This window comes from Arthrobacter sp. CAN_A214, from assembly GCF_015751955.1.
Lineage (GTDB): Bacteria > Actinomycetota > Actinomycetes > Actinomycetales > Micrococcaceae > Arthrobacter_D.
In genome coordinates, this window is the sequence record NZ_JADOUU010000012.1 from 1 (window position 1) to 57,498 (window position 57,498).

A 57,498-nucleotide genomic window follows, 5' to 3' on the forward strand; every position below is an offset into this window, starting at 1 on the left:
TGCGTGGAGGGGTCGGGACCGAACCGGAGGCCGTTGGCCAGCGCCACCTTCTGCAGGGTGGCGTGGACTGCTCCTGGTTCGACGACGGCGGTGCGAGCCTCGACGTCGAACGTCAGGACTTTGTTCAGGTGCCGGCTGAAGTCGAGGACGACCCCTGGCCCGATGGCGTTGCCGGCGATGGAGGTCCCGGCCCCGCGCGCGGTGAAGGGGATGCCGCGCTCCCGACAGACCTCCAGCGTGGTGAGGACCTCGTCGAGGTGCCGCGGGAAGACGACCGCCGCGGGCTGTACCCGGTAGAGGGAAGCGTCGCTGGAGTAGACGGCACGGGAGGTAGCATCGGCCCGTGCGTCTGCAACACCGCGGGATTGGAGTTCGGATACGAGGGAGGTAGGTGCTGTGAGCGTCGTCGCCATGGGTAACATGTTACTCCCTCCGCCCCGCACACCGCCGACTAGTCTTGGAGGCATGATCCGTTCCACCGACGACGCCCGTGATCGCCCGGTGCGTCCCCCCACCCTCACCGACCGCACCATCGAAGCAGTTCGGGAGGGCATCCGGGCCGGCACGCTGGTGCCGGGTGAGTTGTATTCGGTGTACCGGCTGGCCAATGAACTGGGCGTTTCCCGCAGCCCGGTCCGGGATGCACTGCTGCGGCTGGCGGAAACCGGGATGGTGGCCTTCGAGCGCAACCGGGGTTTCCGCGTCGTCCTGCCCGGGGCACGCGAGCTGACCGAGATCATCGCGGTTCGCCTTGCGCTGGAGGTGCCGGCCGCCGAGCGTGCAGCGGTTCGTGCACAGGAGTCCGACCACGCGGCCCTGCAGGCGGAGTATGAGGCGATGCAGTCGTCGGTCGCGGCCGGAGATGAGACCGCGTTTCTCCTGCATGACCAGCGGCTTCACGCGCTATTGCTCGAACTCGCCGGCAACACCCACGCCACCCGGATCATCGAGAACCTGCGGGATGCCACCCGGCTGGTCGGGACCTCCACCATCCGGAGGTCCCGTTCCCTGGAGGACGTGTACCTGGAGCACCGGCCGATCCTTGACGCGATCGCAGGGGGCGACGCACCGGCGGCCGGTGCCGCCATGCGACGCCACCTCGAGTCGACCGGCCGGCTCCTGCTGCGGGAGGCAGCGGGCACATCCGAGGTAGGCGCTGATTCCGACGCGCTCTGGGAGGAGCTGGTGGGGCTTCCTCCCGGAGTATCGGCCTGACCTGCGAAGCGCCGTCTCGTGGGAAAGCCGGCCGATGGCCCACGCCCGCCGGCTCCGCAATGGTCCTGGCCCTGTTGTCCTCCGGCGGTGCGCCCGATCGGTCGCGGGATGTCCACAGGACCCGCGCCAAGTCCGTCGGCCGAAGCGCTGAATCCGCACCGCTGATCAGACGCCGAGGGGGAACGGACCAACGGTCCGTTCCCCCTTGGACAAGAATCCCCGGTGTCTAGTGGGGGTCCTCCTGGGCTGCTTTCTGGCTGTCCGCCGCGAGATCGGCGTCGATGGCGGCCTGACGGGCCTTCGGGCTCAGCAAGCTCGCGACCACTGCGACGACGATGGTGAACACGATGACGGCGAGTGACACGAAGGTCGGGATCTCGGGTGCCCATTCGATGTGCTGGCCGCCGTTGATGAACGGCAGTTCGTTGACGTGCATCGCGTGGAGGACGAGCTTCACGCCGATGAACGCGAGGATCACGGACAGCGCATGCTTCAGGTAGATCAATCGGGTCATCAGTCCCCCCAGCAGGAAGTACAGCTGGCGAAGGCCCATGAGCGCGAAGATATTGGCCGTGAAGACGATGAAGGCGCTCTGGGTGAGGCCGAAGATCGCCGGGATCGAGTCGACCGCGAAGAGCAGGTCGGTCAGCCCGATGGTGACGAAGACGATGAGCATCGGTGTGAAGACCTTCTTGCCGTCGACCACCGTGCGGAGCTTGCCGCCGTCGTACTTGTCGGACATCGGCACCACGGTGCGGAGCTTCTTGATCAGCTTGTTCTCGCCGGCGTCCTCTTCGTCCTCGCCGGAATCCGTGGCCTGCTTGTACGCGGTGTAGAGCAGGAAGGCGCCGAAGATGTAGAAGATCCAGCTGAAGTTCTCGATCACGGCAGCGCCCAGTGCGATGAAGATGCCGCGGAGCACCAGCGCGATGATGATGCCTACCATCAGCACTTCCTGCTGGTATTTCCGGGGAACGGAGAAGCGGGCCATGATGATGATGAACACGAAGAGGTTGTCGATGCTGAGGCTGTATTCGGTGATCCAGCCGGCCACGAACTGGCCGCCGTATTCGGCGCCGGTGATGTAGAACATGAGCGCGGCGAAGATCAGGGCGAGGCTCACGTAGAAGCCCACCCACAGGCCGGCCTCCTTCATGGAGGGCTCGTGGGGCCGCTTGACGACCAGCAACAGGTCGAACAACAGAATAATGCCGAGGACGACGAACGTGCCGACCTCGAATGCGAGTGGTAAAGCGGGCATGGATAACCTTCCAGGGCTGCGACGGAATGGCGTAAGTCTCTCCGCCGTGGCGCTGTGCCGGCCGACCGCTACGCCCGGCGGGGCTGCACTGCCCCGCGTGTTGACGTTCGTAGCGCTTGGGATACTCCCCTACGTGCGCTCCATGTTACCGGTTGCGGCCGGACTCCGCCGAAATATCGTCCCGGGCCGCGAGCCGCTGGACATGATCCACGATTTCCGGTTCGTCCCAATACCGCCCGTGGCCGCGCGCTTCACCGTCCGCATCGACGGCCGGCAGTTCGACGTTGACGGCTCCGGCGACCGGGAAGCCGATGGGATCGGTGGGCCGCCAGAAGTTGACCCAGCTCGAGCATCGCCCTGCCAGTATTGCGAACCAGCCGGGGGGGGAAATAGCCGGGAAAGAAGACGGCGTAGAGCGACGCCAGCGGGGAACCGGTGGTGATGAGGTGCCGTTCACCCGTGCCGATGCCGCCGAACCTCGCCTTTTCGCTTCCGGCCAGCAGCCAGGCGGCGAGGACGCTCCCCTGGCTGTGCGCCACGAGGGCTACCCTGATTGCTCCGGCGGATTCGAGTTGCGACCCGAGCCCCGCCACTACCCGGTTCCGGTACGAGGCCCCGGCCAGGGGGTGGTCCCGCACCGGCCAGAAACCCGCGATATCGGCCACTTTTCCCAGGATCTCCTGCACGGGCTGGACCTGGCGCAGGAGGAGCGTGAGCACGACGGCCGCCCCCGCAACCTGCAGCAGGAGTACCGCAAGGGCCAGCCAGACCCCGCCGAGCACGCCCTCGCCGAAGCTGATGGCGAGGGCCATTGCCGCACCTGCCGACACGGCGCCCACGGGAATCCCCAGGGGAAGAAGATGGGCGGCGTCCCCGATGACGCGGTGCCACCACAGGCGCCTTTGGAGCCGGCCCCACCACAGGGCACCGAGCCCCAGCCCTGGGCGGACAAGCACGACGGCGGCCGCTGCAAGGACGAACGCCGTCAGCGCGATCAGGGCCAGGAAGGGAAACAGGTCAAGCCGACTGTCGCCGAGGTCCAACGGCTCGTCCCGGGCGAGGAGGATCCGCGGGCGGGCATCGGTGCCTGCCGGAGCGAGCTCGAAAAGCCTGCCGAGATACCCGAGCACGTTGTCGAGCACGAGGCGCACCAGCGCGTTCACCGAGTGCATCAGGAGGAGCGCCGCGATCAGCAGGCCCCCGGCGCCGGCAGCCGGCACCAGTGGACGCTTCGCCCGTCGTCCTCCTGCCGCGTGCAGCACAATCGATGCCAGCGGAAGAACGAGGACCACGGCGAGGCTCACTGCGATCCACAGCGCCATCGCGTCGAGCCTCATTCCGGCCGGAGCCTCCGACGACGGCCACCCCGGGTAGGCGAGCTCGCCCGGCGGCCACCTGGCAAGCGAGGCTCCCCCGGCGATCACGACGCCGGCGTGCAGCAGGATCGTGGCCGGACCTCGGCGGGAAGTCCCGGCCTGCCGCCGGATCACCAGGAACCACTTTGCCGCTAGGAGCGCTGTGAGCACCGCCGTCGCCGTCAGCGGTACGATCCCTGCACCGCCGAACGACGCAGCCGGGGGAAGGTGGACCGCCACCGTTTCGAGAAGAACCACGAGCCAGGCCAGTGAACTGAGCGTCAATACCAGCGAACCGAGCTGTACGATCCACCAGGCCCGCCCGATTCGCCCCTCCCGGCCGTCGGTCATCCTGCCCGCCAGGTTCGCCAGCGTGAAGGGGAAGGCGAGGTACCACAGGAATCCGGTGCGCTTCCGGTTCGACCTGGACCAGTTGACGAGCTTCAACCGGTGGTCCGGCAGGACCGGTGGTTCGGCCACCTCGATCCACTGGTTGATCCGTCTGACCCGTGGGCTCGCCAGACTGTTCAGGTACTCGACCTCGCCGATTCCGTGAACCCGGAGTTCGAGGAAGTCCTCCATCCGGATCGGCTGGCTGTCCTGCATCGGCTCCTTGTGCACCTTCTAGGCGTGCCCGGCAGACTGCATCTGGCGGAGCTCCTTCTTCAGGTCCCCAACCTCATCCCGCAACCTGCCCGCCAGCTCGAACTTGAGTTCGGCCGCCGCAGCATGCATCTGGTCGGTCAGCTGCTGGATGAGGTCTGTCAGGTCTTCTGCTGGAACCGCTGCCAGACCGTCATGCCGCAGCGCCTTCCCCTTGGACTTCTTGCCCTTCGATGCCGCTTCGAGGAGGGCCCTGGTGTCCGCGTCCTCACGGTTGATGGTGTCGGTGATATCGGCGATCCGCTTCCGGAGCGGAGTGGGATCGATACCGTGCTCAAGGTTGTGGGCCACCTGGATGGCGCGCCGGCGGTTCGTCTCGTCAATGGCGTGGGCCATGGAGTCCGTGATGCGGTCCGCGTACATGTGCACCTCGCCGGAGACGTTGCGGGCTGCGCGGCCGATCGTCTGGATCAACGACGTGGAGCTGCGGAGGAACCCTTCCTTGTCCGCGTCGAGGATGCTCACGAGTGACACTTCGGGCAGGTCGAGGCCCTCGCGCAGCAGGTTGATGCCGACCAGGACGTCGAACGTGCCCATCCGCAGTTCGCGCAGCAGCTCGACGCGGCGCAGGGTGTCGACGTCGGAGTGGAGGTACTCCACCTTCACCCCGTGTTCGAGCAGGTATCCTGTGAGGTCCTCCGACATGCGCTTGGTGAGCGTGGTCACGAGGACGCGCTCGTTCCGCTCCACCCGCGTATGGATCTCCCCCAGAAGGTCATCGATCTGCCCCTTCGTGGGCTTGACGACCACTTCGGGGTCGACGAGGCCCGTGGGCCGGATGATCTGCTGCACGTAGCCGTCGCCCTTGGCGAGCTCGTATTTGCCGGGAGTGGCGGAGAGATACACCGTCTGGCCGATGCGGTCGAGGAATTCGTCCCACTTGAGCGGGCGGTTGTCCATGGCGGACGGCAGACGGAAGCCGTGGTCCACAAGGGTCCGCTTGCGGGACGCGTCACCCTCGTACATGGCCCCGATCTGCGGAATCGTGACATGCGACTCGTCGACCACGAGCAGGAAGTCGTCGGGGAAATAATCGAGGAGGCAGTGGGGTGCCGAAGCGGCGTCACGGCCGTCGATATGGCGCGAGTAGTTCTCGATGCCGTTGCAGAATCCCATCTGTTCCATCATCTCGAGGTCGTAGGTCACGCGCATGCGCAGCCGCTGGGCCTCCACCAGCTTGTTCTGTGATTCGAACTCGGTCAGCCGCTGCTGCAGTTCATCCTCGATGGCCTTGACCGCCCGCGACATACGGTCGGGTCCGGCGACGTAGTGCGACGCGGGGAAGACGTACATCTCCTCTTCCTCGCGGATCACGTTCCCGGTCAGCGGGTCGAGGGTGTAGATGTTCTCCACCTCGTCACCGAAGAACTCGATCCGGAGCGCGTGCTCCTCATACATGGGGATGATCTCCACGGTGTCGCCGCGCACGCGGAAGGTGCCGCGGTGGAAGTCCATATCATTGCGGGTGTACTGCATGCCCACGAACTGGCGCAGGAGGTCGTCCCGGTTCTTCTGCTCGCCCCTGCGCAGCGTCACCATCTTGTTGATGTACTCCTCAGGCGTGCCGAGGCCGTAGATGCAGGACACGGTGGCCACCACGATGACGTCGCGCCGGGTGAGCAGCGCGTTCGTGGCCGAGTGCCTCAGCCGTTCCACCTCCTCATTGATGGAGGAGTCCTTCTCGATGAAGGTGTCGGTTTGCGGAACGTACGCTTCGGGCTGGTAGTAGTCGTAGTAGGAGACGAAATACTCCACCGCATTGTTGGGCAGGAGCTCACGGAACTCGTTGGCGAGCTGCGCCGCGAGCGTCTTGTTCTGCACCATCACCAGGGTGGGCCGCTGGACCTGCTCGATCAGCCAGGCCGTCGTCGCGCTCTTGCCCGTGCCTGTGGCGCCCAGGAGGACGACATCCTTCTCGCCGGCGTTGATGCGCTCGCTCAGTTCCGCGATGGCCGTGGGCTGGTCACCCGCCGGAGTGTACTCGCTGATGACCTCGAAGGGAGCGACGACCCGCTTGATATCCTGCGCAAGACTCATGTTTCAACGTTAGCGCCTGCCACGGACAATTCCGGTCCGCTTTGCTGGAGGCGGAACCAGGTGCAACGGCTTCCAGCCGCGTCGGCATCACAGGAAGCGGCATCGCGGCGAACATCCGGAATACTGTCAGCGCCCGCGGTCCCCGCCCGCCGGACCGTCCCCGACCCTTCGCGCCACGAGGTGGAGGTCCACGTGCCGGCCGGGGTCCGCGTTGGCATGCAGCAACCCGCCCGGGGCGCCACCCGTGGACGTTTCCGGCGCAACGCCCGCAGGAGGGTAGCCGGCCGTCGTCAGGGCAGCGGAGACGGCCGGGAGGTCAGCGTCGGAATCGATTCCCACCAGGAGGTCGAGGACGTCAGCCGCGGCGGAGCCGGGTGCCGACGTCGGGCCGGTGTGATCGACCTGTAGGATCCGTTCATCGGCCCGCAGCAGCCTCGCCCGGATTCTCGCTGCCGATTCGGCCCATCGGACATCGGAGGGAACCACCTGCGGTGCGCCGCGGGGCGCAGGCCGCCCGGCAAGGAGATTGCCGTTATACGGCACGAGCCGGTCCCGCCACACTCGACGGATCGCTTCTCCTGCGGCGTCCGCGGTGCCGGCGTTTTCCAGCACGACGTCGGCCTCCCGGTTCCGGTCCGACGTGGACGCCTGGGCTGCTATCCGCTCGCGCGCGGCGCCCTCGGTCATTCCCCGCCTGTCGACCATCCGCCGCACCCGCACCTCCTCGGGAGCGTCCACGACGATGACGAGGTGGAAGCGCGGTCCCTGCCCTGTCTCGACGAGCAGGGGGATGTCCTCCACGATGATCGAGCCGGGCGGGGCATCGGCGACCAGCGCGGCAGCGCGCTCGCGCACACGTGGATGGACGATCGAGTTCAGCCGCTCGCGCGCAGCAGGATCTCCGAAAATCCTGCTGCCGAGGGCCGGCCGGTCAAGGGCGCCCGTGGGAAGCAGCACCTCCGGCCCGAACACCTCGGCAATCTCTGCGAGGGCCGGCTGGCCGGACTGCACCACCTCCCGGGCAAGAGCATCGGCGTCGACGACCACGGCGCCCAGCTTCCCCAACTCCGACGCCGCGAGCGACTTCCCCGCGGCGATCCCTCCGGTCAACCCCACCCTGAGCATCTGCCAACCCTAACGCGTCCCCTGTGTGTCAAACACTTATCCCTGCCCTTCTGCCCTCCTCCTGCCCCTACGCTGGAAATTCAAGGGCATCTGAAGGGGAATCATGGCTACCGCACTGCGCGACCTCGAAGAAACCGCGTCCTCCGTCTTCGGTTGGGACACCCTGCATCCGGACCAGCGAATCGCCATGGAAGCCGTTGCCGACGGGCGCAGTGCCCTGTGTGTCATGCCCACCGGGTTCGGGAAGTCGGCGATCTACCAGGTACCGGGAATGGTGCTGCCGGGTGTCGTAGTCGTCATCTCGCCGCTCATCGCACTGCAGCATGACCAGGCCAGCGCCATCAACGAAAGCACCGGGGCCACGCGCGCCCACGTGATCAACTCCGATCTCAGCCCGTCGGACCGGGAGGAGGCCTGGGCAGCTGCCTCCGATCCGGACGAGTCCCGGCGCGCCAAATTCCTCTTCCTCGCCCCGGAGCAGACAGCACGCGACGACGTCGCGACTCAATTGGGCAGGCTCGACGTCTCCCTACTCGTGATCGACGAGGCGCACTGCGTGTCGGCCTGGGGTCATGACTTCCGCCCCGACTACCTCCAACTGGGGCATCTCGTCACCACATTGGGGTGTCCGGTGCTGGCGCTCACGGCGACCGCCTCGACCCCGGTGCAGCAGGAGATCACCGAGAGGCTGCACCTCGAATCGCCGCTGACGCTGGTGGCGGGCTTCGACCGGCCGAACCTGTTCCTGCAGGTGGAACAGCACACGGACGCCGCGGGGAAACGCAAAGCAGTGGTGGAACAGGTCCAGCAGCTCGAGCTGCCCGGCCTCGTCTATACCGCGACACGGAAGGCCTCGGAGACCCTCGCTGCGGAACTGTCCGACGCCGGCCTGCGCGCGCGCTCCTATCATTCGGGCATGCGCAGAAGGAACCGCGAGGACGTGCATTCGCGGTTCCTCGACGGCGGGCTCGACGTCGTCGTGGCCACCACCGCGTTCGGCATGGGCATCGACAAGCCGAACGTGCGCTTCGTCGTTCACGAGAACGTTGCGGATTCCCTCGACAGTTACTACCAGGAGATCGGGCGGGGAGGACGAGACGGGCAGGCGGCCCTCGCATGCCTCCACTACCGGCCGGAAGATCTGACACTCCGGCGCTTTTTCGCGGCGAAACCGGCCAATCCCGACGAGCTCGCGCAGCTGTTTGCGCTCCTCCGGCTCCAGGACCACCCGGTGTCGGTCAAGGAACTGCGGGCTTTGTCGGGCCTCAGCCAGCGTAGGCTTTCCGGGCTGCTCAACCTGCTCGAACTGGCGGGGATGATCGAGGACGGGCCGGCCGGCTATGGAGCCAGTGACAATACGGCGGAAGCTGCCGCGCAGGCCGGCGTCGAACAGGCAGAACACCGCGAGCTGATCGACCAGTCCCGAGTGGAGATGGTGCGGCGCTACGCCGAGACCAGGACGTGCCGGCGGCATTTCCTGCTAGCCTACTTCGGCGAGGAGACGGACGGACCCTGCGGGAACTGTGACAACTGCTCGGCCGGCTCCAGCGCCGACGCCGACCCGCACGGGCAGTCCCGGCAGCGGGAGAACCCTGCTGCCGACCGGCAGCCCTACCCCCTCCAGTCGCGGGTTCAACATCACGAGTGGGGGCCGGGCGTGGTCATGAGTTACGAGGAGGGGACCGTGACCGTCCTGTTCGAGGCCACCGGGTACCGGACCCTGTCGGTCGAGCTGGTCCAGGAGAAGGCGCTCCTGACCGAGGCTCCCGCCTAGCGGGGCTGGGCAGGGTTGGTCGGGTCACCCTGCGACGGCGGGTTGATCGGCGGTCCGGTCGTCGCCGGGGTGACCGGCGATCCGGAGCGGGACTGACTCACCTCCGGCATGCTGGTCCCGGCGCCCTCGGACAACTCGGCACCGTCGCGGACCGCCTGCAGCCGTTGCTCCAGGACAAGCTTCACGGGAAGCCGGTCACCGTGTTGCTGTTCATACGCGAGCAGGCTTCCGAGGGCGTCCTCGTCGAGTCCCGTGATCCGGGTCGGCAGCGTACCCAGCGGAATATGGTCGTAGTCGGCCAAGGGCAGGTCGTTGTGCTGGGGAGCTTGATTCACGGGGTCCTCCTCGGTGGGCGTCCTTCAGTCCCTGAAGCGTATAAAGCCGCTTCCGCGGAGGGCAACCTTTTCCTCGGCGTCGGCCCGACGGTTGATCCTCGGACGTTCGAGCGGATTCTCCTGCCGTCTAGGATTGGAGGAATGACAGCTTCCGCAGGCACGGCAACCTCGTACTCCACCGTGAGTGGCGAAGGCCGATATGAGCTCGAGATCAAGCGCTCCCGCTTCGTCGCCGTGCTAGATCGCGTTGAATCCGAGGAACAGGCGCGCGAGCACCTCCTGGCGGTGAGGCGCGAATTCTCCTCGGCCCGGCACCACTGCAGCGCCTACCTGATCGGCGCCGGGCGCCACTTCCAGCGCTCCTACGACGACGGCGAACCCGTCGGAACCGCGGGGGCGCCGATCCTCGAGGCACTCTCCCGGACGACAGGGCCGACGGGCGTCGCGGATTTCAGCGATGTGGGCGCCGTCGTCGTGCGGTATTTCGGCGGGATACTCCTCGGTGCAGGAGGCCTGATGCGTGCCTACTCGGAGGCGGCAGCCCATGCCCTCCGCAACGCCCCGCCGGTTCGGCGGGAACTGCTCGCGCTGTTCCGGGTCGAAGTGCCCGTCGTCGCCGTCGGAAGGCTTGAGAACGAGCTGAGATCGGCCGGGTTCTCGATCCTCGGCACCGGCTACGGGTTCGACGCCGCCCGCCTCGAGGTTGCCCTGCCCTTCGGTGCCGCCGCAGCATACGACCTCGAATCAAGGGTGGCGGCCGCGACCCTGGGCACCGCCGACGTCACCGCCGTCGGCGAACGGTGGGCGGACCGGTGACGCAGTTCGACTTCCCGCTCCTCACCCGCGCCCCGGACATCGAAGCGCCCAACCTCCAGGCCTACGACGCCGCGGACCGCCTGCTGCTCGACACCGCCGCTGCCCGGCTCGGTTCGGATCCGTCCGGAACGGTGACGATCGGTGACCGGTACGGTGCACTGACCCTCGGTGCGATCGGCCGATTCGGCGCCCGTGGCGTGCGGGCGCACCAGGATCCACTGTCACAGGAACGGGCCCTGGCACTCAATGCCGAACGGTTCGGGTTGCAGGAGGACTACGCGTCGCATGGGCTGGGTCCGGAACTGCTGGGAGGAGCGCGGACGGTGCTGCTGCAGCTCCCCCGCTCCCTCGACGCGCTGGACGAGATCGCCAGTGCCATCGCCTCCTTCGCCGCCGACGACGTCGTGGTGTATGCGGGAGGCCGGCTGAAACATATGAGCGTCAGCATGAACGGCGTCCTCCAGCGGTACTTCGGCACGGTGTCGGCCGGGCTTGCGCGGCAGAAGGCGCGGGTTCTCAGCGCTTCGGGGACGCAGGGCAGCCTGCCCTCGCGCTTTCCGCTCGCCGGTCGGCACGATGTCGGACTCGGCCGCGAGCTCGAACTGTGCGCCTACGGCAGCACCTTCGGCGGCGCGACCCTGGATCCCGGTACCCGTTTCCTTCTGCCGCTGCTCTCCCAGGCACGGCCGGCGGCGGAAGCCATCGACCTCGGCTGCGGCAACGGCGCGATCGCGGCGTACCTCGCCCTGCTTCGACCATCCCTCCGCGTGATCGCCACTGACCAGTCGGCGTCGGCGGTGGCCTCGACATCCCGCACCGTGCGGGCGAACGGCGTCTCCGAACGCGTGGAGGTGGCGCGCGACGACGCGCTGTCATCCCGGCCCGACGGTTCGGCGGAGCTGATCGTCCTGAATCCGCCGTTCCATATCGGCAGCACCATCCATACCGGGATCGCCCGCAAGCTGTTCGCCGACGCCGGACGGGTGCTTGCCCCGGGCGGTGAGCTGTGGACCGTGTGGAACAGCCATCTGCAGTACCGGCAGGCCCTCGCGTCGATGATCGGCCCTACCCGCCAGGTGGCCCGCTCCGCCCGGTTCACGGTGACTTGCTCCATCCGACGGGACTGACCTCGGCACCGGGAGCCCGGCCTGCGATCGACTGCGCACATCCGGCGGGCAAGCGCATGCCCAACCCGCCACAACTGCTCGATCGACGGGCCGGGGCCGGAACAAGCAAGGAGGGCCCCCGCCCAACGGCGGAGACCCTCCTCATTCACACCCTGCTCAGCGGAAACCGCCGGAGATCTAGGCTCCGGTCAGCTTTTCGCGCAGTGCTGCAAGTGCCTCGTCGGACGCGAGCGTGCCCGATCCGGTGTCGGTGACAACCGGCTCCGAGGAGTAGCTGGTCGAGTTCGACTCGGCCGGCTCCGAAGCGGCAGCGGCGTCGTCGGACGCGTGCTGCACAACCTGCTTCTTGTGCGACTCCCAGCGTGACTGGGCCTCGGCGTACTGGGCTTCCCAGGCAGCGCGCTGGGTTTCGTAGCCCTCGAGCCATTCGTTCGACTCGGGGTCGAAGCCCTCGGGGTACTTGTAGTTGCCCTCTTCGTCGTACTCGGCAGCCATTCCGTACAGCGCCGGGTCGAACTCGGTGCTGTCGGCGTCCACACCCTCGTTGGCCTGCTTGAGGCTGAGGGAGATCCTGCGGCGCTCGAGGTCGATGTCGATGACCTTGACGAAGAGCTCGTCACCCACGGAGACGACCTGCTCTGCCAGTTCGACGTGGCGCACTGCGAGCTCGGAGATGTGCACGAGGCCCTCGATGCCGTCCTCGACGCGAACGAACGCGCCGAACGGAACAAGCTTCGTGACCTTACCCGGGACAACCTGGCCGAGGGCGTGCGTGCGTGCGAAGGTCTGCCATGGATCTTCCTGGGTGGCCTTCAGCGACAGCGAGACGCGCTCGCGGTCCAGGTCGACCTCGAGAACCTCGACGGTGACTTCCTGGCCGACCTCGACAACCTCGGACGGGTGGTCGATGTGCTTCCAGGACAGCTCGGAGACGTGAACCAGGCCGTCGACGCCGCCGAGATCCACGAACGCACCGAAGTTGACGATCGAGGACACGACGCCCGGACGGACCTGGCCCTTCTCGAGCTTGTTGAGGAAGGTCGAGCGGACCTCGGACTGGGTCTGCTCGAGCCAGGCACGACGCGACAGCACAACGTTGTTGCGGTTCTTGTCGAGCTCGATGATCTTCGCTTCGATCTGCTGGCCGATGTACGGAGCCAGGTCCCGCACGCGGCGCATTTCCACGAGCGATGCGGGCAGGAAGCCACGCAGACCGATGTCCAGGATGAGCCCACCCTTGACGACCTCGATGACGGTACCGGTGACGACGCCGTCTTCTTCCTTGACCTTCTCGATGTCGCCCCAGGCGCGCTCGTACTGAGCACGCTTCTTGGATAGGATCAGACGGCCTTCTTTGTCTTCCTTGGTGAGGACCAGAGCCTCGACCTGATCACCGACGGAGACAACGTCCCCGGGATCGACGTCGTGCTTGATGGAAAGCTCACGGGAAGGGATGACACCCTCGGTCTTGTAACCGATGTCGAGCAGAACTTCGTCACGGTCAACCTTGACGACAGTACCTTCGACGAGATCTCCGTCGTTGAAGTACTTGATGGTGGCGTCAATAGCTGCGAGGAAGTCCTCAGCGGTACCGATGTCGTTGATCGCGACCTGCGGGGTACCTTGCTTCTCGGTGGTGGTGATGGTCATGTAGTTGGGGCTCCGTAGTGGATGATTTATTGAATCCGGACATCTGGATGGCCGGAAGCGGACAAATTGGACAAGGACATCGGATAGGACCCATCGGATGAATTCATTGGATGCAAACCGTTGGATAAAACCTGGTGTGGCCTTGTTGGTAGCGCGCCAGCACCGCACCGGCCGGAGCCGGGCAACACACAGCGCACTACGCGCCCGCTCAGTCTAGCCGCGGCCGGCAAGGGCAGTCAAAGCGGAGCGCACCGCAGGAGGGAGTAAAAACCCCTAGAAATGCGTGATGCAGTACGGGCTCACCGCCGCGCGGAAGAGCTGATCCAGGAGGACGACGACGTCGTCCGCGGAGGCGGTCAATCGACCGGCCGCCGCCAGCACCGACGGAGCGACCCCGCCCAGGTACATCGACCCGAGGGCGGCGGCGTCGAGCGTGACATCGGGCGCCGACCCCGCCGCCACCGGTTCGACGTCCGCGGTGCCGTCCACCACCGTCAGGACATAGCTGCCACCCACCAGTCCCAGGGTGTCGGTCACCTCAAGCACCAGCCGTCCGTTGCTCCGGTAGGGGCGGGCCTCGAGCGCGGCTACGACGTCGAGGATCCGGATCCACAGCACATCCTCGGTCCCGGTGAGCCGGTAGCATCGCCGGTCACGGAGCGCCCACGGCAGCGGATCGCTCTCAGGGGCGCCGTTCCAGGTGATGCGCTGCACCAGGTCGAGGTTTCCCAGATAGCGCCACAGCTCGAGGTAGGCGGTTTCGGTGGACGCCACGAGGTCCACGATCTTCATGGTGTAGGGCGTGGTGTCCCAGCCCAAGAACCTATAGGAGACGTAGCCCGCAGGCGTCCCGTCGTCGTCGTAGTGGACCGCCATGCGGACCGCCTTGTCCTCGACCGGCCGCTCGCGTCCCCAGATTCCCGAGGCGCGCCGCGGGTACGAGAACTGGCGTCCCACCGACCCGGCGGTGCGGGCGTGGAACCCGGTGAAGATGTCCGCGCTCAGAGCAATTCCGTGCTCGGGCGAGACGAGGGCGGTCCGTCCGGCCTGCGGTGCGGTGATGGCGAACCGCTCGCGGACATCCACTTCGACCGTGTGCTCGAAGGTGGCGCAGCCGAAGCCGAACCGTCCGTAGATGGTCGCCTCGGAGGCGGTCAGCGCCGCCACAGCCAGCCCGCGGCCTGCCGCTTCGGTGAGGTCGCGCGTGATCATGCCGCGGAGGATGCCCTTCCGGCGGTGGCTCGCCTGGACGGTCACCGCCGTGATGAGGTGCGCGTCGAGCATGCTGCCGCCGCCCACGTTGAGGCCATTGACCATGGATCCGTACGTCGCTACCGGTGCATCCACGCCGTGGGAGTGCTCCCCCGCCGCGGGATCATGGATTCCCCACATCACCCGCTGGTCGGCGGAGAATGCCTCGATGTAGGTGGGGATGTCCGCCTCCTCGACCCGCGGATCGTGGAATCCAAGATTCTCGGCGTTGAGCCAGCGGGCGAACCGGCCAGTACTGGACGCATCATCGTCGGCTCCGACGGCGAAGACCCGGGTCTCGAGGGCGGTACCGGCGGGCTGGTTCGATGAAGTTTCGCTCACGCTTGTCCACACTAGACGGCCGCCCCGGACCGCACCACCGTCAGTGGGCGGCTTCGTGCCAGCTCAGCCCTGTGCCGACCGAGACGTCGAGCGGAACGGTCAGCTCCGCCGCCCCTGCCATCTCCCTGCGCACCAGCGCCTCGACGGCCTCGCGCTCACCCGCTGCCACCTCCAGCACCAGTTCGTCATGGACCTGCAGGAGCATCCGCGAGGCGAGTCCATCCTTCCTGAGCGCCGCGTCCACGCCGAGCATGGCCTTCTTGATGATGTCCGCGGCCGACCCCTGGATCGGTGCGTTGAGCGCCGCCCGCTCCGCCATCTCCCTCAGCTGCCGGTTGTCGCTCGAGAGGTCCGGGAGGTACCGCCGTCGTCCTTCGATGGTCGAGGTGAAACCGTCCTTGCGCGCCTGCTCCACGATGCCGCGCAGGTAGTCGCGGACGGCCCCGAACCGCTCGAAGTAGTCGCGCATGAGGGTGCGGGCCTCGTCCACCGAGATGGCGAGCTGCTTGGAGAGGCCGAACGAGCTCAGTCCGTAGACCAGGCCGTACGACATGGCCTTCACCTTGGACCGCATGGCGTTGGTGACCTCTTCCGGCGCCACACCGAAGATGTGCGAGCCCACGAAGCGGTGGAGGTCCTCCCCCTCCTGGAAGGCGGTGATCAGCCCTTCGTCGCCCGAGAGGTGCGCCATGATCCGCATCTCGATCTGCGAATAGTCAGCGGTCATCAGACTTTCGTACTGCACCCCTGAACTGTTCCTGCCCACTACGAAGACCTCACGGATGCGCCGGCCCTCGTCCGAGCGCACCGGAATGTTCTGGAGGTTCGGATTCGTCGAGGACAACCGGCCCGTCGCAGCAACGGTCTGCAGGTACGTGGTGTGGATCCTGCCGTCGTCGCCCACTGCCTTCCGTAGCCCCTCCACGGTCTGGCGCAACTTCGTCGCATCGCGGTAGGCGAGGAGCTGCTCGAGGAACGGGTGCCCGGTCTTCACGATCAGGTCCGTGAGGGCGTCTGCATCAGTGGAGAACCCGGTCTTGATCTTCTTGGTCTTGGGCAGCTCCAGCTCGTCGAACAGCACCGCCTGGAGCTGCTTGGGTGAGCCCAGGTTGATCTCCTTGCCGATGATCCGGAACGCCTCGGATCCGGCTGTGCTGATGGTCTTCGAGAAGTCGTCGAGCAACCGGTCGAGCCGCTCCACCGACACCGCGACCCCGGTCAGCTCCATCCCGGCAAGGACCTCCGCCAAGGGCAGCTCGAGCCCTCCGAGGAGCTGGTTGGCCCCCTTCTCCACGAGCTGCCCGGCGAAGTGCTCACTCAGCTGCAGCGCCGCGAAAGCGGCCACGACGGCAGGGGATGCAACGTCCTTACCGCCGAGGTCGAGCGCCTGCTGCCCTGTGGAGTCGTTCGCTGCGGCGGTGATGGACAGGCGCAGGTGGTACTGGCTGAGGTCCGCGAGGTCGTAGCTGCGGCGGTCCGGCTGGATGAGGTAGGCGGAGATGGCGGTATCGTCGACCTCGCCCGCGAGGACCAGTCCCCGGGCGATGAGCTGCTTGTACACGGTCTTGAAGTCGTGGACCACCTTCGGCGCGTCCTTGTCGGCGAGCCACGAGCCCAGCACCCGCTCTGCCTCCGCGTCGAGCGGTTCGAGCGGAACGTAGGCCGCGGCCGCGGAGGTCACCAGCGCCACGCCGGCGACGTCGGACCCGCCCGACGTCGATTCCGTCGCCAGGTGCACGGAGGTGAGCGCCTGGTTCGTGGCCTTCAGCCACGCGGTCAGCTCCCCCGCATCCTCGACGACGACGTGCGGCGGGGGGCTCATCTCGTCGCCGGTGTCCTCGACCTCCTCCTCGCCGAACAGGTCGAACAGCCGTTTGCGCAGCGTGTTGAACTGCAGTAAGTCGAAAAGGTCCTCGACGGCGGACCGGTCGGGGTGCTGGGACACCATGGCGTCGAGGTCGACGGGAAGGTCGAGGTCGGTCAGCAACCGGTTGAGGCGGCGGTTGCGTTTGACCGAGTCGAGGTGCTCCCGCAGGGCATCCCCCACCTTGCCGCCGATCGAATCGACGTTCTCGATGATCCCCTCCAGGCCGCCATAGAGCTTGATCCACTTCGCGGCCGTCTTCGGACCGACGCCGGGCACTCCCGGCAGATTGTCGGCGCTCTCCCCCACCAGGGCGGCAAGGTCGGAATACTGGTGCGGCGGCACGAAATACTTCTCCTCGATGGCCTTCGCGTCCATCTGCGGAATGTTGGTGACGCCCTGTTTCGGGTACAGCACGGTCACACGGTCATTGACCAGCTGGAAGGCATCACGGTCACCACTGACCACCTGGACATCCCAGTCCTCGGCTGCTGCATTGCAGGCGAGCGTGGCGAGGATGTCGTCGGCCTCGTAGCCGTCCATGGAGATGGTGGGGATCCTCATGGCCTCCATCACCTTGATGATGAGGTCGATCTGCCCGTGGAATTCCTCCGGCGTCTTGGAGCGGCCGCCCTTGTACTCGGTGTACTCCTCCGAGCGGAACGTCGGTGTATCGAGATCGAAGGCGATCGCCACGTGCGTGGGCTTCTGGTCCTTGATCAGGTTGATCAGCATCGCCGTGAAGCCATAGACCGCGTTGGTGTGCTGGCCGGTGTCGGTGGAGAAGTTCTCGGGAGGAAGCGCATAGAACGCGCGGAAAGCCATGGAGTGGCCGTCCACCACCAGGAGGCGGTTCCGCTGCCCGGTCGAGGGACGCGCGGCGGTCAGGGTGGCAGCTGGTTTGGTTGTTTCACTCACAGGTGCCAGCCTAGTTCCCATGATGGACAATTTCACTCCGCCCGGTTCGCCCGGCGAAGCCCGCAAGGACCATGGAGCGGAACTGACGGCCGCGGGCGTACCCCCGGAGATGCATGAGTGGCTCGGCGAGCACGGCGTCGGGCGCCTGACCCTGAAGATGGGCATCAGGTTCCTCGAGATGGGTGCGGACCGCATGGTCGCGACCATGCCGGTCGAGGGCAATGAACAGGTGGCAGGGATCCTGCACGGGGGTGCGCACCTCGTGCTGGCCGAAACGCTCGGCTCGTTCGCTGCCGGCATCCACGCCGGCCCCGGTCGCCATGCCCTGGGCATCGAGATCAGTGCAACCCACCACCGCGGCGTCGCGTCGGGAACCGTCACCGGCACGGCCACTGCACTTCATCTCGGTCGTACCCTGACCACGCACGAGGTCGTCATGACAGACGACGACGGCCGCCGGCTCTCCACTGCCCGCATCACCAATCTTCTCCGGGACAGCGGCACCTAGCAGCGGTCCGGCTTGCCGCGGCCCAGCTTCCTACGGCAAAGGCAAGGGGCGAACGGCTCCGACCTTGTCCTTGCCGTCCTTTTTACTTGCCGGTTACGGTTGTGGGCACGCCCCGAAAGGGAGAAACCATGTCAGGAAAACTGCTTCGGCAATCCGCTGCCCTCCTCGCCGCCACCGCCCTGTTCCTCACCGGCTGTGACAACTCCGAGCAGGAGGACGCCCCGGCCGATGAAGTGCAGCAGGAGGAGCAGCAGAACGAGAACGACGGCGAGCAATTCGACGACAACAACGGCATCGACACCGACCAGGGAGACGACTCCCGGGGCGAGGAGAATGAGGACGGCGAGGACTAGGGCGACGACTAGGGCGACGACTCCGGGTCTCGCCGCCGAAGCTGTCCCAGCTAGCGGATCCCTACGTTCAGGACGGTCCGCCTAGCTGTTCAGCCCGGGCTGCAGGCGGCGTCCGAGCCCCTCCTCGATCCGTGTCCTGAGCTCGGAGGGCCGGAACGGCTTGAGCAGGTAACCGTCGGCTCCGGCCTCGAGGCCGCGGGCTTCGTCAGCGGGGTCGGACCGCGCAGTCAGCATGACGATCAGCGTGGAGGAAAAGCAGCGGATCCGGCGGGCGACCTCGAATCCGTCGATGTCGGGTAACCCGACATCGAGGGTGACGACGTCGGGCAGGAGACGCCGAACCATCTGCACCCCCGCGAGGCCCGCTGGAGCTGTGTGGACCCGAAACCCTGCGCCGGTGAGCACGGTGTGGAGAAGGTCGCGAACGTCGTCGTCGTCTTCGATGACCACCGCGGTGCGGAAGGGTTCTTTCCTGGACATGCGGCAAGTCTACCGACTGGAGGCCGTCCGATCGCCGTCGGCGCCCGCGCGCCGCACGTCCCGACACCATCGGATCAAGTCGGGTCGAGTCGGGTCAAGAGGTCTTCCGCGCACGGCTCGGCTGGACCCTTGGCGGCTCACCCGGCATCTTCGGAAAGTCGGGCGGGAAGACGAGTTCGCCCAGGCCGGCATCGAGGTCACGGTTCCACCACCCCAGCAGTGTGTCGATCGTTCCCGGCGACCTGTGCATGGATTCCCAGGGGTCACCCCTCTCCGCCAGCCGGTCGGGCACCGTCGCAATGGTGAAGGCCGCCGGGTCGGCAGTGGCCAGTTCATCCCACTCAAGAGGGCAGGAGACCGGTGCGTGGGGTAGTGGTCGCGGGCTGTAGGCGCCGGCCATGGTGCGGTCGCGGTTGGCCTGGTTGTAGTCGATGAACATCTTCCCGCCGCGCTCCTCCTTCCACCATGCGGTGGTCACGGTGTCCGGCATCCGGCGTTCCAGTTCCCGGGCCGCAGCGATGACGGCGTGCCGGACGTCGAGGAATTCGTGGGTAGGTTCGATCGGCGCGAAGACGTGAAGCCCCCGGTTGCCTGAAGTCTTGAGAAACGCCGTAAGGCCCGCCTCCGCGAGGATCGACCGGAGCTCAAGGGCTACCGGAACCGTTTCCGGGAACCCGGTGCCGGGTTGCGGGTCGAGGTCGATCCTCAACTGGTCGGGATTGTCGGTATCTCCGGCACGGGAAGCCCAGGGGTGGAACACGACGGTGTTCATCTGCGCTGCCCACACCACACCGGCCGGTTCGTCGAGGACCAGTTGCGGATGCGAGCGGCCACTCGGGTAGGTCACCGGCACGGAGCGCACGAAGTCCGGGGTGCCCTTGGGTGGATTCTTCGAGAAGAACTGCTCCCCGTCGATTCCGCTCGAAAAACGCTGGAGTGAGACAGGACGGTCGCCGTTCGCGGCGAGGAACGCCGGGCCGACCGCCACCAGGTACCGGGCGAGGTCGAGTTTCGTCAGACCGAGTTCCGGCCAGAGGACGCGCGAGGGGCTCGAGATGCGCATGGTCCGGGGACCCCCTGGACCATCGACGATCAGGGTCGTTGCTTCGCTGGCCATGGGAACAGGGTACCCGTAGCCGGTTCCTGCCGGACGGGGACCGCACCCGTGCCCCGGCGAACCGCCGACCAGTGCGCGTAGCGAGCGCTGAACATATGCTCATGGCATGGCCAGATACTTCGATGTGCACCCCGAGGATCCGCAACCCCGGGCGATCGTCCAGATTGCCGAGATGGTGAGGTCCGGCGGGCTGATCGCCTACCCGACGGACTCCTGCTATGCGCTCGGGGCGCAGCTGGGCAATCTGGAGGCACTGGATCGCATCCGGGCGATCCGCCGGCTGGACAAGAAGCACCACTTCACCCTCGTCTGCAGTGATTTCGCGCAGCTGGGGCAGTTCGTGCAGATCGACAATGACGTGTTCCGCAGCATCAAGGCAGTGACGCCCGGCAGCTATACCTTCATCCTGCCCGCCACCAAGGAGGTGCCGCGACGGCTGCTGCACCCGAAGAAGAAGACGGTGGGTGTACGCATCCCCGACCATCGGATGGTCCAGGCGCTGCTCGCGGAGCTCGGCGAGCCACTGCTGTCCAGCACGTTGCTGCTCCCCGACCAGGAAACTCCCCTCACGGAGGGCTGGGAGATCAAGGAGGAACTCGACTTCCAGGTCGACGCGGTGATCGATTCCGGGGACTGCGGCGCCGAACCGACCACAGTGATCGACTTCTCGAGCGGGACCGGGGAAATCGTCCGGCGCGGAATGGGAGACCCCTCCCGGTTCGAGTAGGTGCCGTTGAGAACGAGTGCGCTTCAGATCGCCCGAAAGCCGGCCCCTCACCCGGCGCCGCGTCCTACAGCCTCGGGCATTCCGCATTGACGGACGGGGCAGTGCTGGCTAGGTTTTAGATATTGGTAGGTTTCTTCCACACTACGAAAAGTCTAGAAGGCGGGCACTATGCCGAATTACCTGGAGATTAACGGACTCAGCATCGCCGAAGAGCTCTATGCCTTCGTCCGGGACGAAGCGCTGCCTGGGACCGGGATCGAGGAGGGTGCCTTCTGGGCTGGCGCCGCCTCGCTCATCGGCGAGTTCTCGCCGCGCGTGCGGGAATTGTTGGAAATCAGGAATCTGATGCAGCAGCAGATCGACGAGTACCACCGCGTCCGCGGCGTAGGCCCCGTGGATCCGGAAGCCTACGAAGAATTCCTCCGCTCGATCGGTTACCTGGTCGATCAGCCCGGGGACTTCACCATCACGACCGGTCGGGTCGACCCCGAGATCGCCACGGTCTCAGGGCCCCAGTTGGTGGTCCCGCTGCTGAATGCACGGTTCGCTGCCAACGCGGCAAACGCCCGCTGGGGCTCGCTCTACGATGCCCTGTACGGCACCGACGCCGTCGACGACGCCGAGGGTCGCAAGCACACGGGTGGTTACAACGCGGTCCGCGGTGCCGCCGTCGTGGCACGCGGACGGCAGTTTCTGGATGAGTACATCGACCTGGCCGGCGGATCCCACGCCGACGTCACCGCCTACCGGATCGCGGACGGCGCTCTCGTCGCGGAGACGCCGGGCGGTTCACTGGGGCTGGCGGAGCCGGGGCAGCTCGTGGGCTACCGCGGAGCAGCGGACGAGCCCGAGTCCGTGCTGCTCGTCCATCATGGACTCCACGTGGAGATCCAGATCGACCGCACCCACTCCATCGGCTCGGGCGACCCGGCCGGTGTGAAGGACATCGTGCTGGAGTCCGCGACCACCACGATCATGGACCTCGAGGACTCCGTGGCGGCGGTCGACGCCGGGGACAAGGTTGCGGGTTACCGCAACTGGCTGCAGTTGATGCAGGGCACCCTCACCGCCGAGATCGCTAAGGGTGAAGGTACGTACATCCGACGGCTCAACCCTGACCGCGTCTACACGGCAACCGACGGCTCGGAGCTGACCCTGCCCGGCCGCTCGCTGCTGCTCATCCGTCAGGTAGGCCACCTGATGACCAGCGAAGCCGTGCTCGACCCTGCCGGCGCTCCGGTGCCCGAGGAGATCCTCGACGCCCTGTTCACCGGACTCGGTTCGGTGCATGACCTGCGGGGCTCACACGCCGGTTCCAACTCGCGGGCCGGATCCGTCTACATCGTCAAGCCGAAAATGCACGGACCAGGTGAGGTTGCCGTGGCCTGCGCCCTGCTTGCAGCAACCGAGCCCGTGCTGGGCCTCGATCCGCTCACCCTCAAGATCGGCATCATGGACGAAGAGCGCCGCACGTCCGCGAACCTGAAGGCGTGCATCTGGGAGGCACGGGACCGTGTGGCGTTCATCAACACCGGGTTCCTGGACCGCACCGGCGACGAGATCCACACCTCGATGCTCGCCGGTCCGATGGTCCGCAAGGCCGACATGCGGAACTCCAGCTGGATCGCGGCCTACGAGGACGCGAACGTCGATATCGGACTGGAGTGCGGCTTCAGCGGTCGGGCCCAGATCGGAAAAGGCATGTGGGCGGCCCCGGACAATATGGCCGACATGCTGACCCAGAAGGTCGCGCATCCGCTCGCCGGCGCGGACTGCGCCTGGGTCCCCTCCCCGACCGCCGCGACCCTCCACGCCACCCACTACCACCAGATCGACGTGGACGCCCGGCAGGCCGAACTCGCCGGAAAGCGCCGGTCGACACTGCGGCAGCTTCTCACCATCCCCGTCGGTCAGCCCACCGACTGGACCGCCGATGATCGGCGCAACGAGCTGGACAACAATATCCAGAGCACGCTGGGCTACATCGTCCGCTGGGTGAACGACGGCGTAGGGTGCTCCAAGGTCCCCGACATCCACGGCACAGCTCTGATGGAGGACCGCGCCACCTGCCGCATCAGTTCGCAGCACGTCTCGAACTGGCTCCTGCACGGTGTAGTGACCGAGGAAGAAGTGGAAGCATCACTTCGGCGGATGGCTGCGGTCGTCGACGAGCAGAACGCCTCGGACCCCGATTACACGCCTCTGTCCCCGGCCTTCGATACCGAGGCGTTCCTCGCAGCCCGCGAGCTCGTTCTCGACGGCGCCGCTCAGCCATCCGGCTACACCGAGCCGATCCTGCACCGGCGCCGTGCCCTGCACAAGCACACCGACACTATGACGAGGAACGCATCATGAGCCTGACATTGGCATCCGCACAATCCATCATCACCGACGCCCTTGCGGCGGGCCAGCAGCACGGCTTCAAACCGCTGACCGTCGTCGTGCTCGACGCCGGTGGCCACGTCATCGCCGCCGCGCGCCAGGATGGTGCCTCGAACAACCGCTTCGAGATCGCACAGGGCAAGGCGTACGGGGCGCTGGCCCTTGGAATGGGTTCACGTGCCATCATGCAGCGCGCCGAGCAGCAGGCCTACTTCATCACAGCAGCGACCGCGACTCTGGGTGGCCGACTCATCCCGGTGCCCGGTGGCGTACTGGTACGCGATCAGGACGGCGTGATCCAGGGTGCCGTGGGTATCAGCGGTGACAGTTCCGACAATGACGAGACCGCGGCCTCGACGGCGATCGAGGCCGCCGGTCTGACGGCCCAGGTGGACTGACGCCCCTGAACGGACGGAACACGGAGCTCGAAGTGGGAGTCGAGCCGGATTCCATATCCTGCACGCAATGGGCTCCGGTCGGAATACCCGGAATCCGGTTCAGCCCGGTTGGATAGGTTCGCCGTCGTCCGCAGCCGGGACCTATTTGCGATCATTGCCGCTTGCAAGGCACCCGCAAGATTGCTGATCCTTTCCGGCTCTTTCAAAGGATTCCATCTTGCTTCATCCAGCTCGTAGTCGGATCGGCCGACAGCCGCAGGACCCGGCCGCATTTCTCGGAAAGTATTTCGTGATCCGGGCGATACACCGGAAATCGAATTGTTCCGGCCGTTGGGAGCACACCCGAGGTCAGCCACCAATCAGCCCCGTCTCTCGCTTCTATCGGCTGTTGAAAACTCCTGAGTGTGCCGTGAGAAGAATCAGCAATTCCGAAGTAGGCTTAGCGCCACAATGTCTCCGGAGGTTGTACGCCGCACCAGAACGCTGTTCACTCCGCTTTCCGAAAACAAAAGGAGCATTCGCCATGCGTATCGGTTTCTCTGCTTTCCTCATTGCTGTGGGAGCAATTCTCACCTTCGCCATCAACTTGGACACCGTCAGTGTCGTCAACCTCGACATGGTCGGCTGGATTCTCATGGGCGTCGGCCTGATCGGGCTGATTGCGTCCGTGGCGATGGCCGCACCGCGCCGGCAGCACCGCATCACTGAGTCACGCTCCGTTGTCGATCCGAACACTGGAGAAGCCGTTACCCGTAACGAGACCCGCGACTCCGCTCTCTGACGCAACCGGATGAAGGCCGGAGGTTATGCCTCCGGCCTTCATCCATGAAACATTGTGCCCGAAGTGGGACTCGAACCCACACACCTCTCGATACTGCATTTTGAGTGCAGCGCGTCTGCCAATTCCGCCATTCGGGCCAACTGCACGGGCATGCATGAGATTTGGGACTCATAACGCCGCTCGTGCGCGAAACAACTCTACATGCCGATAGGCTGTTTCTGAGAACCGGTCGGAGCGTTTCGCTCTACCTGACCGGACGTGCCGTCATCAAGGAGCAACAGTGTCCGATCCCACCGATTCCACCGCAGCAGGTCCCGCCAAGCGGGTCATTGTCGCCGAGGATGAGACTCTCATCAGGCTCGACATCGTGGAAATCCTCCAGGGCGAGGGCTACGAGGTCGTCGCCGAGGCGGACAACGGCGAGAAGGCCGTGGCCCTGGCGAAAGAGCACAAACCCGACCTCGTGCTGATGGATGTCAAGATGCCCGTCATGGACGGCATCACGGCGGCCGAGCAGATCGTCAAGGCCCGCATTGCGCCCGTGGTCCTCCTGACGGCATTCAGTCAGAAGGAGCTTATCGAGCGCGCCCGTGAGGCAGGCGCCATGGCGTACGTGGTGAAACCGTTCACGCCGGCGGACCTCATCCCGGCGATCGAGATCGCCATGTCACGGCACGAGGAGATCAAGGCACTGGAAGCGGAGGTGTCCGACCTCCAGGAGCAGTTCGCCACCCGCAAACTGGTCGAGCGGGCCAAGAGCCTGCTGACCACGAAGATGGGCCTCACCGAGCCGGAGGCGTTCCGCTGGATCCAGAAGACGTCGATGGACCGTCGCCTGAGCATGCGCGAAGTGGCCGAGACGATCATCAATCAGGTCAACTAGCCCAGGGCCGGAACCAGCACCAACGCAGAACGCCCGGCTGGGACACCAGCCGGGCGTTCTGCGTAGCCCATTCTGCAAGACTCAGGAGGCCCGTGTGGGGCCCGCCGATCGCCCCGGCAGGACTACTTCTTGTTCCTGACAGGCCAGGGGCCGACGCCTTCCTTGACGAAAGCGGTATGGCCGTCGGGCATCTGGCCGGCGTCGGTGATGTCTCCCACGCGGTGCACCTTGATGGAGTTCGTCGAGCCGGCCTGTCCGGGAGGGGAACCGGCAGCGATGACCACGAGGTCGTCCACCTCGACCATGCCCTGCTCGAACAGGACGCGGTCCACCTGGGCGGTCATCTGGTCGGTGTGCTCTACGAATTCCACGAGCTTCGGCTCGACTCCCCAGATCAGGGACATCGCATTGAGCGTGGACTGCACCGGGGTGAACGCCACCACCGGCTTCCTCGGCCGCAGCCGTGAAAGCCGCCGCGCCGAGTCCCCCGACTGCGTGAACGTGCAGATGTACTTGGCGTCGAGCTGGTCCGAAATCTCGACGGCGGCCCGCGTGATGGCGCCACCGCGGGTCTTGGGTTTGCTGCCGAGGGCGGGAACGCGCTCCATGCCGTGTTTCTCGGTGGATTCGATGATGTCCGCCATGATCCGGACGGTCTCCATGGGGTACTTGCCCACGCTGGTCTCGCCGGACAGCATGACTGCATCGGCGCCGTCGAGCACGGCGTTGGCGCAGTCCGAGGCCTCCGCGCGGGTGGGCCGCGGGTTCTCGATCATGGACTCGAGCACCTGCGTTGCCACGATGACCGGCTTCGCCCAACGGCGGGCCAGTTCGATGGCGCGCTTCTGGACGATCGGCACGTCCTGCAGCGGGAGTTCGACGCCGAGGTCTCCCCGGGCCACCATGATGGAGTCGAAGGCGTCGATGATCTCCTCAAGGGCTTCGACTGCCTGCGGCTTCTCGATCTTGGCGATGACAGGAACGCGGCGCCCCTCCTCGTCCATGATCTCGTGGACGCGATTGACGTCGTCGGCTCCGCGGACGAAGGACAGCGCCACCATGTCGACGCCGAGCTGGATGGCCCAGCGCAGATCCTCCTCGTCCTTCTCACTGAGCGCCGGCACGTTCACGGCCACGCCGGGAAGATTGATGCCCTTGTTGTTGGACACCATGCCGCCGACGGTCACCTCGGTGACCACCTTGACGTCGTCGACGTCGGTGGCGCGCAACGATACCTTGCCGTCGTCGATGAGGAGCATGTCCCCCACCTTCACGTCGTGCGGCAGACCCTTGAACGTCGTCGAGCAGATGTCCTTCGTGCCCTCGACATCCTCGATGGTGATGGTGAAGACGTCGCCCGGCGCCAGGGCGTGGGGGCCGTCGGCAAAACGGCCAAGCCGGATCTTGGGGCCCTGCAGGTCGGCGAAGATGCCGACGGGCTTTCCGAGCTCCTCGGACGCACGACGCACGTTCTCATAGGTCTGCTGGTGCACGGTGTAGTCGCCGTGGCTCATGTTCATCCGGGCGACATCCACCCCGGCGTCGAGGACTGCGAGGGTGTTCTCGTAGCTGGCGATTGCCGGCCCGAAGGTTGCAACGATTTTTGCGCGTCTCATAAACCTAGCCTAGTCGTGTTTGGTGGGGGGAATTCGGTCAACTCTAGAGAACGGCGATCGAGCGGTCGCTGGGTGCCACGGGTGCCGGCAGCTTGGTGGAGCCCATGAGCCACTGGTCGACCGCGGCCGCACAGGCCCGTCCCTCCGCGATGGCCCAGACGATCAGGGACTGGCCCCTCCCGGCGTCGCCGGCAGCGAACACTCCCGGCGTATTCGTCATGTAGTAGCCATCACGCGCCACGTTTCCGCGCTCGTCGAATTCGGCTTCCACCTGCTCGGTGAGTCCGGCCGGCTCCGCACCGGTGAAGCCGAGGGAGAGGAAAACGAGATCGGCGGGGATCTCCCTCTCGGTGCCTGCCTTCGGCACGCGTCGGCCATTGACGAACTCGGTTTCAGCCACCTTGATGGCGCGCAGCGTGCCGTTGTCCCCCACGAATTCCACGGTGCTTGCAAGGTACCGGCGTTCGCCGCCCTCCTCGTGCGCGCTGGCGATGTCGAACAGGGTCGGGAAGGTGGGCCAGGGCTGGTCGGGGCGCCGTTCCGACGACGGCTGCTGACCGATCGCAAGGGTGGTGACGCTTGCGGCCCGATGCCGGTGGGCGGTGCCGAGGCAATCCGCGCCGGTATCACCGCCGCCCAGGATGACCACGTGCTTGCCCTCGGCGGAGATCTGGTCCTCCACCGTCTCCCCTGCGACCACGCGGTTCGCCTGCACGAGGTAGTCCATCGCGAAATGGACCCCGTCGAGCTCGCGCCCGGGAATGGCGAGATCACGGGGAACGGTGGCACCGGTGGCCACCACGACGGCGTCGTACCGTCGCTTGAGCTGACCCCAGCTGATGTCCTTGCCCACCGCGACGCCGGCACGGAAGCGCGTGCCCTCGGCCCGCATCTGGTCGAGGCGCCGCTCGAGGTGGAACTTCTCCATCTTGAAGTCGGGGATGCCGTACCTCAGGAGGCCGCCGATGCGATCGTCGCGTTCGTAGACGGCCACGGTGTGGCCGGCGCGCGTCAGCTGTTGGGCGGCGGCGAGCCCGGCCGGCCCGGAGCCGACGACGGCGATCGTGCGTCCGGTGAGGCGTTCCGGCGGGTGCGGCTCCACGAAGCCGTTCTCGAAGGCCTGGTCGGCGATCGACACCTCCACCTGCTTGATGGTGACCGGTGGCTGGTTGATGCCGAGCACGCAGGAGGACTCGCACGGTGCCGGGCACAGGCGCCCGGTGAACTCCGGGAAGTTGTTGGTGGCATGCAGCCGCTCGATGGCCTCGCGCCCCTTGCCCCGGAACGTCAGGTCATTCCACTCCGGGATCAGGTTCCCCAGCGGACAACCCTGGTGGCAGAACGGGATGCCGCAGTCCATGCAGCGCCCGGCCTGACTCTTGAGGACACCCTGTTCCTGCGCCTCGTACACTTCCTTCCAGTCCATGATCCGCACGGGAACCGGGCGGCGCGACTGGGTCTGGCGCTCGCGCACCTTAAGAAATCCGCGTGGGTCAGCCACCGGTTACCTCCAGAATCTTGGTCCACACTTCTTCGCCGTCAGGGTCGAGGCCCTGCTCGACGGCGGTGGCACGGGCGTCGAGCACTGCCGCGTAGTCGCGTGGCAGCACCTTGGTAAAACGGAGGACGGTGTCCTCGAAGGTGTCGAGGAGGCGCCCCGCGAGCTCGGACTCGGTCTCCTCGAGGTGTTGGATCAGCAGTCTCCGCACGATCTCGATGTCTTCGGCGTCGAGCGGAACGAGCAGCAGTTCACCGTTCTCCAGGCTCTGCTTGTTGACCTTGGTCGAATCGAGGTCGAGCACGAAGGCGGTTCCCCCGGACATTCCCGCGCCGAAGTTCCGGCCGGTGCGGCCGAGAACCAGGGCCTGCCCGCCGGTCATGTACTCGCAGCCGTGGTCTCCGATCCCCTCGGCGACGGCTGTGGCACCCGAGTTGCGCACCAGGAACCGCTCCCCCACCTGGCCCCGCAGGAACATCTCCCCGCTCGTGGCGCCGTAACCGATGACGTTGCCCGCGATCACGTTGCGCTCGGCCCGGAAGATGTTGGCCCGGTCGGGTCGGACGATGATCCGTCCGCCGGATAGTCCCTTGCCCACGTAGTCGTTCGAGTCGCCCAGGAGCCGCAGCGTGACACCTGCTGGGAGGAAAGCACCGAGCGACTGCCCGGCCTGCCCGGTGAGGGTGACGTCGATGGTGTCGGTTGCGAGGGTATCGAGGCCGAAGCGCTTCGTCACCTGGTGACCGAGCATCGTTCCGACGGAGCGGTCGGTGTTCACCACATCCACTGAGATCCTCACCGGTGAGCGGCGCTCAAGCGCATCGGCACTCATGCTGATCAGCTGATTGTCGAAGTGCTGGTCGAGCTCGTGGTTCTGCGGAAGCATGTTCCGCATCGGAGAGCCGGAGTTGAACTCGTTGCCGCGCAGGATCGGGTCGAGGTCGAGGCCGTCTGCCTTCCAGTGCTCGATGGCGTCCCTCGCGTCCAGCAGCTCGCTGTGCCCGATGGCTTCCTCGAGTGTCCGGAAACCGAGCTCGGCGAGGATCTCCCGGACTTCCTCGGCGATGAATTCGAAGAAGTTCACCACGAATTCCGGTTTGCCGGTGAAGCGGCTGCGTAGTTCCGGATTCTGGGTCGCGACGCCCACGGGACAGGTGTCGAGGTGGCAGACGCGCATCATGATGCAGCCGGACACCACCAGCGGCGCCGTGGCGAAGCCGAATTCCTCGCCACCGAGCAGGGCGGCGATGACGACGTCGCGCCCGGTTTTGAGCTGACCGTCCACCTGCACCACCACGCGGTCGCGCAGCCCGTTGAGCATCAGGGTCTGCTGCGTTTCGGCGAGTCCGAGCTCCCAGGGGATCCCTGCGTGCTTGAGGGAGTTGAGCGGGCTGGCTCCGGTCCCGCCGTCGTGCCCTGAGACCAGCACGACGTCGGCCTTCGCCTTGGTGACACCGGCCGCGACGGTGCCGATCCCCACCTCGGACACGAGCTTCACATGGACGCGGGCGCTCGGGTTGGACCGCTTGAGGTCATAGATGAGCTGGGCGAGGTCCTCGATGGAGTAGATGTCATGGTGCGGTGGGGGGGAGATGAGCGCGACCCCCGGTGTGGAGTGCCGGGTGCGGGCAATCCAGGGGTAGACCTTCTGGCTCATCAGCTGGCCGCCCTCTCCGGGTTTGGCACCCTGCGCCATCTTGATCTGGATGTCGTCGGCGTTCGTGAGGTACAGGCTCGTGACGCCGAAGCGTCCTGATGCCACCTGCTTGATGGCGGAGCGGCGCTCGGGGTCCAGAAGGCGGTCCGTGTCCTCACCGCCCTCGCCGGTGTTGGATTTCGCGCCGAGGCGGTTCATCGCGATGGCGAGCGTCTCGTGTGCCTCCTTGGAGATGGAGCCGTAGCTCATGGCACCCGTGGAGAAACGCTTGACGATGCTCGAGACGGGTTCCACCTCGTCGATGGCCAGCGCCGGCCGTGCGTCGCCGCGGAACCGGAGGAGGCCGCGGAGCGTCATGAGGTTCTTCGACTGGTCGTCGACGCCGCGGGTGTAGGACTTGAAGATGTCGTAGCGCCGCTCGCGGGTGGCATGCTGCAGCCGGAACACGGTCTCGGGGTTGAACAGGTGCGGGGGGCCCTCGCGGCGCCACTGGTACTCGCCGCCGTTGTCGAGGTCGCGGTGCGGATCCTCGATGCCGTCCTCGGGGTAGGCGGTTTCGTGCCGGGCGGCATTCTCCGACGCGATCACGTCGAGGCCCACCCCGCCGAGCTGGGTCTGGGTGCCGTGGAAGTATTCGTCCACCAGTTCCTGAGAGAGGCCCAGCGCTTCGAAGGTCTGGGCACCGCAGTAGGATCCCACCGTGGAGATGCCCATTTTCGACATGATCTTCAGGACGCCCTTGCCGAGGCCCTTGATGAGGTGGGCCACGGCCTTCTCCGCGCTGACACCCGTGATGTCACCGTTGCGGACGAGTTCCTCGCAGCTCTCCATCGCGAGGTACGGGTTGACAGCGGAAGCGCCGTAGCCGATAAGTACCGCCACGTGATGGACCTCGCGCACGTCGCCCGCCTCCACCACGAGGGAGGTCTTGGTGCGGTTGGCGCTCTTGAGCAGGTGGTGGTGGACTGCGCTCGTCAGCAGCAGCGACGGGATGGGTGCCCACTGCGCGTTGGAGTCGCGGTCGGACAGCACCACGTACTCGACCCCCCGGTTGAGGGCGCTCGAAACCTGCTCGCAGATCTCGGCGAGACGTGCGCGCAGTGACGCTTCGCCGCCGTCGTGCCGGTACAGGCCACGGACGCGGGCGGTGAGGCGGTCGCCGTCGTCGGTCTCGAGGTTGGCGATCTTCGCCAGCTCGTCGTTGTTGATGACGGGGAACTTCAGGGCGATCTGCTTCGAGCGGACCTGGCCCGTGGACAGGAGGTTCCCGTCGGGGCCGATGGTGACGCCCATGGAGGTCACGAGCTCCTCGCGGATCGAGTCCAGGGGTGGGTTGGTGACCTGCGCAAAGGACTGCACGAAGTAGTCGAAGAGCAGCCGCGGGCGCTTGGACAGGACGGCGATGGGAGTGTCCGAGCCCATGGCGCCGAGCGGCTCGGCACCCGATTTCGCCATGGGACCGAGCAGTATCCGCAGTTCCTCCTGGGTGTAGCCGAAGGTGCGCTGGCGACGGTTGATGGAGGCCTTGGTGTGGACGACGTGTTCACGCTCGGGGAGGTCCTCGAGCTGGATCAGGTTCTCCTTGACCCACTCTCCCCACGGATTCGCCGCAGCGATATCGGCCTTGACCTCCTCGTCCTCGATGAGGCGGCCTTCCTCCGTGTCGACGAGGAACATCTTGCCGGGCGAGACCCGGCCCTTGCGGACGATCTTGGAGGGCTCGACGTCGAGCACGCCCACTTCGGAGGCGAGGATCACCAGGCCGTCCTCGGTGACCCAGTACCGGGCCGGGCGCAGTCCGTTGCGGTCGAGGACCGCGCCGACGAGGCGCCCGTCCGTGAAGGACACCGCGGCCGGCCCGTCCCAGGGCTCCATGAGCATCGAGTGGTACTGGTAGAACGCCCGGCGCGCCGGGTCCATGGAGGTGTGGTTCTCCCAGGCTTCAGGGATCATCATCATGATGGAGTGCGTGATCGGGCGTCCGGAGAGCGTCAGCAGCTCGGCGACCTCATCGAACGACGCCGAGTCGGAGGCTCCCGGGGTGCAGATCGGGAAGAGCTCCTCGGGCGAATCACCCAGGAGGGGGTTGGCCAGCTGCGACTGCCGCGCGCGCATCCAGTTCCGGTTGCCCTTGACCGTATTGATCTCGCCGTTGTGGGCGATGGCGCGGAACGGCTGGGCGAGCGGCCAGGAGGGAAACGTGTTGGTGGAGAAACGGGAGTGGACGATTCCGAGGCGTGTCTTGAAGCGGGGGTCGGAGAGGTCCGGGTAGAACGGCTCGAGCTGGGCGGTGGTGAGCATGCCCTTGTAGACGATGGTCTTCGAGGAGAGTGATGGGAAATACACACCGAATTTGTTCTGGGCGCGCTTGCGGACCCGGAATGCCCGGGCGTCGAGGTCGCCGGCGGCACCGGAGGGCGCCAGGAAAAGCTGCACGAAATGGGGCATGCAGGCGCGCGCCATGGCGCCCACGAGCTCAGCGACGACCGGCACGACGCGCCAGCCGAGAACCGTGAGGCCCTCCGCCTCGGCAATGGCTTCGAGGCCGGCGCGGGCTGTTTCCTCCTCCTTCTGCTCGGCAGGGAGGAACGCCGTCCCCACCACATAGGAGCCGGCGGCCGGCAGATCGAAGTCGACGACGGCGCGGAAGAATTCATCCGGTACCTGGGTCAGCAGTCCCGCGCCGTCGCCGGTCCCCTCATCGGCGCCCACGGCTCCGCGGTGCTCGAGGTTCCGAAGTGCGGTGAGCGCTGCGTCGACGATGTCATGGCCCGGCTCCCCTCGGAGGGTGGCGATGACGGCCAGGCCGCAGGCGTCCTTCTCGTTCTCGGGGTTGTAGAGGCCCGTTGCGGCAGGTACCTTCGAGAAGCGCTCGAAGGGCGAGATCGCACCGCTTCCAGCTGGAGAATTCGGATCCGTGTGCGGTGCCGTTTTCAGCTCGCCCGCAGCTGCTGTCGTGCCCGCAGCCGAAGCTGCGGCCTGCTGCTGTAGAGGCTTATTCGGTGAAGCGTTCATAGAAAGAGTCCTTCCCCCATGATGGAGCGTTGGGAGGGGACAGCCTTGGCCCCGGGGCGCGCACCGGTCGGCGGCGCCTGTTCTATTCGGGCAGGTATCCGGCCTCGCCGGGGCTACCGCCAGTTGCATCGGACGCCTTTTGCTCGTCTTCAGCTGGTTGGAAAACCGTGCAGGTAGCGGCAGGAGGGTGATCCGGCGTCGGTACCGCGGTAAGCCACGACACTGTGGTCTCGCGTCCTTGAAGGCGGTAGCCCGGGACGGTAAGTGGGAGACCTAGTCCCGAGGCTCCGCTCTCGCGGGGTCCTGCGGCACAGGTGCCGCTGAGGAGCCTTTTGTTTCGGAAAGATTACCACGATCGTTTTCTCCTGACCGTTCCTGTCCCGCCGGCGGGGCAACTGTGCCCGATCCGGAATCATCGGAGGAAGCAACTACCGTGTCCGATGCACCCTCGTCCTCTTTCCCGGCCGGCTCGCGCCCCGGAAGGTAGACCGCCGTCGCATCCTTTTTGTCCTGGCGCATCGAAAGGTACACCAGGATCGCCACCGCGACGATGAAGATGAGGATGCTGGTCCACACGTTCAACCGCTGGGTCACGCCGAACAGGGTGATCATCTCGGCGTCGTCGATCCGCAGTGCTTCGATCCAGACCCTGCCAAGGGTGTAGTAGGCGGCGTACAACCAGAACATGCGGCCACCCCGCAGGCGGAGCCGTCGGTCGACGAGCAGCAGGATAGCCACCCCTGCCAGGTTCCAGAGCGATTCGTAGAGGAAGGTGGGATGGAAGAGGGTCCCGGGATCGGCGTCCGCCGGGAAGTTGGCGTTCGACGGATCGATCTCCAGGCCCCACGGAAGGTCGGTGGGTCCGCCGAAGAGTTCCTGGTTGAACCAGTTGCCCCAACGGCCCACGGCCTGGGCCAGCAGCAGACCGGGGGCTGCGGCATCGGCGAAAGCCGCCAACCGCACGCCGGCACGGCGGCAACCGATCCACGCGCCGACCGCGCCGAGTGCAACGGCTCCCCAGATTCCGAGACCGCCCTGCCAGATGTAGAAGGCACGGACAGGGTCGCCCTCCGGCCCGAAATAGGCGTCCGGCGATGAGAACACGTGGTACAGCCGTCCGCCGATGATGCCGAAGGGAATGGCCCAGATGGCCACGTCCCAGATGGCGTCGCCGTTGCCTCCGTAGCGGGTGAACCGTTTCTGGGTGAGGAGCAGGGCAAGGATGATGCCGAGCAGGATGCAGAGGGCGTAGGCGTGGATCACCAGTGGGCCGAGTTCGAAGCTTGCCCACTCCGCGGGAGGACTGGGAATCGACGCCGGAAGCGTCATTGCACTGGAGGGCAGGACGGCATTCATGCAGATTTCTTTCCGGTACCGGTGCTGAGTTCTTTGGTCAGGGCTGCGACGGCTGGAACTCCTCCGTCGCGCAGCGCTGCAACGAGGGCCGTTCCGACGATCACGCCATCGGCATATTCGGCGATCTCGGCGACCTGCCCGGCGGTGGAAACGCCGAGGCCGACACAGGCACGTTCCGCGCCTGCTGCGTGGGCGGCGTCGACGACGGCACGCGCCGCTGCGCCCACCGAGGTGCGTGCGCCGGTAACACCCATGACGGACACGGCGTAGACGAATCCGCGGCTGGCGGAGACGGTGCGCTGCATGCGTTCCGGTGAGGTCGAGGGCGCCACGAGGAACACGCGGTCAAGACCGAACTCATCCGAGACCTCCAGCCATTCGGCCGCCTCATCCGGGATGAGGTCAGGGGTGATGAGGCCCGCACCTCCGGCCGCTGCGAGCCTGCCGGCGAACTCGCGCACGCCCATGCGCATGACGGGGTTCCAGTAGGTCATGACGAGTACCGCCGCGTCGGTTTCGCGGGTGATTCCCTCGACGACGTCGAAGATCTGGGAAACGGCGAAGCCCTTGTTCAACGCCTCCACAGTGGCGTCCTGGATCACGCGGCCGTCCATGACCGGGTCCGAGTACGGAATGCCGATCTCGATGAGGTCCACGCCGTTGCGCGCCATCGCGATGCCGGCGTCGATGGTTGTCCGGACATCGGGGAAACCGGCGGGCAGGTAACCGATCAGGGCCGCACGGCCTTCACTTCTGGCCCGATCGATCGCTGCGGCCGCTTTTGAATAGCCGGGTCCGGCCTGGCCGGTTTCGGTCTGGCTGGTCTTCATAGCTGTTCACCCTCCTGGGCGATTTCCTGCTCGGCGCTGTCATCGGGCAGCAGGTCGAAGTACTCGGCCGCCGTCGCGACGTCCTTGTCGCCCCGTCCCGACAGGCTGACCACGACGATCCTGTCCGCGGGCACCTCCCCCGGGGCGAGCTCGGCTGTCAGGCGCCGGCCGACCTTCATCGCACCCGCCAGCGCGTGTGCCGTCTCGATCGCAGGAATGATCCCCTCGGTGCGGCACAGGAGCTGAAAGGCCTCCATGGCCTCGGCGTCGGTGATGGGCTCGTAGTGCGCGCGGCCGATGTCCGAGAGGTAGGCGTGTTCCGGCCCGACGCCGGGGTAGTCGAGGCCTGCGGAGATGGAGTGCGACTCCATTGTCTGGCCGTCCTCGTCCTGCATCAGGTAGGAACGTGCGCCGTGCAGGACGCCGGGCCGGCCGAGCGTGATGGTGGCCGCGTGGCGGCCCGATTCGACGCCGTCGCCGCCGGCCTCGAAGCCGTACAGCTGGACGGAACGGTCGTCGAGGAAGCCGTGGAAGATCCCGATCGCGTTGGAGCCGCCGCCCACGCATGCCACCACGGCGTCGGGCAGCCTGCCCGCCTGCTCGAGGATCTGCTCGCGCGACTCCTCGCCGATGACCTCGTGGAAATACCGGACCATCGAGGGAAACGGGTGTGCCCCCGCGGCTGTGCCGAGGAGGTAGTGGGTGGTGTCGACGTTCGCCACCCAGTCGCGCAGCGCATCATTGATGGCATCCTTCAGCGTCTGCGAGCCGTTGGTCACCGGTACCACCTCGGCACCGAGGAGCTGCATGCGTGCCACGTTCAGTGCCTGGCGCCGACAATCCTCGGCGCCCATGTACACCACGCACTCAAGGCCGAGCAGAGCGGCCGCTGTGGCGCTCGCGACACCGTGCTGGCCTGCTCCCGTTTCGGCGATGACGCGGGTCTTGCCCATGCGCTTGGCGAGGAGCGCCTGGCCGAGCACGTTGTTGATCTTGTGGGAACCGGTGTGGTTGAGGTCTTCGCGCTTGAGGAAGATCCGCGCGCCGCCGGCATGCTCCGCGAAGCGTTTCGCTTCGGTGAGCAGGGAGGGCCGCCCGGCGTAGTTGCGGTTGAGGTCCGCGACCTGCGCGGTGAACTCCGGGTCCGCCTTCGCCTTGTCGAACGTCTCCTCGAGTTCATCCAGCGCGGCGATCAGCGATTCAGGCATCCACCGGCCGCCATAGGCTCCGAAGTAGGGACCGGGGGCATGCCGGAGAGTCTCGTCGTGCCTGAGGAACGCATCGGCGGGGGTGCTGCCGGCGTCGCCGTTTCCGGCCTGCTTATCCTGGTCCTGGGAAGTGGTGTCGGTCATGACGCAAGCATTCCTGTCTGGGGTGTGATCGGTGGCGTTCCGGCGATATGGAACTCGGGTTCAGTCCTGGAAGAACGTCAGTGCTGGTGCACGCGGCGCCAGGCGCGCCTTCCGGCGGCACGAAAGGCGCCGATGGTCGATTCCGGGTCATCGTGCCGCACGAGTGCTTCACCGACAAGGACGGCGTTGGCGCCCTGTGCGGCGAACTGCTCGACGTCGGCGATGTCCCGCACGCCTGATTCGGCAATCGTCACGGAGCCCTCGGGGATCCGTCCGGCGAGCTCCGGAAAGACCGAACGGTCGATGTCGAGGGTCTTGAGGTTGCGGACGTTGACGCCGATCAGCCGTGCGTTCACTGCCGCTGCGCGGTCCACTTCTTCGGCGGTGTGGGTCTCGACCAGCGCGTTCATGCCCAGTTCGTGGGTCAGTCCGAGGAAGTGCTCGAGCTGGGCGTCGCCGAGGGCGGCGACGATGAGCAGCACGAGATCAGCCCCATGGGCACGAGCTTCCCAGATCTGGTAATCAGTGACCGTGAAGTCCTTGCGCAGCACCGGAATGTTCACCCGCGCGCGGACGGCGTCGAGGTCGGCGAGGGATCCCTTGAACCGCCGCTGCTCGGTGAGGACGCTGACCACTGCGGCCCCGCCGGACTCGTAGCGCGCCGCAAGCGCCGCCGGGTCGGTGATGCTCGCCAGGCTGCCCTTGGACGGGCTGCTCCGCTTGACCTCTGCAATGACCTCGAGCCCGCCGGGTCCGTTGCCCTTGAGGGCGGAGTGGGCGTCGAGCGCCGCGGGCCGGGCCAGTGCGTTCGACTGGAGCCGGGGAAGCGGAAGTGCGTACTCCCTGGCGGCGAGATCCTCGCGGACGCCGACGATGATGTCGTCGAGGACGCTCACCTAGTGCTCTTTTTTGAGCTTCGAGCCGCCCACGCCGTACCCGATCCGGCGGAGGACGAATCCAACGAGCAGGCCGATGAACATGACGCCGATTCCGAGCCAGAACAGCAGGGTGCCGAGGCCGTGGTTGCCCTCGGTGCTCGCCAGGATGTAGGCGAAGGAGGAGATCGCCGCACCGACGAGCATGATCAGCACGCAGGTCCATGCCGCTGGGCTGTTGCCGTGGCCGATCGTCTCGTCGCCCATCTGCGCGTGGCTCGTGGGGGAGTTCCGATTCGTCGTTTCGCTGGTTTCAGCTGCCATGGTGCTTCTCCTTCATCCGTGTCTGCCTACATTCTGCCACTGTTGGCGGCCCCCCACTGAACTGCGGGAAGCGCTGTCGTCCCTGCGCAGGTCCGAACTACGCCTAGCGCGTGGGGTCCTCGCCGTGCGTCAACCGGTCCCAGCTGTCGATCTCCCCGGCATGCGCCGTCCCCGGTGCCGGGGCTGCACCCTGCGGATTCTTCTCGTACCGCCTGGTCTGGCCCCAGGACCGTCCGGCGATGATCAGCCAGACTGCAGCGGCGGCGAGGAGGAGGCCCGCCCCGGCAGCAACCCAGGGCATTGCGGTGGTGGTGACGGTAGCACCCGCTCCCCCGCTGATTCCGATCGCCTCGCCGATCGACGGCGCCGCGGCGGCGGTGGGATCGCCAGTGACCTGAAGGCTCACGAATGCTATCCCGACACCGGCCACCAAGAGGATGATCGCCACCACCCACCGGGCGATGCGTCCCGCGATGGACACCGCGAACGCCCCGGCGAGGGACACGAGCGCGAAAGCGGTGACGGGGGTCGCGGCGTCGCTGCCCGCGACGTCGAGGTCCGGCGTCTGCACGGCATCCTGGGGCAGGCTGACCGTCAGCCAGGTCTGTGTCGTGGTGCCGAAGGCGAGGAGGGCCATCAGCACGATCGCCATCACGACGGTGCCGCGGCGCTTGAGCCGCACCGCCCGCTCGGCGCCCAGCTCAGCGGCCATGGGAGGTCTCCCCCGGGACGAGGACCGGGGCGGCGGGGCGAAGGGCCGACGCCGTCAGCGCCGCCCGGAGTGGCGCGGCCGCCTTGTTGACGGTCTCGAGCGCTTCGGATTCCAGGACCGAGTCGGCGACGATTCCTCCGCCGGCCTGTACATAGGCCGTACCGTCCCGCAGCAGGGCGGAACGGATTGCGATCGCCATGTCCATGTCCCCGGCGAAGTCGAGGTAGCCCACCACGCCGCCGTAGATGCCGCGCCGGTGCGGTTCAAGCTCGTCGATCAACCGGAGCGCCCGGGGTTTGGGCGCTCCGGAAAGTGTGCCGGCAGGGAAAGTGGCAGCAAGGACGTCGTAGGCGGATCTCCGCGAGGACAAACGCCCGACGACGGTGGAGACGAGGTGCATGATGTGGCTGAACCGCTCCACCTCCATGAACTGCGTGACATCGACGCTGCCCGGAACGCACACCTTCGAGAGATCGTTGCGGGCGAGATCCACGAGCATGAGGTGCTCGGCCTTTTCCTTCTCATCGGCCCGCAGCTCGTCGGCAAGTGCCCGGTCCTCGTCGGTCGTCCTGCCACGCGGTCGTGACCCTGCGATGGGGTGGGTGATGACCTCGTCCCCCGTGACGGTCACCAGTGCCTCGGGCGAGGAACCCACGATCGAGTAGGCCCGGCCGTCGGCGTCCTCGAGGCTGAAGAGATACATGTAGGGGCTGGGGTTCGTGGTCCGTAGGACGCGGTACACGTCGAGCGCTGATGCCTCGCAGTCGAGCTCGAACCGTCGCGAGATCACCACCTGGAAGACATCGCCGTCAACGATCGCCTGCTTCCCGCGCTCGATCGCCGCAAGGTATTTCGGCCGGTCCCAGCTCTCCCGGACGCCGCCCAGCAGTTGATCGACGCTGCGGGCGCCGGGATCCATCACCGACACGGGAAGGTCCGCCGGCTCCGCAAGTCTGGCGAGCAGTGCGTCCACACGCGCCACGGCGTCGTGCCATGCCTCGTCGACGCGGTCATCCGAGCCGTCGAAGTTGATCGCGTTCGCGACAAGGGTGAGGGAGCCTTCCGAATTGTCGTGGATGGCCATGTCCGCGACGAGGCACATCGCCAGCTCGGGAAGGTGCAGATCGTCCTCGGGCGGGCTGGTGAGCCGCTCCCAGTGGCGCACTGCTTCCCAGCCCACGAACCCGACCAGCCCGGAGGTGAAGGGTGGCAGGTCGTCGAACCGTTCGGTCCGGAGCTCCTCGACGGTGAGCCGTACCGCTTCCACGGGGTCGCCCGAGACGGGGACGCCGGACGGCGGCTTGCCGAGCCAGTGCGCTTCGCCGTCGCGCGTGGTCAGGGTGGCGCGTGAATTCACGCCGATGAACGAATAGCGCGACCACACGCCGCCCACGGCCGCCGATTCCATGAGGAACGTGCCGGGTTGACCGTCGGCCAGTTTGCGGTAGATCCCGATCGGCGTATGCGCGTCGGCCAGGACCTTGAGGTGGACGGGGACGACCCGATGGGTCCGAGCGAGCTCGCGGAACTCCTCGAGGGTGGGACTGAGCGTTCCCAGGTGCTGCATCGCCTCAGTTCCCTTCGGTGGGTTCGATGGTGCCGACGGAGCTGGGCTCCATGGTTCCCGCGGAGCTGGTCCCGATCACCGCGTCGATGTCGCGCCCGTCGAAGCATGTGCGGGTGCCGGTATGGCAGGCCGCGCCTTCCTGGTCCACGGTGACCAGGAGCGCGTCGCCGTCGCAGTCGAGCGCAACGCCCCTGACCCACTGCCGGTGACCGGAGGTGTCCCCCTTGCGCCAGTATTCGCCGCGGGACCGGGAGTAGAACGTGACCCGGCCGGTGCTCAGGGTGCGCCGCAGCGCTTCGTCGTCCATCCACCCGACCATGAGCACCTCGAGGGAGTCGTGCTGCTGGACGACCGCGGCCACGAGACCTGCGTCATTGCGTTTGAGCGCTGCGCTGACACCGGGATCGAGTTCGGGCCCCCGTGCCGGATCCCGTGCCGGATCGTGCCCCGCGGCCGGACCGGACGCGGCGCCGGTGGCCGGTTCCAGGGGTGTGGCGGGTGAGGTTCGGGGGGAAGCGTTGAGGGAAGGCATCGTTTCCAATTCTAGTGCTCACGCAATACAGCCGTGCACCACCCACATACCCGGCGTTCATGCTACTTTCAGCTGTGATGCGCTATGTGATTCCGTCCCGCGATGTCCTTGCCGAAACGCTGCTGGCTGCCGGCCCTTCCGCCCCGACGCTGTGCGAGGGGTGGGAAACCAAGGAGCTCGCGGCGCATCTCTTTCTGCGTGAGCACCGACCTGCGGCAAGCCTCGGCATCGTCCTGAAGCCGTTCGCGGGCGCCACGGAGAAAGCCACGCGGAAAACCGCAGCGAAGGCGGCCACTCCCGAGGGTTACCGCCGACTCGTGAGGAAGTTCCGCGCGGGACCGCCGCCGTTCTCTCCCCTGCGGATCGAGTCGGTGGACAGAAGTGCAAACCTCATCGAATACCTCGTCCACACGGAGGATGTCCGGCGCGCCGGCACGAGGTGGGCACCGAGGGCCCTCGACGAGGAGTACTCGGAGGCGCTGTGGGGTGAACTGATCAAACGCGCGGCGCTGCTGTACCGGGGAGTCGACCTGGGGATCGTGCTGGTGCGGCCGGACGGGCCGAGGCACGTGGCCAAGCGCGCACATGTGTCCGTCGCCATCGTCGGAGAGCCGGCCGAACTGCTCATGCACGCGCACGGCCGGCGCGCCCACTCACTCGTCACCTTCGAGGGCCAGCCCGACGCCGTCGCACTCCTCGACAGCGCCGATATCGGGCCCTAGCGTCCGGAGGCCGTACCCCGGGAGGCGTCGTGGTGTTCAGCGGACCGGGAAGCCTGCGTCCCGGATCGCCGCCTTGACCTGGGCGATGGCGTCCACGGGTCCGAAGTGGAAGACCGATGCCGCGAGCACCGCATCCGCGCCCGCGGCGACGGCCGGCGGAAAGTGCTCCGGCGCTCCCGCTCCGCCAGAGGCGATCAGGGGAACCGTGACGGCTGCCCGGACAGCGCGGATGAGCTCGAGGTCGAACCCGTTCTTGGTCCCGTCGGCATCGATCGAGTTGAGGAGGATCTCCCCCACTCCCCGGTCGGCGGCCTCACGGGCCCACTCGATGGCGTCGATCCCGGTTCCCTTGCGCCCACCGTACGTCGTCACTTCGAAACCGGACGGCGTGGGGGCATCCCGGGTGCGCCGCGCGTCGAGTGAGAGAACCAGCACCTGGGCACCGAAGTGAGCGGCGATCTCGTCGATGATCGCGGGCCGTGAGACCGCCGCCGTGTTGATGGACGCCTTGTCGGCGCCGAAGCGCAGCAGGCGGTCGACGTCGGAGATCTCCCGCACGCCGCCGCCCACGGTGAGGGGAATGAAGACCTCCTCGGCGGTGCGGGCCACCACCTCGAGGGTCGTGGCCCGGTTACCGGAGGACGCGGTGACGTCGAGGAACGTCAGTTCGTCGGCGCCCGCGCGGTCGTAGCGGTGTGCGAGCTCCACCGGATCGCCGGCATCGCGGAGGTCCTCGAAGTTCACCCCCTTGACCACCCGGCCCGCGTCGACGTCCAGGCACGGAATGACCCTTACTGCAACACCCATGAAACCGCTCCTAGATCCTGCAGGCGTGGATAGTGCTCACGAGGATGGCCCGCGCACCCAGCTCATACAGCTCGTCCATCACCCGGTTGGTCTCGCTGCGCCGGACCATCGAGCGCACCGCCACCCACTCGGAGTCCCTCAGGGGCGAGACCGTTGGGGATTCGAGGCCGGGGGTGAGCGCAGCTGCGTCGTCGACCAGGTCCTTGCGGATGTCGTAGTCCATCAGCACGTACTGTCGCGCGACGAGCACGCCCTGGAGCCGGCGGGTGAGGACGTCGAGGCCCGCGGGCGGCTCCGCACCGGCCCGGCCGATCAGGACGGCTTCGCTGCGGAGGATGGGCTCGCCGAAAATCTCCATGCCCGCGGCCTTGAGCGTGCTTCCGGTCTCGACGACGTCAGCAATGGCGTCGGCCACCCCGAGCCGTACCGAGGATTCGACGGCGCCGTCGAGCCGCACCACAGCGGCGCGGATGCCGCGCTCCCCGAGGTAGTCGTTGAGGAGGCCCTCGTAACTGGTGGCTAGTCGCTTGCCCTCGAGCTCGGTCGCCGCCGAGAAATGGCCGACAGGTCCGGCGAACCGGAAGGTCGACGCTCCGAAACCGAGCTGGAGGAGCTCCTCGGCCTGCACCTGGGCGTCGAGGAACAGGTCGCGGCCGGTAATGCCGACGTCGAGCGTTCCCGAGCCCACGTAGACCGCGATGTCGCGCGGTCGCAGGAAGAAGAATTCGATGTCGTTCTCGGCGTCCACCAGCACCAGTTCACGGGTGTCGCGGCGTTGCCGGTAGCCCGCCTCGGCGAGCATGGCGGAGGCTGCCTCGGAAAGGGCGCCCTTGTTGGGGACTGCTACACGGAGCATGGGGAAACTTTCGCTGGGATTGAACTTTGCTGGGATTGGATCTCGCTGGGATCGAACACGGAGGGCAACGGCCGCATCGCGGAGGATTCCGCTCGGGACGCGGCTAGAGATGCTTGTAGACGTCCGAGAGCGAAAGTCCCTTGGCGAGCATCAGCACCTGCAGGTGGTACAGGAGCTGGGAGATCTCCTCCGCCGTCTCGTCGTTCGATTCGTATTCGGCGGCCATCCACACCTCGGCTGCTTCCTCGACCACCTTCTTGCCGATCCCGTGCACACCGGAATCGAGTTCGGCCACCGTGCGGGAGCCCGAAGGGCGCGCAGTTGCCTTACCGCTCAGTTCCTCGAAGAGGGAATCAAAGGTCTTCACGGTGCCAACGTTACTGGTTCCCTGCGGTTCTTCCCGCCCCGCGCCCTGCGGTGTGACGGACTTCTCGGTGCCGGGGCCCATCATCTGGACGGCCATTTCCGGAGGATTGCGGCCGTGGCCAGTGCCGCGCTGACGGCCTCGTGCCCCTTGTCCTCGCTCGACCCGGGCAGTCCGGCGCGGTCAAGGGCCTGCTGCTCGTTGTCACAGGTGAGGACGCCGAAGCCAACCGGCACTCCCGTGCGCACACTGACGTCGGTGAGGCCCGACGTCGCCGCCTGGCAGACGTAGTCGAAGTGCGGCGTCCCGCCGCGGATGACGACGCCGAGTGCGACGACGGCGTCGAAGTGCGGTGCGAGACGCGCCGCGGCGACCGGCAGCTCGAAGCTTCCGGGGACCCTCACCTCGGTGGTCTCGACGCCCGCCTCCGCTGCAGCCCGGCGCGCGCCGTCGAGCAGCCCGTCCATGATCCCGGTGTGCCAGCTTGCCGCGATCACGGCAAGCCGCAGCGGCTTGCCGTCTCCGGATGCGTCCTGATTGATTCCGCTGATGTCGATGACGGGTGCGCCGTGGCCGCTCATGGAGTGCTCCTGGTGGTTGATGGTTGGAGGTCGGAAAGGTGAAGGATGAGGTCCTCGATCGAGATCAGCGCCAGGGCGTGCTCGTCCGCGAACTGCCGCAGGGCCGGCAACCGCATCATGGTTCCGTCGTCGTGCACGAGCTCGGCGATCACAGCCGCCGGCTCCATCCCGGCGAGCCGGCACAGCTCGACGCCGGCCTCGGTGTGCCCCGGCCGCTCAAGGACGCCGCCCTCCGCGGCGCGGAGCGGAAACATGTGCCCGGGCCTCGTGAGGTCTGTCGGTGCGCTGTCCGGGGAGGCGAGGATCCGGGCAGTGAGTGCCCGGTCCGCCGCGCTGATCCCGGTGCTGACGCCGGTCGCTGCGTCACAGGAGACCGTGTACGCGGTGCCCTTCGAATCCTCATTGACCGCCGTCATCGGCGGCAACCGGAGTCGGTCGGCGGCGGCGCCTTCGAGCGGAACGCACAGCACCCCCGAGGTATGACGGACCGTCCAGCCGACCAGGGCGGGGGTTGCGGACTGGGCGGCGAAGATGATGTCCCCCTCGTTCTCCCTGTCCGCGTCATCCACGACGACGACGGCCCGCCCCGCGGCAATGGCCTCGACGGCGAGCTGCACCGGGTCGAGGACGACAGCCCGGGGCTGACCCCCGGCGGCTGTCGGGCTCACCGTCGTCGGTCCTTCAGAGTGTGCGGCGATCATGCGTGCACCGCCGTGTCGCCTGCAGTGCCGGACGGAGTGTCGGCGCCCATGCTGCGCCCGCCGGCGGCTCCGCTTCCCGCAGCGAACCCCAGGAGACGCTCTGCGTACTTCGCGAGCACATCCATTTCGAGATTGACCTGCCCCCCGATGGCCTTGCTGCCCAGACCGGTGGCTTCGAGGGTCGTGGGTATCAGCCCTACCTCGAACCAGGCCTCGTCGGCCGACGGCGGGCTCACCGCCGTCACGGTCAGGGAGACGCCGTCGATGGCGATGGATCCCTTCTCCGCTGCAAACCGGGCGAGATCGAGCGGCAGGGAGAAACGCAGCCGGTGCCATGCGCCGAGGTCCTCCCGCTCCACCAGCGTGCCCAGTCCATCCACGTGACCCTGTACCACGTGCCCGTCGAGCCGCCCGCCGGCCTGGACGCACCGCTCGAGGTTCACCGCTGCGCCAGGTAGCAGCGTGCCGGTGGTGGTTCGCCGCAGGGTCTCCCCCATGACGTCCACCGCAACCCTTCCGCCGTCGAGCTTCACCGCCGTCAGGCACACTCCGTTGACGGCGATCGACCCGCCGGGCGCGAGGTCGGCGCCGCTGACCGGGGCGTCGAACACCAGCACGGCGCTCTCCTGGTCCGCGGCAACGTCAAGGGACACGACGCTTCCCTGTTCGGACACTATTCCTGTGAACATGGTGACTCCTGGTCTCGTGACGCTGACGGCGTCGGCGGGGCTTGCGTTGCTGGCTGGGTGGATACGGCAGGTGGTTCAGGTCCGTCGGCGGTGTCGTCGGGACGGAGGTGAAGCCGAAGATCGGCTCCCAGCTGCTGGACGGCGGCGCCACCGTCCGGGTCGAGCCGCCAGCGGCTTGCTGCAGTAAGGGTGGAAATTCCCAGGGGCGGGATCAGGGGCTTGCCGTCGCCGAGGATGATCGGCGCGACATAGCTGAAAATCTCATCCACCACCCCGGCCTGAAGGAAAGCACCTGCGATGGTGGGGCCGCCCTCCACCATCAGGTGCCGGACGCCAGCCTGCATCAGCTGATCGAGGGCGGCGCCGACATCCCGCGTGGCCAGATGGAGGAAGCCGGGTCCCCGGACGGCGGCATCAGCCGCCGGTCGCCGTAACCCCATCACCACCCGCAGGGGCTGGCGATCGCTGCTTTCCGTGCGGGCCGTGAGCCGCGGATCGTCCGCCAGCACGGTGCCGGTGCCCACCAGGACGGCGTCGGCGCGCGCCCGGATCGTGTGGCCGTCGGACCGTGCTTCAGGCCCGGTGATCCACTGGCTCGTGCCGTCCGGTGCCGCCACCCTGCCGTCGAGGGTTCCGGCGGTCTTGAGGGTGACGAACGGCCTGCCTTCGGCCATCGACCGGACCCACCGCGGATTGAGGCCGGCGGCGGCTGCCGCCAGCTTTCCGCCGACGCATTCGACACCGTGGGACCTCAGCCAGGCGGCTCCTCCCGCGGCCTCGGCGTTGGTATCCGTCGCGGCGTAGACCACACGGCGGATACCTGCTGCGGAAACCGCTTCGCAGCAGGGGCCGGTGCGCCCGGTGTGGCTGCAGGGTTCGAGGGTGACGACCATTGTTCCGCCGTCGACGTCGTGGCCCCGGCTCCGGGCGTCCGTCAGGGCGGAAGGCTCGGCGTGGGGCGTTCCTGCGCCGTTGTGCGCGCCCTCGCCGATTACTCTGCCGGACGGGTCGAGAACCACGGCCCCAACGAGCGGATTTGCGCCACGCACCCCGCTCGCGGCCAGTTCCAGCGCACGCAGCATGGCGCCGTGTTCGGAGATCTCACGCTCGGCGGAGGGGATCATGCCAGCGCCTGCCCCTCGGGTTCCTGCAGAACTTCCATGTCGCTTCCTTTGCCGTTGAGCGGCTTCGGGGTGACGACAGCAGGAAGGGCCGTCCGGCGCCCGGCACAGGACCGGGTTCGGGGTTCCGGGCTGCGATTCGCATCCTCTCGAGGATGCACGCGGCACGGAGGCCCTGCTGTTCGTGCTTCTCCCATCCAGACTTTAACTGTCGGTCCCGGAATTCCACCGGCTCAACCGATGGCTGCTGCGCGGAATGCGCGGCGGCCGTCGGGTCGCGGACTATAACCGCCGGTTCGGAATTACACCGACCCCGGAGCACGTACTTGTGAAAAGTATTTCATACCGCCCGAGGGCGGCGTCATAATTCCTCCGCAGGCGATCGGCAAGCGTGGACGAATCATCCGGTGGCGCGTCATCGGCCTGCTGGGCCGACGAACCGCGCTCCGTGGATGGTGTGTGCCGCCGGTCAGGACGCAGACGTGTCTGCGGCTACAGCGTCCTTGGGTGCGGGATCCTTGGGTGCGGGATCCTTGGGTGCGGGATCCTTGGGTGCGGGATCCTTGGGTGTCGCATCCCTGGGCCGCGCATCCACTCCCGCTTCCTTGCGCTGCTGCGCAGTGATCGGCGCAGGAGCGGCGGTCAGGGGATCATAGCCGCCGCCGGATTTGGGAAACGCGATGACATCGCGGATGGAGTCGGTCCCTGCGAGCAGTGCGACGACGCGGTCCCAGCCGAGGGCGATTCCGCCATGCGGAGGCGCGCCGTACTTGAATCCTTCGAGGAGGAAGCCGAATTTTTCCTGCGCTTCCTCCTGTCCGAGGCCCATGACGGCGAACACCCGCTCCTGGATGTCCCGCTGGTGGATACGGATGGAGCCTCCGCCCAGCTCGTTACCGTTGCAGACGATGTCGTAGGCGAACGCAATCGCGCTTTCCGGATCCTTGTCGAAGGTGTCCATGTACTCGGGCTTCGGTGAAGTGAACGCGTGGTGCACAGCGGTCCAGGCTCCCCCGCCCACGGCGACGTCGCCTGCGGCGACCGCTGCGGCTGCCGGTTCGAACATCGGCGCGTCGACAATCCACACGAAGGCCCAGTCACCGGCCTTGATCAGTCCGGCCCTCCGCCCGATCTCCAGCCGCGCTGCACCGAGGATTGCACGCGAGGGGGTTTTCTCGCCGGCGGCGAAGAAGATGCAGTCACCGGGCTGGGCGCCGACAGCGGCGGCGATGCCCTCACGCTCGGCGTCGTTCAGGTTCTTCGCCACCGGGCCGCGGAGGCTGCCGTCGTCGTCGATCAGGACGTAGGCGAGGCCCTTCGAGCCGCGCTGCTTGGCCCATTCCTGCCACGCATCGAGCTGGCGACGCGGCTGGGACGCTCCACCCGGCATGACGACGGCGCCGATGTAACCCGCGGCTACGCCGGCCTTGAAGACGCCGAATCCGGTGTCCTTGAAGAACTCGGTGAGTTCGGTGAGTTCGAGGCCGAAGCGGAGATCCGGCTTGTCGGATCCGTAGTTCGCCATGGCATCCGCGTAGGTCATGCGGCGGATGGGCAGGGGAATCTCGACGTCGATGAGCTTCCAGAGTGCGGCGACCAGCTGCTCGCCGAGCGCGATGATGTCGTCCTCCTCGACGAAGCTCGCCTCGATGTCGAGTTGCGTGAATTCAGGCTGGCGGTCCGCGCGGAAGTCCTCGTCGCGGTAGCAGCGCGCCAGCTGGTAGTACTTCTCGAATCCGCCCACCTGCAGCAGCTGCTTGAAGAGCTGCGGAGACTGCGGCAGCGCATACCAGGAACCTGGAGCCAGGCGCGCGGGAACCAGGAAATCCCGCGCTCCTTCGGGCGTGGAGCGGGTCAACGTGGGCGTTTCGATTTCGACGAAGCCGTCGCGGTGCAGGAGCTCGCGGGCCACGCGGCTGGCCTCGGACCTCAACCGGAGGTTGGCCTGCGGTGCGGGGCGCCGGAGGTCGAGGTAACGGTGCTTCAGGCGGGCTTCCTCCCCCACCTCGACGTGCTCGTCGATCTGGAAGGGGAGGGGATCGGCAGTGTTGAGGATGGTGACGTTCTCGGCGATCACCTCGACGCTGCCCGAGGCGAGTGCGGCGTTCTCGTTGCCCTCGGGGCGCTGCTGCACGGTTCCGGTGATCTGCAGGACGTACTCGTTGCGCAAGCCGTGGAAAACCTCTTCCTCGCGCACCACCACCTGGGCGATACCCGAAGCGTCACGCAGGTCGAGAAAGGCAACACCGCCATGATCACGACGCCGGGCAACCCATCCGGCCAGGGTTACTGTCTGTCCAATGTGCCCGGACCCCAAAGATCCGAGTTCATGCGTGCGCAGCACGGCATTCCTTCCCACAAAACGTGTCGCAGATAAGTGTTCACCTGCATAGTGTTAGATCGAGCCTGTCCGAGTTTACCGGTGATCATCCGGTGGCCGATCCAGGCGAAGAACCAAGCGAAGATCCGATGCCGATCCAGGGAGAACTGCATGACCGACACTCCCGGACTGCGGCGGGCGATGGGCGGCTTCGATGCGACCACCGTCGGGGTCGGCTCCATGATCGGTGCCGGAGTTTTCGTGGTTCTTGCCCCTGCCGCTGCAGCGGCAGGCAGTTGGCTCCCCCTCGCCGTCGTCGTCACCGGCTTCATCGCGTACTGCAACGCAGCAGCAACAGCGAAACTCGCCACCGTGTATCCCTCGAGCGGCGGGACCTATGTCTACGGACGGCGGCAGTTGGGCCCGTGGGCGGGTTTCCTCGCGGGCTGGAGTTTCGTCACGGGGAAGCTGGCGTCGTGTGCCGCGATGGCCCTGACGTTCGGCCTGTACGCAGCGCCCGGGTTCGAGACTGCCGCTGCCATCGCCGCCGTGGTGGCCCTGACGAGCGTGAACCTCCTCGGTGTCACGCGGACCGCCCTTCTGACCCGTGCCATCGTGTCGGTGGTGGTGCCGGTGATCGCGTTCGTGGTGGTGGTCGCGTTCGCCTCTCCCGCATCAGGTGAGCCGTGGATGCCGGCAGTCAACGGTCCGGTAGGGGTGCTGCAGGCCGCCGCGCTGCTGTTCTTCGCCTTCGCCGGGTATGCGCGGGTCGCCACCATGGGCGAGGAGGTGCGGAACCCGCGGCGGAACATTCCCGCGGCGATCCTCGGAGCCCTCGGGTTCACGCTGGTGCTGTACCTGCTGCTGGCCGTCGCCCTTCTCTCCGCCCTCGGCCCCGGCCCCTTGGCCGACTCTCCGGCGCCACTGCGGGATGTCTTCGACGCAGTGGCGGATCCCGCCCGTCCATCGGCTGCCGACGGCGGTGCCCTCCCCCGCACTGCAGTGACGGTCGCCGCCGCACTGGCGAGCCTCGGGGCGCTTCTCGCGCTGATTGCCGGGGTGGGCCGCACCACCCTGGCCATGGCGCGGGAAGGCGACCTGCCGCAGGTTCTGTCCCTTATCTCCCTGCGGTTCGGGGTGCCCTGGGCTGCTGACCTGCTCAGCGCCGTCGTGGTGGTGATCCTCCTGCTCACCACGGATGTTCTGACCGTGGTGAGCTTCTCGAGCTTCGGCGTGCTGCTCTACTACGCCATCGCGAATGCCGCGGCTTTCACCCTCCCCGAGCGCCAGTGGTACGCGCCGCGGTTCCTGAACGTCCTAGGTGCCGGGGGCTGCCTGGTCCTGGCATTCACCCTTCCGCCGGTATCGGTACTCTCGATGCTCGCCGTGCTGGCGGCCGGGGTGCTCTGGCGGATGGTCGTGCTGCGGGTGCGACGCCGGCCGTAGCCCGCTGCGCTACGGAGCGGGCTCGAGATTCCGTCCGATGACCGGGCGAAGGTCGGCGGCAGGCGGCATCCACGAAGCCGGATCTGCTGCCACCTGCTCGCCGGATCGGATGTCCTTCACCTCATGGGTGCCGTCGGAACCGGGAAACCAGACGAAGGGGATGCCCCGGCGGTCGGCGAACTTGATCTGCTTCCCGAACTTCTCCGCGCTTGCCGCCACCTCCACCGGGATGCCCCGGGTGCGCAGTGCCGAGGCAACGTCCTGCGCCTGCGACCACGCGCCGTCGTCGGCCAGTGCCACCAGGACCGCGGTGGGCACAGCGCGGCTCGCGGAGGCGAAGCCCTGGCTGAGGATACGGGAGACGATCCTCGTGACCCCGATGGAGAGGCCGACGCCGGGGAAGGTCCGGTTGCCCTTCGAGGCGAGGCTGTCATAGCGGCCGCCGGAGCAGATGGACCCGAGGCTCTCGTGACCGTTGAGCACTGTCTCATAGACGGTTCCGGTGTAGTAGTCGAGCCCGCGCGCAATGCTGAGGTCCGCCACCACCCGGCCGGGCGCGCGGCGGGATGCTTCGCCGATGACCTGCTCAAGCTCCGTCAGGCCTTCCTCGAGGAAGTCGTTGGTGACCCCGAGGGCCCGCACACGCTCCACGAAGGAGGTATCGGCGGTGCGTATCGCAGCGAGGGCCAGGGCCGCCTCGATCTGCGCATCGGAGGCGCCCAGTTCGTCCCGCAGGAGTTGGCCCACCTTTTCGGCGCCGATTTTTTCGAGCTTGTCGATGCTGCGGAGCACCCCTGCCGAATCCTCGAGGCCGATCCCGCGGTAGAAACCCTCGGCGAGCTTGCGGTTGTTGACGCGCAGCGTGAAATCCGGGAGGGGCAGGGCGCCGAGCGCTTCCACCACCACGAGGGCAAGTTCGACGTCGTACCGGAACGGGAGGGAACCGTCACCCACGACGTCGATGTCGGCCTGCGTGAATTCCCGCGCCCGGCCCTCCTGTGGCCGCTCGCCGCGCCAGCACTTCTGGATCTGGTATCTGCGGAACGGAAAGGCGAGGTGACCCGCGTTCTCCACCACGTAGCGCGCGAACGGCACAGTGAGGTCGTAGTGCAGGGCGAGGCCCCCTTCGGAGGGTGAAGCCTCCTCGGCCTGGAGACGCGAGACGGCGTACACCTCCTTGTCGATGTCACCCTTCCGCAGCAGCTGCTCCACGGTCTCGACAGCCCTCGTCTCGATGCTCGAGAAGCCGTGAAGCTCGAAGACGCCACGAAGCGTATCCAGCACGTGCAGTTCCACCAGCCGTTCCTCGGGAAGCCATTCCGGGAAGCCGGACAATGAAGCCTTACGTGCCATGAATGGTCTCCTGTCGAGGAACTGGGGTGCGCGGCATTCATTTTAGGGTCTGTGAACCCTGCGGGCGAAACGGAAGACCGGCGGGAAGACCATCATGGGTAAAGTAGCCTCAGGGCTGGAGTACCTGAAACCTTCGCCGACGGCGGTGGAGAGGGTGGCATCGCCGCCGGAGGTTTCAATGGACTCCGGAACGATAGACTCATCAGCCCTGAAACAATGGCCGCGGCACGGCTCGCGCCCATCCGACGAGCGAAAGACTTTTAGCGGTGACAGACAGTCAGCAATCCGACGAAATGACCACTGGCAGCACCTCCACAGAAGAGGAGACGCCGGCTCAGCCGGAAGCGTCAGCGGTTGAAGAAACAGCAACGGAAGCGACGGAGACAGCGCTGGACGGCCAGGCCGGGCAGACGCATGAGATCCCCGAGGTAGAAGCAGTCCAGACGGAAGCGCCCGAGACCGAGGCGCCCGAAGCTGCTGCCGAGGTTCAAGCGCCCGAGACCGAGGCAGCCCAGACGGAAGCCCCCGAGGTCGAAGCGCTCGAGGCTGAGGTGGCCACAGCGGCTCCTGAGACCGAAGCGCCCGAAACTGCTGGCGAGGCGCCGACCGAGGAAACAGCCTCCGCGGTGCCAGACTCCGCGGTGGTTCCCGCGCTGTCGGCCGAGGTGGAGCCTGCGGCAGTCGCCGACGACCGCGCGCCCGTTACCCCGGCTCCGGCTCCGCGGCCCGCGTCTTCCCGCCCGCCTCTTCCCACCGCTATGACCCCGCGCCCGTCCCGGAAGTCGAAGCGGCCGATCGCCGTACCGCCGGCGCACAGTACACCGCTCGAGGAAGCAGCCAAGTTCGCCCGCGTCGAGGATGACGGCCACGTCTACCTGCTGATCAACGACGAGGAACACGCGGTAGGCCAGTACCCCGACGCCACGCGGGAGGAGGCGCTCGCCTACTTCGTGCGCAAGTACGACGACGTCGCGAGTCAGGTGGTCCTGCTCGAGCAGCGCGTGCAGGCCAAGGCGCCCTCCTCCGATATGCAGAAGACCGCCAAGCACCTCCGCGCGCAGGTGGGCGAGCGAAAGATGGTCGGTGATGTGGTGGGGCTGGTCGCCCGCATCGATACGCTGATGGAAGCTATCACCCAGCTCGAGAAGACCGAGCGTGCCGTTCAGGACGAGGTGAAGGCCAAGGAGCTTGCTGCGCGTGAGGCCCTGGTGTCGGAGGCCGAAGAGCTTGCGGGCCGGGACCCCGGGACGGTGCAATGGAAAGTCAGCAGCACCCGGATGAACGAACTGTTCGAACTGTGGAAGGCCGCGCAGAAGAACGGGCCCCGGCTCGGCCGAGGGACCGAGGACGCCCTGTGGAAAAGGTTCCGCTCGGCACGCACTGTCTTCGACCGTCACCGCCGCGCCTACTTCTCCCAGCTGGACAACGACAACGCCGAGGCCAAGCATGCCAAGGAAGCACTGATCGCGAAGGCTGAGCAGCTTTCCACGTCCACGGACTGGGGCCACACCGCCGCCGAGTACCGCCGGCTCATGGACGAGTGGAAGGCGTCCAAGCGCGCCAGCCGCAAGGATGACGACGCCCTCTGGGCACGCTTCCGCGCAGCCCAGGACCGCTTCTTCGAGGCGCGTAAAGCAGCGAATGAAGCGGTGGACGAAGAGTACGGGTCCAACCTCACGACGAAGGAAGCTCTCCTGAAGGAGGCCAAGCAGCTGGTGCCGGTTCGGGACGTCGCCGCGGCGAAGAAGGCCCTGCAGTCCATCCGTGACCGGTGGGAGGATGCCGGGAAGGTTCCCCGCGCCGACATGGGACGGATCGAGGCCGGCCTGCGGCAGGTCGAGGATGCCGTGAAGTCTGCTGACGACGCCCACTGGCAGAAAACCAATCCGGAGACCAAGGCCCGCACCAACAGCGCCCTGAGCCAGCTCGAGGCAACGATCGCAACCCTTCAGGAAGACCTTGCGGCAGCTGAACGGGCCGGTGACACCAAGCGGATCACCACGGCCAAGGAAGCTCTCGCTGCCCGTGAGCAATGGCTCACGATGCTGCAGCGCTCGGCCCAGGACTTCTCCTAGGGCTCCTGCGCCGCCTCGTTGTCGAGGCCTCTGCCCCCGGTTGTCCACATGCCGGGGGCGGAGGCTTTTCCTTTGGCTACGGGTTGGTGATGCTGGAGCAATGCCTCCCCTGGACAGCCTCGCTTCAGCATCACCGCCGATGCTTCAGCTGCCCGGAGCGTCCTCCGGGGTTGTGATCACCTCCACCGGCGGCGCGCTTTTCCACGCGGGGGAGGTTTTCAACTCCGAGGAGTTGCAGGCAATGAGGCTCGATGGACTGGTGCGCCGAATCTATGGAAGTTCCTACCTGAGGACCGATTTCCCGGAGGATGCAACGGTTCGGGCCCAATGTGCTGCACGATCTGTGCCGAGGAGCCTGCGGCCCCGCGTGGCTCTCGGCCGGCAGTGTGCCGCGTGGATCTATGGCTGTGCTCCCCCTCCCCTGCTGCTGAACCTGGTGACCGATCACCGACGTCGGACTACTTCCCTGCCCCTCTTCAGCAATGCCGCCATGCACCAGGTGTCCTTGGGGCCGTTCGACGTCAACCTGGTCGCTGGTATTGCCGTCACCACGCCGCTGCGCACCGCCCTCGATATCGCAATCCACGGCGAGGACATCAGTGCAGTGGACATTCTTTGCGCGATCGCCTCAAGCGACTCCCTCGATTGCAGGTTGCGCCTCGTCGAGGCGGCCGTCTCCACCACGAGGCGGGTCCCGGGACGAACAAGGGCTCTTGCGCGCCTCCGGCAGGCCCAGGCGTTGACGTCCGCAGGTTGGTGAACGCCGGGGACCGGCAGGCTCAGATCCTGCGCTGTGCCCCCGTGGTGCGGTACACGTCGAAGACTCCGTCGATGCGCCGGACCGCCCCGAGGATGTGGCTCAGGTACTTCGGATCGCCCATCTCGAAGGCGAACCGCGACAACGCCACCCGGTCGGACGAGGTATTGACGCTCGCCGCGAGGATATTCACGTGGTTCTCCGAAAGCACCCGTGTGACGTCGGACAACAGGCTCTTCCGATCCAGCGCTTCCACCTGGATCTCGACGAGGAAGACGCTCGACTGCGTGGGCGCCCATTCCACCGGCACGATGCGGTCGGGCTGGTCGCGCAGCTCGGCGACGTTGCGGCAGTCGGACCGGTGCACCGATACTCCCGAACCCCTGGTCACGAAGCCGACGATGGGGTCGGGCGGAACCGGCGTACAGCAGCGGGCAAGCTTGACCCACACGTCGCCAACCCCCCGGACCGTGACACCGGAATCAGTGAACTTGGGCCGGCGCGGCTGGGTCGCCACTGCCGTCTCGGCGATGTTGTCCTCCGCGCCCTGATGCCCACCCATCAGTGCGACAAGGTGCTCGATCACGTTCTGCGGAGACGTATGCCCGTCTCCGACCGCCGCATACAGCGCGGCGATGTCCTGGTGCCGAAGGTCGTGGGCCACCGTGGTGAGGGCGCTGTGGGTCATCATGCGCTGGAGGGGGAGATTCTGCTTCCGCATCGCACGCGTCAGCAGGTCCTTGCCCTTGTCGATCGCTTCTTCGCGGCGTTCCTTGGTGAACCACTGGCGGATTTTGTTGCGTGCCCGGGGGCTCTTGACGAAGCCCTGCCAATCCTGGCTCGGCCCCGCACCCTCCGCCTTGGAGGTGAAGACCTCCACCCAGTCACCATGGGTCAACTCACTGTTCAGCGGTACGAGTTTCCCGTTGACGCGCGCCCCGATGGTCCGGTGGCCAACCTCGGTATGGACGGCGTAGGCGAAGTCGACGGGAGTGGACCCCGCAGGCAGGGCCATGACCTCGCCTTTCGGAGTGAAGACGAAAACTTCACGGGCGTTGATCTCGAAACGCAGAGAATCGAGGAACTCGTCCGGATCGGAGGTTTCCTGCTGCCAGTCGACCAGGCTCCGCAGCCACCCCATGTCGCCGTTGTCCGGCGCCTCGATCGCCTTTCCTCCGCCGTTCTTGTACTTCCAGTGGGCTGCGACGCCGTACTCGGCGCGGCGATGCATGTCATACGTGCGGATCTGGATCTCCACAGGTTTGCCGCCCGGACCGATCACCGTGGTGTGGAGTGACTGGTACATGTTGAACTTTGGCATGGCGATGTAGTCCTTGAACCGGCCTGGCAGCGGGTTCCATCGCGAATGGAGCGAACCGAGGGTGGCGTAGCAGTCGCGCACGCTGTCCACGAGGACGCGGACACCCATCAGGTCATGGATGTCGTCGAAGTCCTTGCCCCGCACGATCATCTTCTGATAGATCGAGTAGTAATGCTTGGGGCGTCCGGTAATCGTGGCCTTGATCTTGACCGCGCGCAGGTCCTCTTCGACCTGGTTGCGCACGAGGCTCAGGTGTTTTTCCCGCTCCGGCGTGCGGTCACCGACCATCCGGACGATCTCCTCGTACACCTTCGGGTGCAGGGCGGCGAAGGAAAGGTCCTCCAGCTCCCACTTGATGGTGTTCATTCCGAGCCGGTGCGCCAGCGGCGCAAAGATTTCGAGGGTCTCCCTGGCCTTCTTCGCCGAGGAAGCCGCCGAGACGAAACGCCAGGTCCGCGCGTTGTGGAGCCGGTCGGCGAGTTTGATGACCAGGACGCGGATGTCCTTGGCCATCGCGACCACCATCTTGCGCACCGTTTCCGCCTGCGCCGCGTCACCGAAGGAGACCTTGTCGAGTTTGGTGACACCGTCGACAAGCATCGCGACCTCGGGTCCGAAGTCCCGGCGCAGCTCATCGAGTGTGTAGGAGGTGTCCTCCACCGTGTCGTGCAGCAGCGCCGCCGCCAACGTGGTGCCGGTCATTCCCAGCTCGGCGAGGATCGTCGCCACGGCGACGGGGTGGGTGATATACGGGTCGCCGCTCTTGCGTTTCTGCCCCTCATGGCTGCGCTCCGCCACCAGGTAGGCCCGCTGGATGAGGTCGAGGTCCTCCTTCGGGTTGTTCGCCCGAACGGTCCGCAACAACGGCTCAAGCACCGGCGAGTACCCCGAGGAACCCCGCCCGGCCAGCCTGGCGATCCGGGCACGCGTGCGCCCCCGGCGTCCGGGTACGGCGAGGTCCGCATTTGCCGCCAAGGAAGCCGTTTCAGGATCGGCCGCCGCCGTTCCGGTTGCCGAACTACGGGCTGACCCGGCACCGGCCGCCGCCGGGGGCTGCTCCACGAGAGCGGCCGGAGCCGTCGCACCCGACGGATTGGCGGTGCCGTCCTCGGGCCTCTCGACGGGATTCACCGCTTCAGCCATGCACAACCCCTTATTTCCAGCAGTCCGATCCCCCGGGATCCCAGGATGTCCAGCGTATGGACTCCTCCAGTTTAGCCTCGCGCAGTAGCTCCGTGCGCCGTTGATCCGTGAGCCGTCAGAGCAGGCGCTGCGCTGCCAGCTTCTGCTTCCTGCACACGACGGTTCCGGACCTTCTTCTCCTGCTTCCGCATTTCCGGCTCGTTGAGCCGAAGGAACGCGTACATGGGCGCCGCGATGAAGATGGTGCCGAGCGTTCCGAGGATGATGCCGATGAAGAGTGCAAGCGAAAGATCCCGCAGCGTGCCCGCACCCAGGAGCAAAGCGCCGATGAAGAGGATCGACGCCACCGGCAGGACTGCCACTACCGAGGTGTTGATCGAGCGCACGAGTGTCTGGTTGACCGCGAGGTTCACCTGCTCGGCGAAGGTCCGCTTGGTGGACAGGTCAAGATCCTCGGTGTTCTCGCGGATCTTGTCGAACACCACCACGGTGTCGTACAGCGCGTAGCTCAGGATGGTGAGGAATCCGATGATCGCCGACGGCGTC

General features: G+C 66.7%; 48 protein-coding genes, 1 tRNA gene and 1 riboswitch (1 of these 50 only partly in view). Of the genes, 15 read left to right on the plus strand and 34 right to left on the minus strand.

Annotation, left to right across the window (positions count from 1 at the left end; all coding sequences use genetic code 11):
• The coding region (locus IWX65_RS11205; protein WP_196882906.1) for an FAD-binding oxidoreductase at positions 1-413 on the minus strand (413 nt) is incomplete at its 3' end.
• Between the two features lie 52 nt (positions 414-465).
• Between IWX65_RS11205 and IWX65_RS11210 the strand changes: the two genes are divergently transcribed.
• Entirely contained in the window at positions 466-1,215 is a 750-nt protein-coding gene (locus IWX65_RS11210) for a GntR family transcriptional regulator (RefSeq protein ID WP_196882908.1), read from the plus strand.
• Between the two features lie 226 nt (positions 1,216-1,441).
• Here IWX65_RS11210 and IWX65_RS11215 read toward each other — a convergent pair whose 3' ends face one another.
• The 4 genes from IWX65_RS11215 to coaE all read right to left on the minus strand — a co-directional run bounded on the left by IWX65_RS11215 (position 1,442) and on the right by coaE (position 7,656).
• Positions 1,442-2,476, minus strand: a complete 1,035-nt coding sequence (locus IWX65_RS11215; RefSeq protein ID WP_196882909.1) for a TerC family protein — start codon at positions 2,474-2,476, stop codon at positions 1,442-1,444.
• Positions 2,477-2,727: 251 nt separating this feature from the next.
• Positions 2,728-4,437, minus strand: coding sequence for a hypothetical protein (locus IWX65_RS11220; RefSeq protein ID WP_196882910.1), 1,710 nt, complete (start codon positions 4,435-4,437; stop codon positions 2,728-2,730).
• 18 nt (positions 4,438-4,455) lie between these two features.
• Positions 4,456-6,531, minus strand: coding sequence for an excinuclease ABC subunit UvrB (gene uvrB / locus IWX65_RS11225; protein ID WP_196882911.1), 2,076 nt, complete (start codon positions 6,529-6,531; stop codon positions 4,456-4,458).
• Between the two features lie 126 nt (positions 6,532-6,657).
• Entirely contained in the window at positions 6,658-7,656 is a 999-nt protein-coding gene (gene coaE / locus IWX65_RS11230; RefSeq protein ID WP_196882912.1) for a dephospho-CoA kinase, read from the minus strand.
• A gap of 103 nt (positions 7,657-7,759) precedes the next feature.
• Here coaE and IWX65_RS11235 point away from each other — a divergent pair, with 103 nt between their 5' ends.
• Entirely contained in the window at positions 7,760-9,430 is a 1,671-nt protein-coding gene (locus IWX65_RS11235; protein WP_196882913.1) for a RecQ family ATP-dependent DNA helicase, read from the plus strand.
• Here IWX65_RS11235 and IWX65_RS11240 read toward each other — a convergent pair.
• Entirely contained in the window at positions 9,427-9,765 is a 339-nt protein-coding gene (locus IWX65_RS11240) for a hypothetical protein (protein ID WP_196882915.1), read from the minus strand. The genes IWX65_RS11235 and IWX65_RS11240 overlap by 4 nt on opposite strands.
• A gap of 141 nt (positions 9,766-9,906) precedes the next feature.
• Between IWX65_RS11240 and IWX65_RS11245 the strand changes: the two genes are divergently transcribed.
• A complete protein-coding gene (locus tag IWX65_RS11245) occupies positions 9,907-10,581 on the plus strand; it encodes an IMPACT family protein (protein ID WP_196882917.1) in 675 nt (224 codons plus the stop codon).
• Positions 10,578-11,708 carry a class I SAM-dependent methyltransferase gene (locus IWX65_RS11250; RefSeq protein WP_196882919.1) on the plus strand — a complete coding sequence of 377 codons (1,131 nt, stop codon included), beginning with the start codon at positions 10,578-10,580 and terminating at the stop codon, positions 11,706-11,708. Before IWX65_RS11245 ends, IWX65_RS11250 begins: the two co-directional genes overlap by 4 nt.
• 177 nt (positions 11,709-11,885) lie before the next feature.
• Here the strand turns inward: IWX65_RS11250 and rpsA are convergent, their stop codons facing one another.
• From rpsA to polA, 3 genes are all read right to left on the minus strand, one after another.
• A complete protein-coding gene (gene rpsA, locus IWX65_RS11255) occupies positions 11,886-13,358 on the minus strand; it encodes a 30S ribosomal protein S1 (RefSeq protein WP_196882921.1) in 1,473 nt (490 codons plus the stop codon).
• A 273-nt stretch (positions 13,359-13,631) separates the two neighbouring features.
• A complete protein-coding gene (locus IWX65_RS11260) occupies positions 13,632-14,951 on the minus strand; it encodes a GNAT family N-acetyltransferase (protein ID WP_196882923.1) in 1,320 nt (439 codons plus the stop codon).
• Positions 14,952-14,991: 40 nt separating this feature from the next.
• Positions 14,992-17,640 carry a DNA polymerase I gene (gene polA / locus IWX65_RS11265; protein ID WP_442859192.1) on the minus strand — a complete coding sequence of 883 codons (2,649 nt, stop codon included), beginning with the start codon at positions 17,638-17,640 and terminating at the stop codon, positions 14,992-14,994.
• Positions 17,641-17,752: 112 nt separating this feature from the next.
• On the opposite strand from polA, the gene IWX65_RS11270 reads away from it, so the two are divergent.
• Positions 17,753-18,241, plus strand: a complete 489-nt coding sequence (locus tag IWX65_RS11270; protein WP_196882927.1) for a PaaI family thioesterase — start codon at positions 17,753-17,755, stop codon at positions 18,239-18,241.
• Positions 18,242-18,369: 128 nt separating this feature from the next.
• On the plus strand, positions 18,370-18,594 hold the full coding sequence (locus IWX65_RS11275) for a hypothetical protein (protein ID WP_196882929.1): 225 nt from the start codon (positions 18,370-18,372) through the stop codon (positions 18,592-18,594).
• 81 nt (positions 18,595-18,675) lie between these two features.
• Here the strand turns inward: IWX65_RS11275 and IWX65_RS11280 are convergent, their stop codons facing one another.
• Together IWX65_RS11280 and ligD are read right to left on the minus strand one after the other, a co-directional pair.
• The gene (locus IWX65_RS11280; protein ID WP_196882931.1) at positions 18,676-19,074 is read right to left on the minus strand and encodes a response regulator transcription factor; all 399 of its coding nucleotides are present in this window, start codon (positions 19,072-19,074) and stop codon (positions 18,676-18,678) included.
• Positions 19,075-19,168: 94 nt separating this feature from the next.
• Complete coding sequence (gene ligD, locus IWX65_RS11285; protein ID WP_196882933.1) at positions 19,169-20,191, minus strand: non-homologous end-joining DNA ligase; 1,023 nt, start codon at positions 20,189-20,191, stop codon at positions 19,169-19,171.
• A 106-nt stretch (positions 20,192-20,297) separates the two neighbouring features.
• Between ligD and IWX65_RS11290 the strand changes: the two genes are divergently transcribed.
• The 4 genes from IWX65_RS11290 (at position 20,298) to IWX65_RS11305 (ending at position 24,479) form a co-directional block, all read left to right on the plus strand.
• Positions 20,298-20,918: an L-threonylcarbamoyladenylate synthase gene (locus tag IWX65_RS11290; RefSeq protein WP_196882934.1), complete on the plus strand. Its 621-nt coding sequence runs from the start codon at positions 20,298-20,300 to the stop codon at positions 20,916-20,918.
• Positions 20,919-21,086: 168 nt separating this feature from the next.
• Positions 21,087-23,273, plus strand: coding sequence for a malate synthase G (locus IWX65_RS11295; RefSeq protein WP_196882935.1), 2,187 nt, complete (start codon positions 21,087-21,089; stop codon positions 23,271-23,273).
• Complete coding sequence (locus IWX65_RS11300) at positions 23,270-23,698, plus strand: GlcG/HbpS family heme-binding protein (RefSeq protein ID WP_196882936.1); 429 nt, start codon at positions 23,270-23,272, stop codon at positions 23,696-23,698. The genes IWX65_RS11295 and IWX65_RS11300 overlap by 4 nt, the downstream gene beginning before the upstream one ends.
• 523 nt (positions 23,699-24,221) lie before the next feature.
• Entirely contained in the window at positions 24,222-24,479 is a 258-nt protein-coding gene (locus IWX65_RS11305; protein ID WP_196822876.1) for a DUF6458 family protein, read from the plus strand.
• A gap of 55 nt (positions 24,480-24,534) precedes the next feature.
• Here IWX65_RS11305 and IWX65_RS11310 read toward each other — a convergent pair.
• Positions 24,535-24,616: transfer RNA gene (locus IWX65_RS11310), tRNA-Leu, on the minus strand.
• Between the two features lie 143 nt (positions 24,617-24,759).
• Between IWX65_RS11310 and IWX65_RS11315 the strand changes: the two genes are divergently transcribed.
• Positions 24,760-25,362, plus strand: coding sequence for an ANTAR domain-containing response regulator (locus tag IWX65_RS11315; protein WP_196822877.1), 603 nt, complete (start codon positions 24,760-24,762; stop codon positions 25,360-25,362).
• 122 nt (positions 25,363-25,484) lie between these two features.
• Here the strand turns inward: IWX65_RS11315 and pyk are convergent, their stop codons facing one another.
• From pyk to hisI, 11 genes are all read right to left on the minus strand, one after another.
• The gene (gene pyk, locus IWX65_RS11320) at positions 25,485-26,978 is read right to left on the minus strand and encodes a pyruvate kinase (protein WP_196882937.1); all 1,494 of its coding nucleotides are present in this window, start codon (positions 26,976-26,978) and stop codon (positions 25,485-25,487) included.
• Positions 26,979-27,021: 43 nt separating this feature from the next.
• On the minus strand, positions 27,022-28,479 hold the full coding sequence (locus IWX65_RS11325; RefSeq protein ID WP_196882938.1) for a glutamate synthase subunit beta: 1,458 nt from the start codon (positions 28,477-28,479) through the stop codon (positions 27,022-27,024).
• Positions 28,472-33,148: a glutamate synthase large subunit gene (gltB, locus tag IWX65_RS11330; RefSeq protein WP_196882939.1), complete on the minus strand. Its 4,677-nt coding sequence runs from the start codon at positions 33,146-33,148 to the stop codon at positions 28,472-28,474. The genes IWX65_RS11325 and gltB overlap by 8 nt, the downstream gene beginning before the upstream one ends.
• A 273-nt stretch (positions 33,149-33,421) precedes the next feature.
• Positions 33,422-34,504 carry a prolipoprotein diacylglyceryl transferase gene (lgt, locus tag IWX65_RS11335; protein WP_196882941.1) on the minus strand — a complete coding sequence of 361 codons (1,083 nt, stop codon included), beginning with the start codon at positions 34,502-34,504 and terminating at the stop codon, positions 33,422-33,424.
• Positions 34,501-35,334 (minus strand): tryptophan synthase subunit alpha, encoded by an 834-nt coding sequence (gene trpA / locus IWX65_RS11340; RefSeq protein ID WP_196882943.1) that lies wholly within the window; start codon positions 35,332-35,334, stop codon positions 34,501-34,503. Before trpA ends, lgt begins: the two co-directional genes overlap by 4 nt.
• Complete coding sequence (gene trpB, locus IWX65_RS11345; protein ID WP_196882945.1) at positions 35,331-36,686, minus strand: tryptophan synthase subunit beta; 1,356 nt, start codon at positions 36,684-36,686, stop codon at positions 35,331-35,333. Before trpB ends, trpA begins: the two co-directional genes overlap by 4 nt.
• 77 nt (positions 36,687-36,763) lie before the next feature.
• A complete protein-coding gene (trpC, locus tag IWX65_RS11350) occupies positions 36,764-37,582 on the minus strand; it encodes an indole-3-glycerol phosphate synthase TrpC (protein WP_196882947.1) in 819 nt (272 codons plus the stop codon).
• Complete coding sequence (locus tag IWX65_RS11355) at positions 37,583-37,828, minus strand: HGxxPAAW family protein (protein WP_196883031.1); 246 nt, start codon at positions 37,826-37,828, stop codon at positions 37,583-37,585.
• Positions 37,829-37,988: 160 nt separating this feature from the next.
• A complete protein-coding gene (locus IWX65_RS11360; protein WP_196882949.1) occupies positions 37,989-38,597 on the minus strand; it encodes a Trp biosynthesis-associated membrane protein in 609 nt (202 codons plus the stop codon).
• Complete coding sequence (locus IWX65_RS11365; RefSeq protein WP_196882951.1) at positions 38,587-40,164, minus strand: anthranilate synthase component I; 1,578 nt, start codon at positions 40,162-40,164, stop codon at positions 38,587-38,589. The genes IWX65_RS11360 and IWX65_RS11365 overlap by 11 nt, the downstream gene beginning before the upstream one ends.
• 4 nt (positions 40,165-40,168) lie before the next feature.
• Positions 40,169-40,696, minus strand: coding sequence for a phosphoribosyl-AMP cyclohydrolase (gene hisI / locus IWX65_RS11370; RefSeq protein ID WP_196882952.1), 528 nt, complete (start codon positions 40,694-40,696; stop codon positions 40,169-40,171).
• 77 nt (positions 40,697-40,773) lie between these two features.
• On the opposite strand from hisI, the gene IWX65_RS11375 reads away from it, so the two are divergent.
• A complete protein-coding gene (locus IWX65_RS11375) occupies positions 40,774-41,418 on the plus strand; it encodes a TIGR03085 family metal-binding protein (RefSeq protein WP_196883032.1) in 645 nt (214 codons plus the stop codon).
• Between the two features lie 36 nt (positions 41,419-41,454).
• Here IWX65_RS11375 and hisF read toward each other — a convergent pair whose 3' ends face one another.
• The 8 genes from hisF to aspS all read right to left on the minus strand — a co-directional run bounded on the left by hisF (position 41,455) and on the right by aspS (position 48,881).
• Positions 41,455-42,225 (minus strand): imidazole glycerol phosphate synthase subunit HisF, encoded by a 771-nt coding sequence (gene hisF / locus IWX65_RS11380; protein WP_196882953.1) that lies wholly within the window; start codon positions 42,223-42,225, stop codon positions 41,455-41,457.
• A 10-nt stretch (positions 42,226-42,235) separates the two neighbouring features.
• Positions 42,236-43,081 (minus strand): ATP phosphoribosyltransferase, encoded by an 846-nt coding sequence (gene hisG / locus IWX65_RS11385; protein ID WP_196882954.1) that lies wholly within the window; start codon positions 43,079-43,081, stop codon positions 42,236-42,238.
• 103 nt (positions 43,082-43,184) lie between these two features.
• Positions 43,185-43,448 carry a phosphoribosyl-ATP diphosphatase gene (locus IWX65_RS11390; protein ID WP_196883033.1) on the minus strand — a complete coding sequence of 88 codons (264 nt, stop codon included), beginning with the start codon at positions 43,446-43,448 and terminating at the stop codon, positions 43,185-43,187.
• Positions 43,449-43,528: 80 nt separating this feature from the next.
• Positions 43,529-44,026 (minus strand): 6,7-dimethyl-8-ribityllumazine synthase, encoded by a 498-nt coding sequence (gene ribH, locus IWX65_RS11395; RefSeq protein WP_196882955.1) that lies wholly within the window; start codon positions 44,024-44,026, stop codon positions 43,529-43,531.
• Positions 44,023-44,727 carry a 3,4-dihydroxy-2-butanone-4-phosphate synthase gene (gene ribB / locus IWX65_RS11400; RefSeq protein ID WP_196882956.1) on the minus strand — a complete coding sequence of 235 codons (705 nt, stop codon included), beginning with the start codon at positions 44,725-44,727 and terminating at the stop codon, positions 44,023-44,025. Before ribB ends, ribH begins: the two co-directional genes overlap by 4 nt.
• Positions 44,724-45,416: a riboflavin synthase gene (locus IWX65_RS11405; protein ID WP_196882957.1), complete on the minus strand. Its 693-nt coding sequence runs from the start codon at positions 45,414-45,416 to the stop codon at positions 44,724-44,726. Before IWX65_RS11405 ends, ribB begins: the two co-directional genes overlap by 4 nt.
• Entirely contained in the window at positions 45,401-46,540 is a 1,140-nt protein-coding gene (gene ribD / locus IWX65_RS11410) for a bifunctional diaminohydroxyphosphoribosylaminopyrimidine deaminase/5-amino-6-(5-phosphoribosylamino)uracil reductase RibD (RefSeq protein WP_196882958.1), read from the minus strand. The genes IWX65_RS11405 and ribD overlap by 16 nt, the downstream gene beginning before the upstream one ends.
• A gap of 178 nt (positions 46,541-46,718) precedes the next feature.
• A riboswitch (FMN riboswitch) is annotated at positions 46,719-46,862 on the minus strand.
• 144 nt (positions 46,863-47,006) lie between these two features.
• Complete coding sequence (aspS, locus tag IWX65_RS11415; RefSeq protein WP_196882960.1) at positions 47,007-48,881, minus strand: aspartate--tRNA ligase; 1,875 nt, start codon at positions 48,879-48,881, stop codon at positions 47,007-47,009.
• A 147-nt stretch (positions 48,882-49,028) separates the two neighbouring features.
• On the opposite strand from aspS, the gene IWX65_RS11420 reads away from it, so the two are divergent.
• Positions 49,029-50,303, plus strand: a complete 1,275-nt coding sequence (locus IWX65_RS11420) for an APC family permease (RefSeq protein WP_196882961.1) — start codon at positions 49,029-49,031, stop codon at positions 50,301-50,303.
• Positions 50,304-50,312: 9 nt separating this feature from the next.
• On the opposite strand, the gene hisS is transcribed toward IWX65_RS11420, so the two are convergent.
• Positions 50,313-51,656: a histidine--tRNA ligase gene (gene hisS / locus IWX65_RS11425; RefSeq protein WP_196882962.1), complete on the minus strand. Its 1,344-nt coding sequence runs from the start codon at positions 51,654-51,656 to the stop codon at positions 50,313-50,315.
• Between the two features lie 293 nt (positions 51,657-51,949).
• Here hisS and IWX65_RS11430 point away from each other — a divergent pair, with 293 nt between their 5' ends.
• Entirely contained in the window at positions 51,950-53,731 is a 1,782-nt protein-coding gene (locus IWX65_RS11430) for a DUF349 domain-containing protein (RefSeq protein WP_196882963.1), read from the plus strand.
• Between the two features lie 100 nt (positions 53,732-53,831).
• Complete coding sequence (locus IWX65_RS11435; RefSeq protein ID WP_196882964.1) at positions 53,832-54,491, plus strand: hypothetical protein; 660 nt, start codon at positions 53,832-53,834, stop codon at positions 54,489-54,491.
• Positions 54,492-54,510: 19 nt separating this feature from the next.
• On the opposite strand, the gene IWX65_RS11440 is transcribed toward IWX65_RS11435, so the two are convergent.
• Positions 54,511-56,952: a RelA/SpoT family protein gene (locus tag IWX65_RS11440; RefSeq protein WP_334683819.1), complete on the minus strand. Its 2,442-nt coding sequence runs from the start codon at positions 56,950-56,952 to the stop codon at positions 54,511-54,513.
• Between the two features lie 71 nt (positions 56,953-57,023).
• Positions 57,024-57,498, minus strand: the 3' portion of a protein-coding gene (secF, locus tag IWX65_RS11445) for a protein translocase subunit SecF (protein ID WP_196882965.1). The gene runs 584 nt beyond the window's last position; 475 of the gene's 1,059 nt are visible here — the last part of the coding sequence; its start codon lies beyond the right edge, outside the window; it ends in the stop codon at positions 57,024-57,026.

What these genes read in the sequence shown, in the direction of transcription:
- IWX65_RS11210 (WP_196882908.1), top strand. Translation starts at nt 466, where the DNA reads ATGATCCGTTCCACCGACGACGCCCGTGATCGCCCGGTGCGTCCCCCC.
- IWX65_RS11215 (WP_196882909.1), bottom strand. Translation starts at nt 2,476, where the DNA reads ATGCCCGCTTTACCACTCGCATTCGAGGTCGGCACGTTCGTCGTCCTC.
- IWX65_RS11220 (WP_196882910.1), bottom strand. Translation starts at nt 4,437, where the DNA reads ATGCAGGACAGCCAGCCGATCCGGATGGAGGACTTCCTCGAACTCCGG.
- uvrB (WP_196882911.1), bottom strand. Translation starts at nt 6,531, where the DNA reads ATGAGTCTTGCGCAGGATATCAAGCGGGTCGTCGCTCCCTTCGAGGTC.
- coaE (WP_196882912.1), bottom strand. Translation starts at nt 7,656, where the DNA reads ATGCTCAGGGTGGGGTTGACCGGAGGGATCGCCGCGGGGAAGTCGCTC.
- IWX65_RS11235 (WP_196882913.1), top strand. Translation starts at nt 7,760, where the DNA reads ATGGCTACCGCACTGCGCGACCTCGAAGAAACCGCGTCCTCCGTCTTC.
- IWX65_RS11245 (WP_196882917.1), top strand. Translation starts at nt 9,907, where the DNA reads ATGACAGCTTCCGCAGGCACGGCAACCTCGTACTCCACCGTGAGTGGC.
- rpsA (WP_196882921.1), bottom strand. Translation starts at nt 13,358, where the DNA reads ATGACCATCACCACCACCGAGAAGCAAGGTACCCCGCAGGTCGCGATC.
- polA (WP_442859192.1), bottom strand. Translation starts at nt 17,640, where the DNA reads ATGGCTTTCCGCGCGTTCTATGCGCTTCCTCCCGAGAACTTCTCCACC.
- IWX65_RS11270 (WP_196882927.1), top strand. Translation starts at nt 17,753, where the DNA reads ATGATGGACAATTTCACTCCGCCCGGTTCGCCCGGCGAAGCCCGCAAG.
- IWX65_RS11275 (WP_196882929.1), top strand. Translation starts at nt 18,370, where the DNA reads ATGTCAGGAAAACTGCTTCGGCAATCCGCTGCCCTCCTCGCCGCCACC.
- IWX65_RS11280 (WP_196882931.1), bottom strand. Translation starts at nt 19,074, where the DNA reads ATGTCCAGGAAAGAACCCTTCCGCACCGCGGTGGTCATCGAAGACGAC.
- ligD (WP_196882933.1), bottom strand. Translation starts at nt 20,191, where the DNA reads ATGGCCAGCGAAGCAACGACCCTGATCGTCGATGGTCCAGGGGGTCCC.
- IWX65_RS11290 (WP_196882934.1), top strand. Translation starts at nt 20,298, where the DNA reads ATGGCCAGATACTTCGATGTGCACCCCGAGGATCCGCAACCCCGGGCG.
- IWX65_RS11295 (WP_196882935.1), top strand. Translation starts at nt 21,087, where the DNA reads ATGCCGAATTACCTGGAGATTAACGGACTCAGCATCGCCGAAGAGCTC.
- IWX65_RS11300 (WP_196882936.1), top strand. Translation starts at nt 23,270, where the DNA reads ATGAGCCTGACATTGGCATCCGCACAATCCATCATCACCGACGCCCTT.
- IWX65_RS11305 (WP_196822876.1), top strand. Translation starts at nt 24,222, where the DNA reads ATGCGTATCGGTTTCTCTGCTTTCCTCATTGCTGTGGGAGCAATTCTC.
- pyk (WP_196882937.1), bottom strand. Translation starts at nt 26,978, where the DNA reads ATGAGACGCGCAAAAATCGTTGCAACCTTCGGGCCGGCAATCGCCAGC.
- gltB (WP_196882939.1), bottom strand. Translation starts at nt 33,148, where the DNA reads ATGAACGCTTCACCGAATAAGCCTCTACAGCAGCAGGCCGCAGCTTCG.
- lgt (WP_196882941.1), bottom strand. Translation starts at nt 34,504, where the DNA reads ATGAATGCCGTCCTGCCCTCCAGTGCAATGACGCTTCCGGCGTCGATT.
- trpA (WP_196882943.1), bottom strand. Translation starts at nt 35,334, where the DNA reads ATGAAGACCAGCCAGACCGAAACCGGCCAGGCCGGACCCGGCTATTCA.
- trpB (WP_196882945.1), bottom strand. Translation starts at nt 36,686, where the DNA reads ATGACCGACACCACTTCCCAGGACCAGGATAAGCAGGCCGGAAACGGC.
- IWX65_RS11355 (WP_196883031.1), bottom strand. Translation starts at nt 37,828, where the DNA reads ATGGGCGACGAGACGATCGGCCACGGCAACAGCCCAGCGGCATGGACC.
- IWX65_RS11360 (WP_196882949.1), bottom strand. Translation starts at nt 38,597, where the DNA reads ATGGCCGCTGAGCTGGGCGCCGAGCGGGCGGTGCGGCTCAAGCGCCGC.
- IWX65_RS11365 (WP_196882951.1), bottom strand. Translation starts at nt 40,164, where the DNA reads ATGCAGCACCTGGGAACGCTCAGTCCCACCCTCGAGGAGTTCCGCGAG.
- hisI (WP_196882952.1), bottom strand. Translation starts at nt 40,696, where the DNA reads ATGCCTTCCCTCAACGCTTCCCCCCGAACCTCACCCGCCACACCCCTG.
- IWX65_RS11375 (WP_196883032.1), top strand. Translation starts at nt 40,774, where the DNA reads ATGCGCTATGTGATTCCGTCCCGCGATGTCCTTGCCGAAACGCTGCTG.
- hisF (WP_196882953.1), bottom strand. Translation starts at nt 42,225, where the DNA reads ATGGGTGTTGCAGTAAGGGTCATTCCGTGCCTGGACGTCGACGCGGGC.
- hisG (WP_196882954.1), bottom strand. Translation starts at nt 43,081, where the DNA reads ATGCTCCGTGTAGCAGTCCCCAACAAGGGCGCCCTTTCCGAGGCAGCC.
- ribH (WP_196882955.1), bottom strand. Translation starts at nt 44,026, where the DNA reads ATGAGCGGCCACGGCGCACCCGTCATCGACATCAGCGGAATCAATCAG.
- ribB (WP_196882956.1), bottom strand. Translation starts at nt 44,727, where the DNA reads ATGATCGCCGCACACTCTGAAGGACCGACGACGGTGAGCCCGACAGCC.
- IWX65_RS11405 (WP_196882957.1), bottom strand. Translation starts at nt 45,416, where the DNA reads ATGTTCACAGGAATAGTGTCCGAACAGGGAAGCGTCGTGTCCCTTGAC.
- ribD (WP_196882958.1), bottom strand. Translation starts at nt 46,540, where the DNA reads ATGATCCCCTCCGCCGAGCGTGAGATCTCCGAACACGGCGCCATGCTG.
- IWX65_RS11420 (WP_196882961.1), top strand. Translation starts at nt 49,029, where the DNA reads ATGACCGACACTCCCGGACTGCGGCGGGCGATGGGCGGCTTCGATGCG.
- hisS (WP_196882962.1), bottom strand. Translation starts at nt 51,656, where the DNA reads ATGGCACGTAAGGCTTCATTGTCCGGCTTCCCGGAATGGCTTCCCGAG.
- IWX65_RS11430 (WP_196882963.1), top strand. Translation starts at nt 51,950, where the DNA reads ATGACCACTGGCAGCACCTCCACAGAAGAGGAGACGCCGGCTCAGCCG.
- IWX65_RS11435 (WP_196882964.1), top strand. Translation starts at nt 53,832, where the DNA reads ATGCCTCCCCTGGACAGCCTCGCTTCAGCATCACCGCCGATGCTTCAG.
- IWX65_RS11440 (WP_334683819.1), bottom strand. Translation starts at nt 56,952, where the DNA reads ATGGCTGAAGCGGTGAATCCCGTCGAGAGGCCCGAGGACGGCACCGCC.